The organism is Epibacterium sp. MM17-32 (genome assembly GCF_022348205.1).
In the GTDB taxonomy this organism is placed as follows: domain Bacteria; phylum Pseudomonadota; class Alphaproteobacteria; order Rhodobacterales; family Rhodobacteraceae; genus Epibacterium.
The window spans coordinates 56383-112024 of the sequence record NZ_JAKRFC010000006.1 but is presented as its reverse complement, the minus strand read 5'-3'; the positions used below and the strand labels follow the sequence as shown (position 1 = coordinate 112024).

The window sequence follows — 55642 nt, the reverse complement described above, 5'->3', positions numbered from 1 at the left end:
CAATGGAAACATCGCTTGTGCGCAGCATCTCCTGCGCCAGCGCCAACTGAGCCCGGCCGACAACATCGCGGAAGGTCAGCCCCTCCTCCGCGAGGCGACGATAGAGCGTGCGCTCACTCAGTCCCATGTCGCGCGCGATCACGGCGGCCTGGGGGCGCCCGTTGCTCAGCGTCGGGGTGAGGTGGTGCATCAATGTCTCGACAAGCGACGCGCCGTCTTGCAAGGAGCCGAATTCCGCCTCGAGATGCTCTGTCACAAAATCCGAGACAGCCGCATCACCAAGCCGGTTCGGCAGATCTAGCATGGTCGCGTGCATCGTGATCGTGTCGCGATCCGCCCCAAACCGGACCGGGCAGCCAAACAGCTCCGCGTAGCGTGCGGGATCGCTTCGGCAGGCATGACGGAACGACACAAACTCGAACGCAAGGTCGGATCCGACAAAGCGGCGCATATTTTGCGCGAACCCTGCAAGCGCGCCTTCGTTGCGAAACTCAAGCGTGGCGTTATGCGCGCTTTGTGGTTCGAATATCAAAGATGCCGAAACACCTGTCTCGCAGAGCCGGTAGACCGCCGTGTCCGTCACGAGACGATAGTACCGCTCCACGCGTTGTAGCGACTCGCGCAGGTTCGGCGCCGTCTTGATTGCAAGCCCAAGGACGCCGAGATGATCGGTTTGAACCTGATCGGCATATGCGGTCAGAAGCGCGACATCGTCTCCCGTGAAGTCACGGGCAATATCAAGGATGTCGAAGTAATCGACATCCGCAATCATGTCGTTTTGAGCCGGACGAAAGCGCCGAACAACGCGTCCGTCAGCGAGCAGTTCCCCCTCGCTTGTCAGCGTCATTCCGGCCGATTGAGCCATCACACGCGCGAATGTAATTGTTACGCTCGGCATGGAACGGGACGATACAGCAACAGCCTGCGCGGAACCAGTCATCGTGAATGCTGAATGTGTCAGGCGGCTAGTCTTGGGGAGTGTGTGAGACCGCGCCACACCGCTGCCTGAAGGAACGCGCGCTCCCTTAGCCAAACATCTGCTTTGTGGGGCGAACGATCACCTGTTGCAGAACCTCATCCGCAGCATGCGCGCCTGTGTGGTGGGCGGTCATATTTGCTGACGAAAAAAGGGCTGGCGACACGCATCGCCAGCCCGCCAATGCCCGTTTGGTGGGATCCAACAGGCTGACGGTGAGGTCAGCTTGCGAAACGGGTCTCTGTGCCGGGTCTGTCGTTGGATGCGGACGCGGTGCTCACCTTGCCAACTCGAAAGCTCGAGATGCTGCTGGCCAGTTTGTCCGCATCGCTCGCAAGTGTTTGCCCTGCTGCGGTTGTCTCTTCCACCATGGCCGCGTTGTGCTGGGTCACACTGTCCATCTGGGCAACACCTGTGTTGATCTCGCCCAGTGTGATCGATTGTTCGGATGCGCCGCGCGCAATGTCAGCGATGTTGTCCGCGATGGTCGCAACCACGTTGATGATCTTTTCCAGCTCCTCGCCGGCATTGCCGACCAGCTCCACACCGGCTTTGACGTGGGAAGAGCTTTCGGTGATCAGCGCCTTGATCTCACCGGCTGCCTCTGAAGACCGCTGTGCCAGCCCGCGCACTTCCGATGCCACGACAGCAAAGCCGCGGCCAGCCTCGCCGGCGCGGGCGGCTTCGACACCTGCGTTGAGCGCCAGAAGGTTGGTCTGAAAGGCAATGTCGTCGATGACGGAAATGATGTTGGTGATCTGTTGAGAGGAGCTCTCGATCCGCGCCATCGCCTCGACCCCTTTGGCGACCACGGCGCCGCCATTCTCGGCGGTCTTCTTTGCCTCGACCGTCGAGGCCTCGACTTCAGAAGCACCTTCCGCGGACTGGCGCACCGTCGCAGTCAGTTCTTCCATTGCAGCCGCTGTTTGCTCCAGCGTCGCCGCCTGGGTTTCGGTGCGTTTGGACAAATCGGAGGACGCCTCGCAAATTTCACGTGACGTGCGCTCGATCGCGCTGGAGATCTCTTGAACCATCGAAATCGACGCGCGGAGCCTTTGCGACGCTTTCTCCAGATTGTCACCAATCAACCGCAGGTCCGGAAGATTTGATTTTTGAAAGGTGAGTTCGAGATTGCCGTTGCTGAGGTCTTCGAGCGCTTTGGCGATTTCTGCAACGCCGGTCTGGCGCTCGGTGATGTCGCTCGCGATTTTCATGACGCCAATGACGTTGCCCTCGTGGTCGTGCAATGGCGCATAGGTGGCTTGGATCCACACTATGTCGCCGTGTTTGGTTACGCGCGGAAACTGGTCAGTGAAACTCTCTCCGGCCGCAAGCTGCGTCCAGAAATTCGAATACTCTTCAGATCTCGCGTATTCTTCATCAACAAACATGGAGTGATGCCGGCCCACAATTTCGTCCAGCGAATATCCGACGGTCGACAGGAAGTTCTCGTTTGCCTCGATGATGGTGCCATCACTTTGAAAACGAATGGTCGCCTGTGTCTTGTCGATCATGTTCAGCACAAACTCCTGAGCGTTGAGCTGCGCATCAGGTTTGGACTTGGAGCGTAAACGAGTGAACATCCTAGCAGCACCTTCTTTGGTGTGAATCGTTACATTGCGGATCTTCTATATTTGGTATGTTGAAAATCAGTAAATTATCGTGAGAGAAACCTTACGCGCGTGAAAGAGCTTTCGCCCGTCCCGTGAACCAGCACGTGATCACTATTTTTGCCAACGCGGATGCGGTCGCCGCCGGCCTTTCATTTTGGGTGGCTGGCCGTTGCCGTGGGCGATCAACTTGCGGATCTCCTGCGACCTGTTGGAGATCCATGCCCCAATGAGCCGCTTCTTGTCGAATGGCCGGATCTCGCGATACCGCTTACCCTTCCGTATAATGTCGATCTGTGCCAAGTAGGCCATCGACCATCAGCGTATTCTTGTTCCATGACTGGCATGTCCCAACATCCCCCGAAATATCCCCAACAGTTGTGGGGGGAAGGTATCAGAACGTGCAAAAATACGCAGTAGACAGCCGGTTTTCGAGCCAGGGAAACGAGACGATGACGAGTGAAAATACCTTGAAAACAGATCTTTGGCGCTCTGCTCGCTTTTCGGTTGCTCCGATGATGGATTGGACGACGCGAGAGTGCAGATATCTCCACCGGCTGCTGTCAAAAGAAACGCTGCTTTATACCGAAATGGTTACGGCGCCGGCTCTGGTGCGGGGGCGGGCGATGCACTTGCTGGACCATGACGACAGCGAACATCCGGTGGCGCTGCAATTGGGGGGCTCCGACCCGCAGGAGCTGGCCGAGGCCGCGCGGCTTGGCGCCGATGCCGGCTATGATGAGATCAATCTCAACTGCGGTTGCCCGAGTGACCGCGTGCAATCGGGGGCCTTTGGCGCGATCCTGATGCAAAGCCCTGATCTGGTTGCGGAGTGCATGGCCGCGATGGCCGAGGCCGTGGATGTCGAGGTGACGGTGAAGTGCCGCATCGGTGTCGATGACCAGACTCCCGAGGAGATCCTTCCGACGTTTTTGGAGAAGATCCGCGCTGCTGGGGTGTCCCGTGTCACCATCCACGCGCGCAAGGCCTGGTTGCAGGGTCTGTCGCCCAAGGAAAACCGCGATGTGCCGCCGCTCGACTACGATCTGGTGCACCGGATGAAGGCCGCCTTTCCCGATATGCACATATCCATCAACGGTGGTATTGCCTCGCTCGAGGAGGCGGAGGCGCATCTGGCGCGCGGTCTGGACGGGGTGATGGTGGGGCGTGCCGCCTACCATCAACCGGCGGATCTGCTGTGCGCGGCGGATCCCAGGATCTATGGCTACGGATCGGCCAGCGATCCTGTCGACGTGGTGCGGCAGATGCTGCCCTATATCGAGCGCGAGATGCAGAAAGGCGCCCGGTTGCACCAGGTTACCCGCCATATGCTGGGCCTGTTTGCCGGACGTCCCGGCGCGCGGCAATGGCGGCGTCACCTGTCCGAGGGCAGCAGCCGCAAGGGCGCCGGGCCGAAGCTGGTTGAAGAGGCGCTGGACCTCGTGCTGGCGCGGGCGGCCTGATGCAGGGCGCGCGCGATCATTTCTTCGAAAAGGGCTGGGTCCGGTTTCCGGCGAACGATGATACCCTGGCCTGGGCCGAGCATGCGCGCGGGCAGGGCATAAAGGCCGTTGCGGACCCCGCGCATGCGCCCTGGATCGATTGCGAGGGCACCTGGTTCATCGGCGTGGATGCCTTGCCCAATGATCCGCAGGGACGGTTGCAGGGCGGGCCCGAACTCGCGGGGCCGGCGCTTCAGTTCATTGCCACCGACCTCGGCGGCATCGGGGTGCTGCACCCGGCGCAGCTTTCGGTGATCTACCCGGGCTATCCGCGGCCGCGGCGGGGGGAAAGCGCGGCGGCGTTTGGCTATCGCCGCAATCGCGACGCCGCCCATGTGGACGGGGTAAAGATGTTTGGCGATGCCCGCCGCCGCCGGGTGGAGGAGCCGCACGCCTGGGTGCTTGGGGTGCCGCTCAACCGTGCCAGTGCAGATGCCGCGCCGCTGGTGGTCTGGGAAGGCAGTCACGAGATCATGCGCGCGGCATTCTCTGCCGCCTTCGACGGGGTCGATCCGGCGCAATGGTATGAGGTCGATGTGACCGAAGCCTATGGCGCGGCCCGGCGCGCGGTGTTCGAGACCTGCCCGCGGATCACGGTTCACGCGCAACCGGGCGAGGCCTATCTCATGCATCGGCTCTGCCTGCATGGGGTCGCTCCCTGGGCCGAGGGGGCCTCCGCGCCGGAGGGGGAGGGGCGGATGATCGCCTACTTCCGTCCCGAGATGCAGGATTGGCAGGCCCATTGGCTCGCCGATCCCTGAGGCCGGCGGCAGCAGTGCCTTGCTGATCGCGTGCCATCTGCCTGCGGGGCGATGTTTCAAATGCCGATCCCCGGGCGGAATGCGTCCTGACCCTAGCGGCGCCCGCTGCGTGCGGCGCGCCCGCCACGTCGCCCTTTGGGCGCTGCAGAGCGGGAGGGCAGCTCTGCCATCACCTCTGCGCGTTCCGGGGCGCTCATTTTGGACCAGCGTGTGATTTCATCAATGGAACGGGCGCAGCCGGTGCAGAGCCGTGTCTCCGGGTGGATGACACAGAGCTTGATGCACGGGCTCTCGATTTCCTGCCGTTTCCAGACGTCATCAGACATGTTTCAACCGCTCCTCATGTGGCGCAACCGGTCCAGCGCCCCTTGCAGGATATACGAAGCAGCAACATGGTCGATCACCTCGGAGCGACGTTTTCGGGACGTATCGGCCTCCAGAAGCGCGCGTTCGGCCGCGACGGTGGACAGGCGCTCGTCCCAGAAACCGATGGGCACATCGGTCACACGCGACAGGTTGCGGGCAAAGGCGCGGGTGGATTGGCAGCGCGGCCCTTCGGAGCCATCCATATTGCGCGGCAACCCCAGGACAATGCCGCCGATCTCGCGCCCGGCGATGATCTCAAGCAGGCGATTGCTGTCGAGGGTGAACTTCTTGCGTCGGATCGTTTCCAGCGGGGTGGCCACGGCGCCGATCCGGTCGGAGACAGCAACGCCGATGGTCTTTTCGCCAAAATCGAGCCCGACCAGTGCGGTCATCGGGGGCAGGGCGTCGGCGAACTCATCAAACAGATCGTGGATCATTGGCTCGCCTCCATGCGGTCGCGTGCTGCGGCCAGCATCTCCAGCGCCGTGTCATTGTCGGCAAATTGGGTTTGCGCCTCGGCATAGATCTCGCGGGCCTGCTCGGTACGGCCCAGCACGCCAAGCGCGGTGATCAGCCGGGCCCATTCCGCCGGGCTGCCGCCTTCTTCGGCAAGTCGTGTTGCTAGGCCGGAGACCATGCCCTCGATCATCTGCTGGCGATCCTCCGCGGACAGGTCCTGCATCGCCGCCATCTGTTCGGCGCTGGGGCCGGGCAGGGCGGGGGAGCCGTCGGCTGTGCCGCCGGGGGTAATCGGGCGATAGTCGACACCGGCCAGTGTCGCCATTTCGGGGATCTGGGCCTGGATCGCGCGGATCCACGGTGCGCCGGGCGGGCCTTGGCGCAGGGTCTCGGCCCAGATCTGGAAACCGCGATCCGGTCGCCCGACCTGTCCCATCAGGAGCCCCATATAATACCGTGCGCGACCATCCTCCGGCTGCTGCGACAGGGCGCGCAACAGTAGCGCTTCCGCCTCGGGAGAGACATAACCGCCGGCCGCCATGACGTGTAGTTCGGCCTGATCGATCAGCAACTGCGGATCAACATCGCCCTCTTGCAGGGCAATATAGCGGGCGTTGGCCTCATACGCGGCCTTGAAATTGCCCAGTCGCGCCTCGTGTCGGGCCAGAAGCTGCTGGCCGCGTGCATCGTCGGGGCGATCCGCGGTGGCTGTGCGGAGTTCCTCGACCAGGCGCTGATAGTTCGGATCGATCTCCGGTGTCGGCGATGTGGGCAGGCGGGCCTCTGCCTCCTGCTGACCGGGGCGCGTGCGGGCGCGCTCTTCGGCCAGGGCGATCCGATGATCGAGCCCGAAATCACCATAGCCCGGTGCCCCGATTTGCCAGTAGAGCGCAGCGGTGCCGCCCACAACCACAAGCGCCATCACCACCGCAGTGACACGGCTGGGGCCATTGGGTTGCGGCGCGCCGGTTTCCGCCGCCTGAACCTGTGCATCCGCGGCCAGAATGCGGCGCGAGATCTCGGTGCGCAGCCGTTCCGCATCAGCGGCGGTGACGATGCCACGGGCGACATCCCGGTCCAGATCCTTCAATTGCTGGCGATAGACCCGAAGGTCATAGGCCGCCGCCGGTTCGCCTGATCCGTTTTTGTTGCGCAGCAACACCAGCGCCAGAAACCCCGCCATCACAAGGGTCAACGCACCGGTCAAAATCCAAAAAGCCATGGTCTCTCCGCCGTTTGTTCCCATGTATAGATGCGGGCGCGCAGAAAAAAGCCCTATTGCTGCGACCCGCTGTCCCGTCTGCGGCGCGGGTGCGGGTGCGTCAGATCCGACGGGCGCGGCCAATTCCCGGGCTGCGGCAGAGGCGATGTCGCAAACCTGACGAAACGCGACGATTAACGGCGCGGGGCGGGGCGCAAACGCAGGCATACCTATGTGCAGACACGAAGCATTGGATTCGCTCATGAAACGCTATTCAGCCTTTGCAGTGGCGCGGGAAGGTCTGCGCTACCACAGCGGGTGGGAACGCGCCTGGCGCTCACCCGAACCCAAACGCCACTACGATGTAATCATCGTGGGGGCCGGTGGCCATGGGCTTGCCACCGCCTACTACCTGGGTAAGAACTTCGGTATCACCAATGTTGCGGTGATCGAAAAGGGCTGGCTCGGCGGCGGCAACACCGGCCGGAACACCACCATCATCCGGTCGAACTATCTGCAGGACCCCTCTGCCGCGATCTATGAAAAAGCGCGCAGCCTCTACGAGGACCTGTCTCAGGACTTCAACTACAACATCATGTTCAGCCCCCGTGGCGTGATCATGCTGGCCCAGACCGAACATGAGGTGCGTGGCTACAAGCGAACCGCCCATGCCAATGCGCTGCAGGGCGTCTCGACTGAGTGGATCGAGCCTGCCCGCGTCAAGGAACTGGTGCCGATCATCAACCTCGAAGGCCCGCGCTATCCGGTGCTGGGCGGCCTCTGGCAGGAACGTGGCGGCACCGCCCGTCACGATGCGGTGGCCTGGGGCTATGCGCGGGCGTGCTCCGACATGGGCATGGACATCATCCAGAAATGCGAAGTCACCAATGTGCGCACCGAAAACGGGCGTGTAGTCGGCGTCGATACCACCAAGGGTGCGATCGATTGCGACAAGCTCGGCATGGTGGTTGCGGGCAATTGTTCTGTGCTGTCTGAGATGGCGGGCTTCCGTCTTCCGGTGGAATCCGTGGCCCTGCAGGCGCTGGTCTCCGAGCCGATCAAACCCTGCATGGATGTGGTCGTCATGGCCAACACGGTGCACGGCTACATGTCGCAATCCGACAAGGGCGAGATGGTCATTGGCGGCGGCACCGACGGCTACAACAACTACACCCAGCGCGGCTCCTTCCATCATATCGAGGAAACCGTGCGCGCGCTGGTCGAGACCTTCCCGATGGTCAGCCGCCTGAAGATGCTGCGCCAATGGGGCGGTATCGTGGATGTGACCGGTGACCGCTCGCCGCTGATTTCCAAGACCCCGGTGCAGAACTGCTTTGTCAACGCAGGCTGGGGCACGGGCGGCTTCAAGGCGATCCCGGGCTCCGGTTGGGCGATGGCGGAACTGATGGCGTCGGGACATTCGAGCCTGGCTGAGGAGTTCTCCATGATGCGCTTCAAGGAAGGCAAATTCATCGACGAGAGCGTCGCAGCCGGGGTGGCCCACTGATGCGCGCCGCTCGCCTCTGGTCTCCCATGGGTCCGTCTGCCGCGCCTGCGGCGGGGAACTTCTGCGCTCGTTCGGGCGTTATAGCCCGGAACGCACTGAAACGCAGGAGGCAACCATGTCAGATCAAACGCAACACTCGTCCGGTTCCGGCAACGGGGCGCTCGCCTTCATCCTCGGCGGTGTCGTTGTCGCGCTTGCCGTCCTTGGCTGGTTCGTTCTTGGCGGTGAAAACCCCGTTGACGAACCCGATGTCAGCATCGAACTGCCCGGTGGCGGCGCCATCGAAGGTGACATCGAAGGCAACTGACCATCAGGGGCACGCTGCCTCTGCTGGTGGCGTGTCCCGCACCCGCGACACGCGTTTGCCCCGACGTGTGACCTTCGCGGCAGCAACCGGCGTGACCGCTGCTGCCTCCGGGGCCGCTCCCCGAACATTCTATCCCGCGACACTGCCTGCCATCTGGGCTGCGCAGGGCGCTGCTGTAACTCTTTCGACGGAGCACGCAAAATGCTGATCCTTGAATGTCCCTATTGCGGTGTCAAAGCCGAAGAAACCGAACTGCATGGCGGTGGCGAAGCGCATCTGAAGCGCTTTGGTCCCGGCTCCTCGGACGATGAATTCCACGACTACCTGTTCATGAAGGAAAACCCGCGCGGGGTGCACCTGGAACGGTGGCGTCACGTCAACGGCTGCGGCAAGTGGTTCAACGCCGCCCGCTGCACCCAGACGCTCGAGGTCTTTGCCACCTACAGCGCCCAGACCACCGAGCCGCCGCAGGAGGTCAAGGACAAGATCTCCGCCAAACGTCCGGGCTGGACCTGGCGCGAATTCGAAGGTTGATCGCCATGTTTCATCTTTTCCCAAATACCTCCGCCGGAGGCTCCCAGACCTCCTGCCGCGAAAGGGTCGCATCATGAGCACGCGTCTCGCCAAACAGGGTCGTCTCATCGACCGCTCCAAACAGATCGAGTTTTCCTTCAACGGCAAAAAGCTCAAGGGCTATGCCGGGGACACGCTCGCCTCTGCGCTTCTCGCCAATGACCAGATGCTGGTCGGGCGATCGTTCAAATATCACCGCCCGCGCGGCCTCGTCGCCTCTGGCTCCGAAGAGCCGAACGCGCTGGTGGGCCTCGGGTCCGGCGACCGCTTTGAACCGAACCAGCGCGCCACCACCACCGAGCTGTTCTCGGGCCTGTCCGCCCAGTCGCAGAACCACTGGCCGAGCCTCGAATATGACGTGGGCGAGCTGAACTCGAAGTTCTTCTCCCGCTTCCTGACCGCTGGCTTCTACTACAAGATGTTCATCCACCCGCGTCCCTTCTGGAAACATGTGTATGAGCCCTTCATCCGCCAGTCCGCAGGTCTGGGCAAAGCGCCCGACAAGGAGCTGAAGGACGCCGACACCTACGAGCACTTCTACTATTTCTGCGATGTGCTGGTGATCGGGGGCGGTGTGGCCGGTTTGCAGGCCGCGAAATCTGCCGCAGCAACGGGCGCCAAGGTTCTGGTTCTGGAAGAAAAATCCTATTGGGGTGGTCGCACGCCTGTGGACGGTGGCACCATCGAAGGGCTTGACGCCGAGGCCTGGATCGCCAAGACCGTTGCCGAGCTTGAGGCGATGGAGAATGTCACCCTGCGCACGCGCACCATGGGTGCGGGCGTCTATGACCACGGCTATATCCTCGGCTACGAGCGCCTGACCGACCACGCGCCGGGGCAGGGTGGCCCGCGTCACCGCCTGTGGCGCATCCGCGCGTCGCAAACCGTGACCGCAACAGGTGCCATCGAACGTCCGCTGTCCTTTGCGGGCAACGACGTGCCGGGCGTGATGCTGGCGGCTTCGATGCGCGACTACGTGGTGAACTGGGGTGTGACCCCGGGCCAGAAGGTCGTCGTCGCCACCAACAACGACGATGCCTACCGCACCGCCATCTCCCTGCATGAAGCAGGCGTCGAAGTTGTACGCGTGCTCGACACCCGCGAAAGCGGCGGCGGCGATCTGGCCGACAAGGTCCGCGCGCTTGGCATCCGCGTTGAGTGCGGTCGCGCCATTGCCAAGGTCAAGGACGGCAAACGCGTCACCAAGGTCGCCATCTGCGCCCAGAACGGCGAGGGCGGTGCCCGCGAGGAGATCGAGGCCGATGCTGTGGCGATGTCCGGCGGCTGGTCGCCGGTGGTGCACCTGTGGTCCCACTGCGGTGGCAAGCTGACCTGGGATGACGCCCAGGCGCATTTCCGCCCCGATCCGGAGCGTGCGCCCACCGGTCATGACGGCAAACCTTTTGTGGTGACCGCAGGCTGTGCTTCCGGTCCGCTTACGCTCTCTGCTGTGATGGCGGATGCGGCAGCAGCCGGTGCCAAGGCGGCAGAGGCGGCTGGACGTCCGGCGCAATCGGTGGCTGAGGTTGCGACCTCTGATCTCACTGAGGCGCCGATGGAAGCGGTGTGGATGATGCCCGCCAAGGCCGACATCAAACTGCGCATGAAAACCTGGCTCGACTACCAGAACGACGTCAAGGTCTCCGACGTGCAGCTGGCTGCGCGCGAGGGCTATGAAAGCGTCGAGCACACCAAGCGCTATACCACGCTGGGCATGGCGACCGATCAGGGGAAACTCTCCAACATCAACGGCTTGGCAATCCTTGCGGATAGCCTGGGCGCAGAGATCCCGCAGGTCGGCACCACCACCTTCCGCCCACCGTACCACCCGATCTCGATGGCGTCGATCGCCGGCGAGGCGCGGGGTGAGATCTTCCAGCCGCTGCGGAAGACGCCGATGTACGACTGGCACGACAGCAACGGCGCCCATTGGGAGCCGGTCGGCCACTGGCGCCGCCCCTATGCCTATGTGCGCGCGGGCGAAAGCGTCCATGATGCGGTCAATCGCGAGGTCAAGAACACCCGCGAGAACCTTGGTCTGCTGGATGCGTCCACCCTCGGCAAGCTGATCGTCAAAGGGCCGGATGCGGGCAAGTTCCTCGACATGCTCTACACCAACATGATGAGCACGCTGAAGATCGGCAAATGCCGCTACGGTCTGATGTGTTCCGAGAACGGCTTCCTCGATGACGACGGCGTGGTTGCGCGCATCGACGAGGACACCTGGCTCTGCCACACCACCACCGGCGGTGCGGATCGCATCCACGCCCATATGGAGGAATGGCTGCAGACCGAATGGTGGGACTGGAAAGTTTATGTCACCAATGCCACCGAACAGCTGGCCCAGGTTGCCGTGGTCGGCCCCAACGCCCGCAAGGTGCTGGAAAAGCTGAACGCAAACGCGGGCGGCGGCATGGACCTCTCGAAAGAGGCGCTGGCCTTCATGGAGTGGAAGGATGGCGAGATCGGCGGCTTCAAGGCGCGCGCCTACCGCATCTCCTTCTCGGGCGAGCTGTCCTACGAGATCGCGGTTGCGGCCTCCGAGGGGCAGGCGTTCTGGAACGCGCTGGTCGAGGCGGGCAAGGAATTTGGCGTCATGCCCTATGGCACCGAATGCCTGCACATCCTGCGCGCCGAGAAGGGCTTTATCATGATCGGCGACGAGACCGATGGCACCGTGATCCCGCAGGATCTCGGCCTGCATTGGGCGCTGTCGAAGAAGAAAGAGGACTACCTCGGCAAACGTGCACAGCAGCGCAGCCACATGGCTGATCCCGACCGCTGGCAACTGGTGGGTCTGGAAACCGTCGACGGTTCGGTGCTGCCGGATGGCGCCTATGCGGTGGGCAATGGCACCAACGCCAATGGTCAGAAGAACACCATCGGCCGGGTGACCTCCACCTACTACTCCGCCACGGTTGGTCGCGGGATCGCGATGGGTCTGGTGAAACACGGTCCCAAGCGCATGGGCGAGGTCCTCGACTTCCCCGGCACCGATGGGAAAATCTACAAAGCCAAGATCGTGGAGCCGATCTTTTACGACAAGGACGGGGAAAAGCAGAATGTCTAACGCTGTAAGCGCCCTGGGCGGCGCAAGCTTCGCCGGTCTGGCCAAGGTCACCGACACTGGTCTTGGCGGCATGATCACCCTGCGCGGCGATTTCGCCTCGGCCAAATTCCAGGCGGCGGTCAAGGCCGCCACCGGAACCGAGGTGCCGGCAACGCGCAAGATCGTCTTTGGCGACACGGGCGCGGCGGCCTGGATGTCGCCGGACGAACTGTTGTTGCTGGTGGACTACGACGGCGTTGATGCCGTCGTCGCCAAGCTGGGCGAGGATCTGGCGGGCGAGCACCACATGGCGGTCAACGTCTCCGATGCGCGGGCCTGTTTCTCGGTCAGCGGTGACGCCGCCTGCGAGGTGATCGCCAAGGTGGCACCGGTGGATCTGGACGACGGCCAGTTCCTGGCGGGTGACTTCCGCCGCACCCGCTTTGCCCAGGTGGCAGGCGCGTTCTGGCTGGATGAGGCGGGCGTGTTCCATATCGTCTGCTTCCGCTCGGTTGGCGAGTATATGTTCAACCTCCTGAAGGCGGCGGCGCATCCGCAGTCCAAGGTTGGTGTCTACGCCTGATCTGACGCCAATTGGCAACAGATTTGGAAACCACGATGCGGCCCCCTTGCGGGGCCGTTTTGTGTTTGCATATTCATGCCACGCTGAAGGATTTAAGGAACTGTTTTTATGTCTTTTTTCAACAACCGGCTTTGGTCCGGCGTGATCGCCCTGTGTCTGTCCGCAACGGCCTCCGCCGCAGAGGTCTGGATCTGTGATTTCAAGGATGGCACCCGTCGCAATACCATACCGCCAAAGGTGCTCGTGGATCTGAGACCGGACGGCAGCGCCTTGGTCATGGACCCGTTCCTGGTTCATTTCGAGCAGGCGCCCAAACAGGCCAAATTCGTCAAGAACACCCAGACCAAGCTGCGTGTGCGGTGGCGCGTGGACGACGTGGAATTCCAGGGCGGTCTGGCCACGGATATGGATTTCTCGCTCGTTCATGACAAACGCAAGAGCAAGGCCTTCATCACCGTGAGCATGCCCAGCTTTGACAATCGCGACAGCGGCACCGGGGCCTGCGCCCTGAGAAAGTGACCTGTTCAAACTCGGGGTGGCACGCGTGCGCCGGGGTCATGCAACGGTGTTAAATCGTCACTTGATTGGCCGACATATGTGAGACCAGCCCGGGTTTCGATCCGGGCTGTATATATTTGAATTAGACAATTAATAGACAGTATTTGTATCAAATGAAGGATAATGTAGTGGGTATTTGTAAACCTCTGTCAATATGGATAATGTTGATATGTGTCACCTGCGGCGCAAGCGTTGCGCAAGCGGCGACGTACACTTGCACCATTGACAAGGTTTTGGTCCAACATCCCTATCTCCCGGAAAAGCTCGTCTTTCGCGCGGATCGGATGTTGCACGCGGTGACGCTGAAGCAGGTTGATGTTGCGAATGTGAAGACCTCCGGCGGCCCGGGGGTGGTCGAGCACCGAACCCCAAAACGGGTCCGTGTCAGCTGGTCCTCGTCCGATTATGTGCCGATCGGGCCGCTCCCACGGCAACCCGGCAGCTACGGGCGTCTGAGGCCGGAGGACTATCGCTACACCTTCTCCCTGAGCCGCAGCGACAACCGGATCACAGCGCGGATCGTGGATCAGCGCTTCGGGGCCAGCCGAGGAAGTGCCGACGGGCGTTGCCAACTGCGCAAATGAATGGCGATTTACCGCACAAGCACTTGACCAATCCGAGGCAGAACCGCATGTATCCGTCAGGAACGCAACATTAAATGACAGGGGGCCAAAATGGCTTTTGAACTTCCCGACCTTCCCTATGCACATGATGCGCTGGCGTCCAAAGGCATGTCTGCCGAAACGCTGGAATACCACCACGACCTGCACCACAAGGCCTATGTCGACAACGGCAACAAGCTGATCGCGGGCACCGAGTGGGAAGGCAAGTCGCTCGAAGACATCATCACCGGCACCTACAACAAGGATGCCGTGGCGCAGAACGGGATCTTCAACAACATCTCGCAGCTGTGGAACCACAACCAGTTCTGGGAAATGATGGGCCCGGGCGACAGCGCCATGCCCTCCGAGCTGGAAAAGGCTCTGGTCGAGTCCTTCGGCTCCGTCGACAAGTTCAAGGAAGAGTTCTCCGCCGCAGGCGCCGGTCAGTTCGGCTCCGGCTGGGCGTGGCTGGTCAAGGACACCGATGGAGGCCTCAAGGTGACCAAGACCGAGAACGGCGTGAACCCGCTGTGCTTTGGTCAGACCGCGCTGCTGGGCTGTGACGTGTGGGAGCACTCCTACTACATCGATTTCCGCAACAAGCGCCCGGCCTATCTGTCGAACTTCCTCGACAACCTGGTGAACTGGGAAAACGTCGCCTCCCGCATGTAAGTGCGGCCAAGGTGTGAAATTCAAAGGCTCTGCCCGGTTCGGGTGGAGCCTTTTTGTTGCCGATGTTCAGGTTCCTCGACCTTTGCGGGCTCTGTGGAACATCGGCGGTCTCCGGGCGTTGTTCCTGTGAACGGCAATGAAATGGAGGCTCAACATGGCAGAGCGTATGCGATCCAAGGACGGCCATCAGGAAACCCGGGATGTTCTGGGGGCTGAGGGTGCGATCTCTCACGGTGGGCGCAACGGCGGCCGGCTGGCCCGCGAAATCGCCAGCGCGGATGAGGAAAAGCGCGCTGTGGAGCGGCCAGCGGGGGCGACCCGCGTCACCAAGGCCAACGAACAGGAGGATCCGTCATGAGCAAGCTTGAACAAGGCACCTACATTCTGGTTACGGACAGCGAAAAGGCGCTGCTGCTTGAGAATATTACCGACGGGCAAAACCCGCATTTCGAGGTGAGAAAGAAAGAGGAGCAGGACAACCCGTCCGACCTTGAACAATCTGCCAATCGCCCGGGCCGCAAAGCCGACACCGGCGTTGGGCAGCGGTCGGCACTGGATGACACCGACTGGCACGAGCTGGCAAAGGAACGCTTCGCCGATGATATTGCCGACCTGCTCTATGCCCGTGCCCATCGCGGCAAGCTAGGTCCGCTGGTGCTGGTGGCGTCACCGCAGGTGCTGGGGGGCTTGCGCGGCAAGCTGCACAAGGAGGTGCAGGCGCTGATCCAGGACGAGATCCCCAAGACGCTGACCAACCATCCGCTTGATGAGATCGAGAAGATCGTGATGGATGAGCTCGCGGCCTGACCGCGCTTTTCTGAACGGATTTCCGAAACAGCAGATAATCCCCGCCTTAGGGCGGGGTTTGTCATGTCGGAAGGCTTGCGATGCGTTCAGGTGGTGTGCAGCGGTCAGGGGGTCTTTGTGAGTGCCGTCAGCGCGTCCGGCACTGTCTGCGCCCAGATCAGCGTGTCCAGAACCGCTGCATCGGCAAAGCCCTCGGCAATCACGTGATTGGCCAGTGAGCGCAAGGGCTCCCAATAGCCGGCGGTGTTGAGGACCACGATGGGCTTGGAATGCAGCCCAAGCTGGCGCCAGGTGATGGCCTCGAACAGCTCGTCGAGCGACCCCATGCCGCCGGGCAGCAGGATCACCGCGTCTGCATTGTAAAGCATCACCTTCTTGCGTTCATGCATGGTTTCGGTGACCACATAGGTGGTCAGGTCGCGCTTGCCGACTTCGCGCCTGACCAGATGCTCGGGGATGACGCCAAAGGTCTCGCCGCCGGCGGCTTGCGCTGCGCGGGCGACCGTGCCCATCAGACCCACATCCCCGGCGCCGTAGACCAGTCGCAGACCTGCCGCTGCCAACCCCGCGCCGAGGTCGCGGGCCGCATCCTCATAGGCCGGGTTCGTCCCCATGCGCGAGCCGCAATAGACGCAGACAGATGTGACAGTCATGGCGCACCTTTCTCATTTTTAACGGGATTTCTCATCACGCCCGGAAAACATCGTGCTTTGACCCCTCATAGCGGTATTGCTAGGTTTGCTCAACCGAGCGGGCGGAAACAGTCAGCCGGTGCAAAGGGACACAGAGGAACCAGTCGCAAGATGACAAAAACAAGCGGGATAGGCCTGGGGACCGGGCTGGCCATCGGTACGGTTGCGGCGGTGGTCTTCGTGGGCGGCGGGATCTTCCTCGCCCAGAGCGGCAGGCTCGGCGAGGCGGCGCAAACCGGGGTTCAGCGGCAGCTGGCCGCTTTGGGGCTGGCGCAGCCCGCTGACCAGGCGCAGCCCCCCGCAGCCAAGCCCGAACCGGAGCCGGAGCGAACAGAGGTTGCGCCCGCAGAGGCGACCGCACCAGAGGATGTTCCAGACGTCGCCGCGGCGCCGGAACCGGCGTTTGAGCTGCGCGCGCCGGTGCTGGAGGTGGCCCGGTTCGAAACCGATGGCTCCGGGATCGTTGCGGGCTCGGCTCAGGTCGGGGTCGAGGTTCAGGTGCTTCTTGATGGCGCGGTTCTGGACACCCAGACCGTCCCGGAGGCGGGAGAGTTTGTCTCCTTTGTGTCCATCGAGGTCAGCGACCAGCCGCGTATCCTGACCCTGCTGGCCCGGTTCGACGGGCAGCAGCGCATGTCAGAGGACCGTTTTATCCTGGCCCCGATCCAGCCGCAGATTGCCGCAACCGATGATACCCCGGAGGCGGACCCGGCACCGGGCGCAACGGCAACGACGGAGGGCGACAGCGATGCGGCTGATCTCGTGGTGGCCGACACATCCGAGGCTGTAGCGCCGCAGCCAGAGGACGAACCCGCGTCCACGTCATCGACCGCGACGACAACAGAGCTGGCGCAAGAATCCGCGACCGACGAAGATACGTCAGCGGCAGCCCGCGTCACAGAGGTGACGCCGCCCGCCACCGGAGGTGAGGATAGCCAGAGCGTTGCGGAGGCTGCTCTCACATCCCCGGCTGAAGAGACGCTTGCCCCGGATGTGGCCGAGGCTGCTCCGGTCCCGGCGCAGCAGGAGACCACCGTGGACGCAACAGACACCGTGTCCGCGCCACAAACGCCGGACGACGATGCGGTGGCACAACAGGACACTCTGACCACAGCGGAGGCCCCCTCCGTGCAGAGCGCGCCGGTGACCGCTGAAACGCCGCGCGCCGCAACTGCGGTTACGGTGGCGGATGCCGACGCTGGGGTGCAGGACACGCAGACCGCGCCGCCTGTTGCCGCAGAGTCCACCCTGGTTGAGCCCGACACACCGCAAACGTCCACCGGCACAGCAACACCGAGCATTGCCGCAGATGGCGATGCGACACCGCCGGGACCACAGACCTCCGTCGCCGAGACGCCCGCCACCGCGACCGAGGACCCGGTGGAGACGGATCCGGAGCCAGCGCCGCAGCCCGACGTCTCTGTCGCCGTGTTGCGCGCGGGCAGGGATGGGGTCACGCTGGTGCAACCCGCCAGCCCGGTTGCGCAGGCGCTGTTGGACAAGGTTGCACTGGACACCATCGGATATACCGATGCCGGCGAGGTGCAGCTTGCCGGACGTGCCAGACCGGATGCGCTGGTGCGGGTCTATCTGGACAACAGTCCGGTGGCGGATATTCCCGCGCGTGCCGATGGCCACTGGTCGGGCAGTCTGACAGCGATCGCGCCGGGGATCTACACGCTGCGCCTCGATGAGATCGACCCGGTGGAGGGCAACGTGCTGAGCCGGCTGGAAACCCCCTTCAAACGCGAAGCGCCCGAGGTGTTGCAACCGGCGCTCGCGGCACAGAGTGAGGCCGGCGGGCCGGCACCGGCGATTGCGGCGGTCACCGTGCAGAAGGGCGATACCCTCTGGGCGATCTCGCAAGAGCGCTACGGCAGCGGGTTCCTCTATGTGCGCGTGTTCGAGGCCAACAAGGACGATATTCGCGACCCCGACCTGATCTACCCCGGACAGATCTTCACACTGCCGCAGTGAGGGCGTAGACAATAGCCACTGCTTTGCGCGCTCCTGTCGCCGGGGGCGCGTTTTCGCGTCCGAAGCCGGGCACTACGGCGCCGGCCCCTGAACCGGCACAGATGCGGCCGCACAGACTGAGACAAGGACCCCAGATGAGCCAAAGTGAGACGCCCACCGCCGCGCAGGAACGCCGTTCCGGGCTGCGCACGCTGCGCAAGGTCTGGCCCTACATCTGGCCGCAGGAGGCGCCGTCGGTGCGGGTCCGGGTGGTCCTGGCGATTGCGGTCCTGGTGGCTGCCAAGGGGATCGCGGTGGCGACTCCGATGCTCTACAAGGGCGCGGTGGATGCGCTTGCCGACGAGGGCGTTCCGGTGCTGGCGCTTGGCGCGATCGGCCTGACCATCGCCTATGGTATGGCGCGGGTGATGAACACCGGGTTTCAGCAATTGCGTGATGCGGTGTTTGCCCCGGTGACGCAACGGGCGCTGCGGCGTCTGGCGCTCTCCACCTTCCGCCACATCCATGCGATGTCGATGCGCTATCACATGACCCGCAAGACCGGCGGCCTCAGCCGGATCATCGAGCGTGGCGTCAAGGGCGTGGAGTTCCTCCTGCGGTTCCTGGTGCTGTCGATCGGGCCGCTGATCCTGGAGCTGTCTCTGGTTGCGGTGGTGCTCGCCTGGATGTTCGACTTTTGGTATCTGGTGGCCGTTGCGGTGACCGTTGGTCTCTATGCCTGGTTCTCCTTTGCGGTGACGGAATGGCGGGTGCGCTTGCGGCGGGACATGAACACCCAGGACACCGATGCCAATCAGAAGGCGATCGACAGCCTGCTGAACTACGAGACGGTCAAATACTTTGGCGCAGAGGATCGCGAGGCCGAACGCTACGACGGGGCGATGAAGAACTACGCGGCCGCAGCGCTGAAGACGGCCTATTCGCTGGCGGCGTTGAACTTCGGTCAGGCGGTCATCATCACCACCGGGCTGGTCACGGTCATGGTGATGGCGGCTGCGGGGGTGGAGCGCGGCGATCTGACGGTGGGCGATTTTGTCATGGTCAACGCCTACATGATCCAGATCACCGGCCCGCTGGGGTTCCTGGGCACGGTCTATCGCGAGATCCGTCAAAGCCTGGTGGACATGGGCGAGATGTTCGATCTTCTGGAGCAGGCGCCGGACGTCGAAGACCGGCCTGATGCGCAGGAGCTGCGCGTGGACAAGGGCGAAATCCGATTGCAGCAGGTCGAATTCGGCTATGAGCCGGAGCGCCAGATCCTGAAAGGCGTCTCTCTGACGGTGCAGGGCGGCCAAACGGTGGCGATCGTCGGATCGACCGGATCGGGTAAATCGACCATCGGGCGGCTGTTGTTCCGGTTCTACGATGTCACCGGCGGTCAGCTGATGATCGACGGGCAGGATGTGCGCGACGTGACCCAGAAGAGCCTGCATACCGCCATCGGCGTGGTGCCGCAGGACACGGTGCTGTTCAACGACACCATTCGCTACAACATCGCCTACGGGCGGTATGGCGCCAGCGAGGCCGAGATCATACAGGCCGCGCGCGATGCCCAGATCCATGACTTTATCGAAAGCCTGCCCGCGGGCTACGACACGCAGGTGGGCGAACGGGGGCTGAAGCTTTCGGGCGGTGAAAAACAGCGCGTCGGCATTGCCCGCACCTTGCTGAAGGACCCTCCGATCCTGCTGCTGGACGAGGCCACCTCGGCGCTTGATACCGACACCGAACAAGAGATCAAGACGGCGCTGGCCCGTGCCGGACAGGGGCGCACCGTGATCACCATTGCCCACCGGCTGTCAACCATCGCCGAAGCGGATCGCATCGTGGTGCTGGAGCAGGGCGAGATCGCCGAGACCGGAACCCATGACGCGCTGATCGGGCAGGGTGGGCGCTATGCGCAACTCTGGCACCGCCAGCAGTCGGATCTGGACCGCGACTGAGCTCCGGCGTCTCCCTGACCCCATGCGCGCGCTTTAGCGCTTTGGATTGTCATCTCTCTGTCATATTCTGCAATGGGCCGCACCGCTTGGGGAGACGGTGCGGCGCGGATGGCGGTCTCTCCAGGGAGAACAGATGACCCAACGACTGAAACAGGCCCTGATGGCCCTTGTCCTGAGCGCTGCGGCCACCGTGTCGCACGCGGAGGATCTCGATTTTCTGCTGAGCAACGAAAGCAGCGCCGATCTGGTTGAATTCAACGTGTCCGTCGCGGAATCCGCGTCCTGGGAAGAGAACCTGCTGGCCGGGGGCTATCTGCAACCGGGATATGAGATCGACGTCGTGATTGCGGATGGCCAGTCCACCTGTGTTTACGACATTCGCGGTATCTTCTCCGATGGCGCGGTGCTGGAGGACTTCGGCCTCGATCTCTGCGCACTGGGGGGCTACACCTTTTACGACTGACACTGCCGTTGTCAGATCAGCTGGCGTGGCAGATCGTGATGAAGATAGAAATTCGACGGCGGCACCGGGGGTGTCGCCTCTTTTTTTGCTTTGCCCCGGGTTTGATTTTGTTCCCGGCCGGGGCGGCTTTTCTTCTTTTGGGCGAATTTGCGCGGCGCGCCGCCCGTTTCGGCCCCGGGGGTCGGCGGCGATATGTGCAGTGCGGGTGCCTATGCGTTAAGTCGCCGATGTAAAACGAAAAATCAGGCCGAACACCGCCCGAAAACGGGGGCAAGCCGGATCGCTCTGGCGGCGGTGGAGGGGGCTCTCTACCTTCCATCATGTCACGAGGCGCTGAACTGCCGGTGACCGAAACAAACCAAAGAGTGGAGTATAACGATGAAGACTTTTGCCCTGACCGCCGCCGTTGCCGCAATCGCCGCAGCCCCTGTTCTGGCCAGCAACTTCGCGCCCGAAGTGGATGCGGATGGCAATGGCACCCTGTCGCTGGAAGAGCTTCAGATCGCCTATCCGGCGCTCACCGAAGAGACCTTTGCTCAGATCGACGTGAACGCCGATGGCGAGGCGGACATGGAAGAGGTCGCAGCCGCGCAGGAAGCTGGCATCCTCGTCACCAACGGCTAACCCGAATGGCCGTCGCCCAGGGTTGCCCGGATGGGCCCCTGGGCGCGCCTCCCTGCGGCAGCCCCCGTGCGCGTCTGTTATGCGCCTGTTCCGGGTTCGGGATCCTGCCACGGGCTTGTGCTGTGCTTCCTGGCGTGCGCGACGGCTCCGCGCCCCCGCCGGACCGTCTGACCCTCTCTTCCCCCAAGAGACTGCGCCTGTGTTCCAGGTTGCAGCACATGAAAGGCCCCGCCCATCGGCGGGGTCTTTTTACTTGTTCCGCAGGGGGATAGGCGGGGGTTTCTCACATTTTCTTCACGGAAACGAGACTGGCAGGAACATCTTTGGCTGTGGCGTGTTGGTCGGATGTCACGGAGGCACAAGACCTCCAAAATACACTGCGATCCTGAAAAGGAGGACAACATTATGAAACGCTTTGCGCTGACCACCGCCGCCCTTTCCGCCCTGATTGCCGCCCCGGCCATGGCTGATGTATCCGGCGCCGGTTCGCAAACCTTCGACGAGCTGAAGGACGTCTATCCCACGCTCGACCGTAAGGTGTTTGAGCAGGTCGACGTGAACAAGGACGGTGTGGCCGACATGGCAGAGATCGATGAGGCCGAGCAGTCCGGTGTGCTGGACGAGGAGATGGCAGTCACGAACTCCTCCTCCGACGGCAACTATGATCCGACGCCGAATGGTGTGGACGAAGCCGGTTCGCTGACCTTCTCCGAGCTGAAAGAGGACTATCCGTCCCTGACCAAGAAGGTCTTTGAGGAAGTGGACGTGAACAAGGACGGCGTTGCGGACATGGAAGAAATCGACCAGGCCGAGCTGTCTGACGTTCTGGAACCGGGTATCGGCAATACCGCCGAAGGCCAGTCCTACAACAACGGGTAACATCGTTTGCGTCAGCAGTCCCTCGACAGAGGTGTAGCTGCGGCCAAATGAAGAGGGCCTCTCCCATCGCGGGAGAGGCCCTTCTTTTTGTCTCTGTGCTGACGCGCCGCTATTCGGCAGCCTTCAGCGAGGCTGCCCCCGCCGCCGCGGACGGCTCTTCTGTTGCCTCCTGCGGTTCATCGTCAGTCCAGTGCACCTCCGTCATCGGCAGGTGGCGTGCCTTGCGGCTCAGCACCGTATCCCGGGCCACGCGGCTGCCCTGTCCGCCCGTCACGCGGGCGACCAGACGGCCGAGGGCGGCCATATAGGTGCTGAACCAGATCCGCATCGCCAGCAGGGAGGGGGTCACGACCAGTGTCAGAACCGTCGCCACACCCAGACCAAACACCACGGCAGTGGCCAGCTGTTTCCACCACAGGGCGGTGGGGCTGTCGATCGAGTAGCCGCCGCCAAAGAAGTCCAGGCTGACCCCGAACATCATCGGTGCAAGACCGGCCATGGTGGTGATCGTGGTCAGCAGCACTGGCCGGATGCGGGCCTCCGCGGTGCGGATGATGGCCTCGATCCGGGGCATGTGCTGACTGAATTCCTGATAGGTATCAATCAGGACGATGTTGTTGTTCACCACAATCCCCGCCAGCGCCACGATCCCGGTGCCGGTCATGATGATGGAGAACGGCTGTTGCATCACCATCATCCCGATCAGCACCCCGGTGGTGGACAGCACCACCGCCAGCAGCACCAGAACCGAGTTGTAGAAACTGTTGAACTGCGCCAGCAGGATCACGAACATCAGCCCGAGCGCCCCGGCAAAGGCCCGCATCAGGAAGGCACCGGATTCCTCCTGTTCTTCCTGATCGCCGGTCCACTCCCAGTCGATGGAGGCGTCAAAGGGTTCGGTTTCCAGCCATTTGGTCAGCTCCGCAATCCGTTCGTTGGAGTTGATCGGAACGATGCTGGTCTCGCCGTCCGCAATCGCTTCGCGCAGCGCGTCAGCGGATGCAGCGCCGGTCAGGGACTGGATCTCCGCCTTGGCGCCGCTTGGCAGGGTGATCGCCTGGTCAGAGGCGGTTTGCCCCTCTGTCACCTGTTTGACCACCGCCAGCGAGATGGCCTCCCCCTCGGTATCCGTGCCCATGATCCGGTTCAGGCCCGGTTCCACATCCGCCTTCACATCGAAATACCGTTGCTGTTCAACGCGCGAGATCTCGGCCAGTTTCGGAACCGGTTTTCGGGTCACGAAATTGGACAGCGGCACCAGCCCTTCCTCGGTGCGCAGCTTCAGCGTGTCGAGGGTCGACAGCACCCGCTGCTGCTCCGGCAGGCGCAGGCGGATTTCGATTTCCTCGTCGGAGCTGTCGACGCGCATGGTGTCCAGCAGGATGCCGCGGGTGACCAGCTGCACCATCGCGCCAACGGTTGCCACATCGGCACCGTAGCGGCCGGCCTTGGCCACATCCACGTCGATTTCCCAGTCGATACCGGGCAGGGGCAGGCTGTCCTCAATGAGGGTCAGCCCCGGCGTGTCCTCGAATTTGGTGCGGGCGGCATCGGTGGCTGCGCGCAGCGGTTCCCAGTCGTCACCCTTGATGCGCAGGTGAACCGGTTTGCCGGAGGCCGGCCCGCCTTCGAGCGCCTTGATCTCCACCTCAAAGCCCGGCAGCGTGTCGGTCAGACTGGTCAGCTCTTCGAGCACCGTGTCGCCATCGAATTCATCCGCGGTGACTTCCCGCTCGAACAAGCCCCCAAAGACCGGTTCGGTTTTTGTCGGGCGATCCTCCCAGGGGATGATCTCGAACTGGACCTGGCCGATGGTGTCGGGCGGCGTGCTGGCGCCGGAGGCATCGGTGTTCAGACCGCCCTCACCGGCAAAGGAGAACACATTGATGACCGCCGGATGGCGCATGATCATGTCTTCAGTGGCGCGGACCATTTCGTCCTTTTCATGCAGCGACAGGTTGCCGCGCGCCCGGACATAGGCGGTGGCCTGCTCTGGTTCGCTTTCGACAAAGAACTCGACGCCGTGGTTGTTGGTCTGGAACAGGCCAAACACCGTCATGATGCCAAAGCCCACGACCACAAGCGTCACCACCGGCATCACCGGGTTGCCGACGATCAGCTTGATGAACCAACCAAAACCGCCAAGGCGATGGCCGGCCTCGACCCGGCGTTCGCGATGCTGCAACTCCGCTGCCCCGAGTGTGACAGAGGCGGCGACGGCGGACAGCAAAAAGATCGCGACCCCCACAAGCGTGGCAAACAGGCCCGCGCCATTTGCAAACAGATACGCCGGGTTCAGAAGCTGCATCGCGCCCACGAACATGCCCCAGATCGCCAGCGGCACCAGTGCGGCCCGGACCACCCAGGGCAGATGGTGGCGCAACGCGTCAGAGGCGTTGCCAAAGGCGCGGCTCATGCGGCCCGTCACACCGCCCATCACCGGCAGGTAGATCAGCGCAACCACCAGAGATGCGGACAGGACGAAGATCAGCGTCACCGGCAGCATGCCCATGAACTCGCCCGGCACCCCGGGCCAGAACAGCATCGGCAAGAAAGCACAAAGCGTCGTCGCGGTGGAAGAAACCACCGGCCAGAACATGCGCTGCGCCGCCTCCACATAGGCGTGCATCGGGCCGGTGCCTTCGGAAATGCGCTTGTCGGCATATTCCACCACCACGATGGCGCCGTCGACCAGCATCCCCACTGCGAGGATCAGGCCGAACATGACGATGTTGGAAATCGAAATGCCCATCAGCGCCAGGAAGGCAAAGCACAGCAGGAACGAGGTCGGAATGGCAAAGCCCACCAGCAATGCAGCCCGGCTGCCAAGCGCCGCAAGCACGACGATCATCACCAGCGCCACCGCGGTCAGAACCGACCCTTCAAGCTGGCTCACCATGGAGCCGACAACCCGGCTCTGGTCGTTGGAGGTGCCGATCTCGATCGCCGCCTGCAACTCCGGCGGCCATTTGGCCTGCGCTTCGGCCAGGGTTTCCTTTACCAGATCAACGGTATCGATCAGGTTGAAGCCCTTGCGCTTGACGATCTGGAGGGCGACGGTCTCATTGCCGTTGAACCGCGCGGTGCCCTGGCGATCCTCGAAGGTGAAGTTGATCTGCGCCAGCTCCCCAAGGGTCACCACCCGGTCGCCGTTGGTCTTGACCGGCAGGCCATAGATGTCCTCGACGCTGTCAAAGGAAGACGGGATCTTTACCGAGAAGGTGCCCTGATCGCTCTCCACTTCGCCGGCGGCGATCAGCTGGTTGTTGTTCTGCACCACCGAGATCAGCTCGACCGCGGTGACATTGTAGGACTCAAGCTTGAGCGGGTCGATCAGCACCTCGACCATTTCGTCGCGATTGCCCGCGATACCGGCCTCAAGCACCGCATCCAGCGCTTCGATGTCGTCCTGTAAATCCTTGGCCAGCCGGGCCATGGTGCGTTCGGGCACCGGGCCCGACATGTTCACGATGACGATCGGGAATTCGGAGAAGTTGATCTCGTGGATGGCGTATTTCTCGGCGCCCTCGGGAAACTCCGCCTCGGCGGCATCCATCGCGTCGCGGACGTCGGCCATGACAGCGGTCTTGTCCCAGCCGAATTCGAATTCCAGTGCGACGCCGGCATAACCTTCGGCCGCGGTGGCCGACATCTTGTCCAGGCCGTCCAGATCCGCCAGTTCGGTTTCCATCACCTTGACCAGCAGCGTCTCCGAATCCTCGGCGGAAATGCCGGGGAAGGGCACCGAAATGAACAGGGCGGGGATTTCAATGTCAGGCTCGCCTTCCTTGGGCAGGCTGACATAGGCAAAGCCCCCGACCAGGAGGGAAATCGCGATAAAGGCCAGGACCATCCTGGCACGATCTGCAGCCCAGTTGACGACGCCGATCATTCACTTGCCTCCCGGTACGTTGGGTTCAGGGCCACCCCTTCGGTGACAAAATCCTGTCCAACAACAATCACATCCGCCTGTTCCGGCAGACCGTCGAGCCAGACGCCAGCGGCCTCATCCCGCAACAGCGTCACCGGAACAAAACCGGCGGTGCGATCTGCACGGACCACGCGCACGCCCAGTTGCCCCTCGTTGTTCAGTGTCAGCGCCGATTGCGGCAATTGATGGGCCTTGGCGCCTTCGGCGGCGATGGCGATTTCTGCGGTCTGGCCATCGCGAATGCTCAGGTCAGGGTTTGGCACGGTGACCTCCACCTCGAATGTACGGGTGGTTTCATCCGCTGAGCGGCTGATGAAGGACACCTCGCCGGTGACCTGCTGGCCGGTTGCCAGCCGCGCCCCGGCCCGCGCCCCCAGCGAGACCCGGTTGATCGCGGTTTCCGGCACATATCCCACCAGCTTGATGGTATCGAGCTGGATCACGGTGGCGCAGAGGGTGCCGGGCTGCAGCAGGCTGCCGACCTCGGCGGTATCGGATTCGAGTATACCATTGAACGGCGCGTGCAGCACCAGGCGATCCATTTCCTTTTCCGCGGCGGCCACGGCGGCCACGGCGGATTCGATCCCGGCGCGGGTGGATTCCAGCCCGCCTTCGGCAGAGGCGATCGCCGCCTGTGCGGTGCGCTCGGCCGCCTTGGCAGAGGCCAGACGGGTTTCAGAGGCATAGCCCCCTTCAGAAAGCTTCTGTGCCGCGGTGAGGTTGATGCGCGCCTCTTCCAGCACCGCATGCGCTTCTTCCAGGCGGGCTTCGGCTTCTGGCATTTTGGCGCGGGCTTCGGCGAGGCGCGCGCGCGCCTCCTGCAACGAGGCCGGGCGGGTGCCGGGGTCCAGTTCACACAGCACATCGCCGCGGTCCACCGTCGCCCCCTTGCGCAGCGGATCGGAGATCACGGTCGAGGTGGTTTCGGCCATGACGTTGACCTCGCGCAGGGCACGGGTCTGGCCACGCAGCACCACCGCGTTGTCGATGGCGCGGGCCGTGCTGTGCACGGCGACCACCGCCACTTGCGGCGGGCCGTCTGCCGTAGCATCGGACCCTGCATCCGCGAGCGCGGTCTGCGCCGCCTCGGCAGCGGAGTCGGCCGCTTCCATGTCCGTCGTGTCCTCGCCGCGGGCGAAGGCCAACAGGCTGTCGCGCTCCATGACCACGGCATAAAGGCTTGCGGTCACGACCAGGGCGGTCAGAGGGGGAATAATGCGCATGTTAAACGTCGTCTCCAGATTGAACACGTTTTTGTGAGTATAACCCCGTTTCGCCACGTCACACTGTGAAGCAGGTCACAGTGTGATGGTTTTCCGAAACACGTGCGCCGGGGCCCTTGATCCGGGCTCAGGTCTAAGCGGTCCCGGCGGCAAACAAAATGGTTCAGATTGCTCTTGTCACGCAAAATGACGCGAATGAGTGAAAATTCTCCCTGATCGAGCCGTTTCGCACCGGCAAATGGCAGGTTTTGTGCTCTTGTGCACAGGACTTGGCTTGTCTGAGTGCACAGGCTATGACACATCGTCAGGAAGAAATTTCGCCCCTTGGGGGCATCAGGGACAGAGGCCGTTTCATGAGCGATACCGACAGTTTCATCGATGAGGTGACGGAAGAGGTCCGCCGCGACCGTTTGTTCCTGCTGTTCAAGCGCTACGGCTGGATCGGCGCGGTTGTGGTGATCCTGATCGTGGGCGGCGCCGCTTGGCGCGAATACAGCCAGGCGCAGGCGCGCAGCCAGGCGCAGGACGTGGGAGACGCGATGACGGCGGCCCTCTCGGTGGATGCGGCCGCGGCCCGGGCCGATGGTCTGGCGCAGATCGAGGCGGGCAGCGCGGGCGCGCAAGCCGTAGTCGATATGACCGAAGCAGCCGCACGCGTCGACGCCGGAAGCCCGCAAGAGGCGGTCGTACTGCTGGACGGGATCGCCACCAATGGGGATCTGCCCCAGGTCTATCGCGATATTGCGGCCTTCAAATCGGTTCTGCTGCAGGCGGATACCATGTCGGCAGAGGATCGGCGCCTGCGCCTGGAGGCCCTCGCTGCCCCGGGCGGGACCTTGCAGTATCTGGCAGCCGAACAGCTGGCCTTGCTGGACATCGAGGCCGGTGACACCGCGGCAGCGCTTGCCCGTCTGCAGGAGATCTCTGCTTCGGTCGGCGTGTCCCGGGACTTGCAAGAGCGGGTGTCTCAAGTGATTGTGGCTCTCGGCGGATCGCCCGAGGCGGACGCGCAGGACGGGGACGGGTAAGCGCCGCTCTGGTTCGAGTGGTGACGAGATCCGGAAGAAATGACCCAGGAATGATGACAGGGGCAGGGTGATGACGGCAACTCCAGGTGGCTTTGGCCTCCGTGCAAGTGTAATGGCAACGGCGATTGCGGCGCTCCTGTTGGGATGCGCCGAACCGGAGGAAATCCTGCGCGGCCCGCGCGAAGACATCCGCGGCGGACAGAGCGGCGAGGTTGAAAACCAGGCGCGGGCGATTTCCCTGCCGCGTGCGGTCAATAATTCCTCCTGGACCCAGAGCCCGGGGCAGGCGGCAACCCGGACCACCCATGCGGCGCTGTCTGCAGCGCCCGCCCTGGTCTGGAGCACGAACATCGGCAGCGGCGATAGCCGCAAGCAGCGCATCACCGCGGCGCCGGTCGTCGGCGGTGGTCGCATCTACACGCTGGATGCCTCCTCTCAGGTGTCCGCAGTGTCGCCTGCGGGGGCGGTTCTGTGGCAACGAGCGATCCTGCCGTCCAGCGATGGCGAGGGCGACGCCACCGGGGGCGGCATCGCCTATGCTGGCGGTGTTGTCTATGTGTCCTCCGGGTTTGGCATTCTGACCGCGCTGGATGCGGAGACCGGCCAGCAGATCTGGCGTCAGGAGTTGGGCGCCACCGGATCCGGAAACCCGACGATTCGCGATGGGCTGCTGTATCTTGTGGCGGGTGATGACACCGCGTGGGTCATTGATACCAAGGATGGCCGCATTGCCTGGCAGTTGGAAGCCAGCCCCAGTGCGTCGAACATCCTCGGCGCCCCGGCGCCCGTGGTCGGGCCGGAGATTTCGGTCTTTGCCTTCGGCTCCGGCGATCTGATCGGGACCTTCCGGCGCGGCGGGTTCCGCCGCTGGATCGCATCGGTCTCCGGCGCGCGCACCGGCAGCGCGATTTCGCAGATCAGCGATGTCACCGGCGCGCCCTTCCTGGACGGCAATCGTGTCTATGTGGGCAACCATTCGGGACGTACAGCGGCCTTTGACGTGAACTCCGGCGAACGGCTCTGGACTGCGTTCGAAGGCACCTTCGGCCCCCTCTGGGTGGCCGGCGGCAGCGTGTTCTTCGTGAGTGATCGCAACAGGTTGATGCGTCTTGGGGCCAATGACGGCACAGCCATCTGGTCGGTGGACCTGCCGGGCTACGTCAAGGACAAGCCGCGCAAGCGTGCCGAGATCGTGGCGCATCATGGTCCGATCCTGGCGGGCGGGCAGCTGGTGGTGGCCTCCAATGACGGCCGCCTGCGGTTCTTTGATCCGGTGGACGGCAGCCTCAACCGCAGTATTGTGGTCAAAGGGGGCGCTTCGACAGAGCCGGTCGTCGCCAACGGCACGCTCTACGTGGTGACCTCGGACGGAGAACTTGCGGCGTTTCGCTAACCTGTTGACGCTGCAACAGTGAGGTGTTGCGCTGCGCTTTGCGCATCGCGAGGGGGCGGGAGCGCTCCGCTCTGACTGGCAGACCTGACGACATCCGGGAGGCAGAGCTCCGGAGACCGCGAATTTATTTACTGGCGTGCGGGCCAAAGATAGGTTATGCGCGCGGTTCACCAATCACGGAAAGTCCGGAGCCATGTCCTTTACGCTCGCCATTGTGGGGCGCCCGAATGTGGGCAAGTCCACCTTGTTCAACCGTCTTGTCGGCAAGAAGCTGGCGCTGGTCGACGACCAGCCCGGTGTCACGCGCGACCTGCGCGAGGGCGAGGCGCGGCTGGGCGACCTGCGGTTCACGGTGATCGACAGCGCCGGTCTGGAGGACGCCACCGACAACAGTCTCGAGGGCCGCATGCGGCGCTTGACCGAACGGGCGGTGGAAATGGCGGATGTCTGCCTGTTCATGATCGATGCGCGCGTCGGCGTGACCCCGACGGATGAGATCTTTGCCGAGATCCTGCGCAAGAAATCGGCGCATGTGATCCTGGCCGCCAACAAATCCGAGGGCTCCGCCGCCGATGCAGGCGTGCTGGAGGCCTATGGGCTGGGGCTCGGCGAGCCGATCCGCATGTCCGGTGAACATGGCGAAGGCATGAACGACCTCTATTCGGAACTCTTGCCGGTGTCGGAGAAGTTCGAGAAACTGGCCGAAGAGACCGCTCCCCTCACGGATGTCCTGTTGGACGAAGATGCGGACGCGGACTTCAACGCAGGTGAAGAGATCGCCGCAACACCTGTTCCGACAATGGAAAAACCGCTTCAGGTGGCGGTCGTGGGGCGCCCCAACGCGGGCAAGTCGACCCTCATCAACAAGATCCTTGGCGAAGACCGTCTGTTGACCGGACCAGAGGCCGGGATCACCCGTGACGCCATCAGTCTCAAGATCGACTGGTCCGGAACACCCATGCGGATCTTTGACACCGCCGGCATGCGCAAGAAGGCCAAGGTCCAGGAAAAGATCGAAAAGCTCTCGGTCTCCGACGGTCTGCGGGCGGTGAAATTTGCCGAGGTCGTGGTGGTCCTGCTGGATGCTGCGATCCCGTTTGAACAGCAGGATCTGCGCATTGCCGACCTGGCCGCGCGCGAGGGGCGTGCGGTGGTGATCGCGGTCAACAAATGGGACATCGAGGACGAGAAGCAGGACAAGCTCAAGGCGCTCAAGGAAGCGTTCGAGCGGCTGTTGCCGCAATTGCGCGGCGCGCCGCTGATCACGGTGTCGGCCAAGACCGGGCGGGGGCTGGAGCGCCTGCATGACGCAATCATGCGCGCCCATGATGTCTGGAACCGCCGGGTGCCGACAGCGGCCCTGAACCGCTGGCTTGCGGGCATGCTGGAACAGCACCCGCCGCCCGCCCCGCAAGGCAAGCGGATCAAGCTGCGCTACATGACGCAGGCCAAGACCCGACCGCCCGGATTCGTGGTGATGTGTTCGCACCCGGACAAGATGCCCGAGAGCTACAACCGCTATCTGATCAACGGGTTGCGCGATGATTTTGACATGCCGGGCACGCCGATCCGCTTGACCCTGCGGGGGCAGGGCGACAAGAATCCCTACAAGGGCAAGAAGAAAGCGACCCCGTCGCGCCTGCGTAAACATCTCGACGGTCGCAAGAGCTGATCCCGGCTGGCGCGGCACCACTGACAGGAGACCGCGCCACATGACCTGGCCCTTTGGCATTCAGGACCTGATCCGGGAATTCATCACCCTTTTTGTGGTGATCGACCCGGTTGGCAGCATTCCTGTCTTTCTGTTTGCCACTGCCGCAGTGCCGCAGCGGCTGCACCGGTCCTTTGCGCTGCGAGCGGTCTTGGTGTCCGCGCTGGTGCTCGGGTTGTTTCTGGTGCTGGGGCAGATCATCCTCGAGCGCATCGGGCTGCGTCTCGGCGCGTTTCAGATTGCGGGCGGCATCGTGCTGTTCCTCTTTGCGCTCAGCATGATCTTTGGCGAGACCAAGGCCGCCAGCGAAATCAAGGAAGCCGAGAGCGAAGACCTGTCGGGGGCGGTGTTCCCGCTGGCGATCCCGTCGATCGCCTCTCCCGGGGCGATCCTCGCGGTGGTGATCCTGACCGACAACCATTCGACAGGTATCGTGGAACAGGCCATGACCGCCGGTGTTCTGGCGCTGGTCCTGGTCGTCACCTTCGTGCTGCTTCTGCTGGCCAGCAAGATCCAGCGCTGGATCGGTCAGACCGGGGTGAGCGTCATCAGCCGGGTCATGGGGCTGATCCTGGCGACGGTCGCGGTGGATGCGGTGTTGCAGGGGCTCGAACAGATGGGCGTTCTGGCATTGTCCGCTGCACCCGTCTGACCACAGGCTGTGCAACTTTGGCGTGTGCCTGTGTGGCAAACACCTGCGCGGCGGGCATTTTTCCGCTGCGGCCTCTTGTCTTAGAGCGTATACATATTAACTGAGCAGGGTGCATTTTCACCATCAGCCTGCCGTCACGCAGGCGTCACAGAGCGTATTTATGGGGTCAGACATGGATCTGAGAGCCTACACACGCCAGTACACGCAAAAAGACAACCGGCTTGCCGCGTTGAGCTATTTTGGCACATTTGCGGTCTATTTCACGACGCTGTATCTGGCGATTTCCTATTCCCACCTGTGGTTTGTCATGTGGCCCGCAGGCATCGTTTTTGCCTTTTGCGCGGTGCGGCTATACGTGCTGCAACATGACACCGGCCACCATTCGCTGTTCGAGACCCGTTCCCAGAACGAATGGGCCGGGCATGGGCTCTCGCCCTTCACCTTTGCCCCGTTTGAGGTGATGAAGCAGAACCACAACCTGCACCACGCCAATGTCGGCAATCTGGAGCACCGCGAAACCGGTGAAATACACACCATGACGGTGGCGGAATGGGCACAGGCAGGGTTCTGGGAGCGGCTGCAATATCGGCTCTATCGCAACCCGTTTGTGCTGGTGCCGCTGGGGGCGGCCTTCACCTATTTCATCCGCTATCGCTGGCCGAAGAATACGCTCGAATTCGGGGTGATGCCGGTGCTGTTGCACAATCTGGCCATCGTGGCGTGGCTCTATCTGCTGTATCTGGTGGCGGGCAGCGAGGGGTTGCTGATCTGGCTTGGGTTTTCCTTCCTAGGCGGCATGATCGGGGTGTTTCTGGTCTATCTGCAGCATAATTTCGAGGACACCTATTGGGATCGCCGACCGGAGCTTGATCCCCGCGTGGCCGCCTTGCAGGGGTCGTCCTGTCTGGATTTTGGCTGGTTCTTCGATTTTGCCGTGGCCAATATCACCCTGCATGACATCCACCATTTCAACGCTCGTATCCCGAGTTATCGGCTACGTCAGTGCCACTACAACCTGCCCGAGGACATGGCGCCGCGTCGGATCAAGTTTATCGAGGCTCTGCGGGCGCTGGGGTTGAAGCTGTGGGACGAGGATCAAAAACGTCTCGTGCCGTTTCCCAGCTGACCTGTCGCCGTTCTCCACACGGGGCAAACGATGGGTTGGACATGATGGGAAGACGCCGCTAACCTCTTGATCCGAAGGAAACGTTTTTTCTTGGAGGCCGAACCCACCTATGACCCCGATATTGAAACTCCCCGGTGTGGGGCCCGCGCTGGCAAAGCTGCTCCAGGATCATGGCATCAAATCTGTCGAGGATCTGTCGCGCCGTTCGGATGCGGAACTCAGCAAGATACCCGGGCTCGGCTCCAGTCGGATTGCCAAGATGAAGGCCGCATCGGCGGAACTCCTCGGGGGGGCGGCGCCAGCCGCTGACACACAGGCAGCGCCAGCGGCAAAATCCGGTACCGCCGCCTCGCGCGGTGCGGCCAAACCCGCCAGCCCGCGCAAACCACGGACCGTCCGGACACCTGCGGTGAAACCGGAAACCGTGGCGGCTGCAAAAACCGCCGCAACCGAGGCCGCCGAGACGGTGAAGTCCGGGGGTGATACCGCTGCCGAGCAGGGGCGCGAGGGGGTCGACAGTGCCGTCGCCGCTGCCGAGGCCGCACGCCTTGCCGCGGAGGCCAAGGCGGCAAAGGCCGAAGCCAAGGCCGCAAAAGCCGCCAAGAAGGCAAAGGCCCTGATGGCCGAATTCGCGGCCGCCAAGGCCAAGGCGAAATCAAAGGCCAAAAAGGAAAAGAACAAGGCCAAGAAAGAGATCGCCAAGGAAAAGGTCAAGGCGAAGAAAATCCTCTCCGACAAGGCCGATCTAAAGAAAAAGAAGAAAGACAAGAAGAGCAAGAAAGACAAGTAACGTCAGGGCCTGGCGTCGTTTTCTTTCTGTACCTTATAAAAAAGCCGGCACCCTCGGGCGCCGGTTTTTCTGTGTGGTTTGCGTGGGTGCCGGGCCTCTGGCCCTTAGGCCAGTGTACCCTCTGCCGTCAGGGTCGACTTGCCGCCGAGATAGGGCGCCAGCACTGCGGGCAGTTTGACCGAGCCATCGGCCTGCTGGCCGTTTTCCAGCACCGCAATCAGGCAGCGCCCGACCGCAAGGCCGGAGCCGTTGAGCGTGTGCAGATAGGCCGGCTTGCCGCCATCGGCGGGTTTGAACCGGGCATTCATGCGGCGGGCCTGGAAATCACCGGTGGTCGAGACCGAAGAAATCTCGCGATAGGTGTTCTGGCCGGGCACCCAGGCTTCGATGTCAAAGGTCCGGCGCGCGCCAAAGCCCATATCGCCGGTGCAGAGCACCACGGTGCGATAGGGGATGCCGAGTTTCTCGAGGATGCCTTCGGCACAGCCCAACATGCGCTTTTGCTCATCGTCAGAGGTGTCCGGATGCACGATCGATACCATCTCGACCTTTTCGAACTGGTGCTGACGCAGCATGCCGGAGGTGTCCTTGCCGGCCGACCCGGCTTCCGAGCGGAAACACAGCGTATGCGCGGTATAGCGGATCGGCAGCGCGCTTTCGTCGATGACGTCACCAGCAGCCGAGTAGGTCAGCGGCACCTCGGAGGTGGGCACCAGCCACCAGCCGTTGGTGGTCTGATAGCTGTCGTCACCGAATTTCGGCAGTTTATCTGTGCCGTACATGGCCTCGTCCCGCACCAATACGGGCGAGTTCACCTCGGTGAGGCCGTTTTCGTCCACATGGGTGTCGACCATGAACTGCGCCAGTGCGCGGTGGATGCGGGCCACGGCCCCTTTAAGCACCACAAAACGCGCGCCAGAGATCTTAGCGGCGGTTTCAAAATCCATCGCCTTGGCGACGCCTGCGATCTCGAAATGCTCCTTGGGTTCAAAGTCGAACGCGGGCACATCGCCCCAGCGCTTCACCTCGACATTGTCGTCCTCGTCGGCGCCCTCGGGCACGTCCTCGGCCGGGCTGTTGGGGATGCGCGCCAGCATATCGGTGAGCTTGGCGTCCAGCTCCTTGGCCTCGGCCTGCATGGTGGCAACTTCGGCTTTTTTGTCGGCAACCTCGGCGCGCAGGCGTTCGAACTCCGCCTCATCGCCTTTGGCCTTGGCAGCACCGATGGCTTTGGCGGCCTTGTTCTGATCGGCCTGCGCGGTTTCCGCCGCGAGGATCTTGGCGCGACGGGCCTCGTCCAGCTCCAGCACCTGAGAGGACAGGGCAGACTCTCCACGACGGGCCAGGGCGGCGTCAAATGCGGCCGGGTTCTCGCGGATTGCACGGATGTCATGCATGGGTCTGCTCCTATGATGCAGTTTGAATCAGTGCCGTTAGCTATGCCCGAGCAGGGGGAGAAGGGGAAGGGGGCAGCGCCCGGCAAGGGGGTCTTGTAGCCGCAGCTGTGGCATTGAGGCGCGAAAAGCGTGCTTTGCGTGATGAAAGCCCGCCGGATCGCGTCCTCCGCGCCTTGCAATGCCCCAATGCACCGCATAGGTTCCACGCAAAATCCGGGCGCTGACGCGACCCCCAAAGACAGAAGGAAATACCCCATGGAAGGTGGCGCAATCGCCCAGTTTATCCCGCTGATCCTGATCTTTGCGATCATGTACTTCCTGCTCATCCGTCCGCAGCAGAAGAAGATGAAGCAGCATCAGAATATGGTCGAAGCCCTGCGCCGTGGCGATCAGGTCGTCACCCAGGGCGGCGTGATCGGCAAGGTGGCCAAGGTCAAGGAAGACGGCGAAATCGAGGTCGAGATCGCAGAGGGTGTCAAGGTTCGCGTGGTCAAATCCACCATCGCGCAGGTGCTGAACAAGACCGAGCCCGCATCCTGAGCCTCGCCTCGCACGCTACTGAAAAGGCAGGGTAATGCTGCAAATCGATACCTGGAAGAGGGTGCTCATCTGGCTGGTCTGCGTGGCCGGCCTTTTGGCTGCCCTGCCCAATGCGTTCTATACCCGTGTAGAACAATCCAATGACGCCTGGGCCGCGATAGAGGTCGAGGGCGAAACGCCTGAACGTCTGTCCGTGGCCGGGCAATGGCCCGAGTGGATGCCCTCGGGGCTTGTGAACCTCGGTCTCGACCTGCGCGGCGGCGCACATCTGCTGGCCGAAGTACAGGTCAGCGATGTCTATGCCGCACGGATGGATGCGCTCTGGCCTGAGGTCCGCAACACCCTGCGCGATGAACGGGGCACCATTGGCACCTTCCGCCGCATCCCCGAGGCGCCAGCGGATCAGATTCGCCTGCGCCTGTCGGATGCAGCGGGCATGAACCGGGCGCTGGAACTGGTGCGCGGTCTGGCCAATCCGGTGACCTCGCTTACCGGGGCGGGGGCCACCGACATCACCGTCAGCGGGCAGGGGGATGTGATCACCATCGCGCTCTCCGACGAGGAAAAACTCGCCTCCGATGATCGTACCGTGCGCCAGTCGCTGGAAATCATCCGCCGCCGGATCGACGAGGTTGGCACCCGTGAGCCCACCATTCAGCGTCAGGGCAGCGACCGGATCCTCATCCAGGTGCCGGGCATCGGGTCCGCGGCCGAGCTGAAAGAGATCATCGGCACCACCGCACAGCTGACCTTCAATCCGGTGGTCAGCCGTGGCTCCGACCCCGACGAGGCTGCCGGTATTGGCAACAAGGTGATCCCGTCGATCGACGAGCCGGGCACCTACTACACGGTGGAATCCGCGCCTGTGGTCACCGGCGAGGAACTGGTCGACGCGCAGCCCGCCTTTGACCAGAACGGCCAGCCCGCGGTCAATTTCCGCTTCAACACCGCCGGTGCGCGTAAATTCGGCGACTATACCGCCCAGAACATCGGCGCGCCCTTTGCCATTGTCCTCGATGACGAGGTGATCTCCGCCCCGGTGATCCGCTCGCACATCCCCGGTGGCTCCGGCATCATCACCGGCAACTTCACCGTGGAGGACAGCACCCAACTGGCGGTCCTGCTGCGCGCCGGTGCGCTGCCGGCGGAATTGCAGTTCCTCGAAGAACGCACCATCGGCCCGGAGCTTGGCCAGGACAGCATTGATGCCGGCAAGGTGGCCACGGTTGTCGCCTTTGCGGGCGTGCTGGTGTTCATGGTGCTGAGCTACGGGATGTTTGGTGTCTTTGCCAATGTGGCGCTGATCCTGAACATCGCCCTGATCTTTGGCGCGCTGAGCCTGATCGGCGGCACGCTGACCCTTCCGGGGATTGCCGGTATCGTTCTGACGGTGGGGATGGCGGTGGATGCCAACGTGCTGATCTTTGAACGAATCCGCGAGGAGCTGAAGGCAGGGCGGGGTCCCGCCAAGGCCATCGACGAGGGCTATTCCAAGGCGCTCTCGGCGATCGTGGATGCCAATATCACCACCTTCATCACCGCCGTGATCCTCTTTGCCATGGGCTCCGGCCCGGTGCGTGGCTTTGCCATTACCCTTGGCCTCGGCATTCTGACCTCGGTCTTCACCGCGATTTTCGTCACCCGACTGATCATCGTGATGTGGTTCGAACGTCGCCGTCCCAAAACCATCGAGGTGTAACCGATGCGCTTGAAACTGGTACCCGAAGGGACCTCCTTTGATTTCTTCAGGCTGTGGAAAGTCTGGCTCGGCATCTCTGCATTGATGGTGGTGATCGGCTTTGCCTCCTTTGCACTGCAGGGGCTGAACTTCGGCATCGACTTCCGGGGCGGCACCACGATCCGCACCGAGGCGAAGCAGGATCTCGATATCGGGGTCTACCGCGATGCCATTGCCCCGCTGGAGCTGGGCGACATCAGCATAACCGAGGTGTTCGACCCGACCTTTGACGAAGACCAGCACGTGGCGATGATCCGTATCGAGGCGCAGGAGGATGGCGAAGCCCTGTCCAGCGCCGTGATTGCGGATGTGCAGGCGGCGCTGGATGCGGTTGCGCCCGGGATCAAGTTCATCTCGGTTGAAAGCGTCGGCCCCAAGGTCTCGGGAGAGCTGGTGCAGACCGCGGTCATTGCGGTGGCGCTGGCGATCGGCGCGGTGCTGATCTATATCTGGCTGCGGTTCGAATGGCAGTTCGCCCTTGGTGCTGTGGCCGCACTGGTACACGACGTGATCCTGACCATCGGTGTCTTCTCCGAATTGCAGATCAAGTTCGACCTTGCGATCATCGCGGCCCTTCTGACCATCGTCGGCTATTCGCTGAACGATACTGTGGTGGTGTTTGACCGGGTGCGGGAGAACCTGCGCCGCTACAAGCAAAAGCCGCTGGCCGAGGTCCTGAACATCTCGATCAACGAGACCCTGAGCCGGACCATGATGACCTCTGTGACAACGCTGCTGGCGCTGATCTCGCTCTATGTCCTGGGCGGCGATGTGATCCGCGGGTTTGTCTTTGCGATGATCTGGGGCGTTGTGGTCGGGACCTATTCGTCGATCTTCGTGGCCTCCACCATCCTGCTCTGGCTGGGCGTGAAGCGCGACTGGACCAAGAACAACGACACCACCGGCAATCAATTCGCCAATATCGACGCCTGATTGGGCCTCATGCGACAGAGACAGCCGCGGCCTCGTGCTGCGGCTGTTTGCGTTCCGGGGTAGGAGACGGTTTCATCTTTTCCCAAATACCTCGGAGCGCGAGGCAGAGCCTCGCATCCGCACTTGCCGGTTTCAGCGCCGTGGCCGGCGTGGTATTCACCTCGGTAAACCTCAGCAAGGAGTCTCCCATGCGCCTCAATGAAGTGGTCTATTCCGACGCCGTTCCGATCGACGGGTATGGTCCCGGCTTCTTTCGTGTCGGTGGTGAGGTCAGGGACGGCGCCATCCTGACCGGGGCCAAGGGCACCTCCAGCTGGGGCGGGTTCACGGATCAGGCGCCCTTGCTGGCGTTGGTTGGCGAGGTGGATGTGCTGTTCATCGGCACCGGCGCGGAAATTGCGCATATTCCCGGCGATCTGCGTCAGGTGCTGGAAGAGGCGGGATTGGGCGTCGAGGTGATGAACTCTCCTGCCGCCTGCCGTACCTATAATGTGCTGTTGTCCGAAGGCCGCCGCATTGCGCTGGCAGCGCTGCCGGTTTGATCTGGCGCAAGGCGGTGCGAGGCGATCGCTGCTTTTGCTGAGCCGTGATAAGGCGTTGGGCCAGAAGAACAATACATCGGAACAAACATGATTGAGGTCAGGGATCTGGGCGTAAGCCGGGGCGGGATGCCGGTGCTGGCAGGGGTGCAATTTGCGCTCTCGGGCGGTGAGGCGCTGGTGTTGCGCGGTCCTAACGGGATTGGCAAGACCACGCTGTTGCGCACGCTGGCCCGCCTGCAGCCGCCGCTCTGTGGTGAAATCCTCGGGGACGTTGAGGACATCGCCTATGCGGCCCATGCGGACGGGCTGAAGTTGACGCTGACGGTGGATGAAAACCTCGCCTTCTGGGCGCGGGTGTTTGGGGGCGGCGACCCTGACGCTGCGATTAGGGCGTTTGATCTAGCCACGCTGCGGGACCGTCCGGCCGGGGGGCTGTCGGCGGGGCAAAAGCGCCGCCTGTCCCTGGCGCGGCTGATGGTCACGGGCCGGCGGCTGTGGATTTTGGATGAACCCACCGTCAGTTTGGATGCAGCCTCCGTTCAGCTGTTTGCCGCGACCATTCGCACCCATCTCGCGGCGGGCGGAGCGGCGATCATGGCGACCCATATCGACCTCGGGATCGAGGGGCGTGTTCTGGACCTTGCCCCGTTCAAGGCAAAGCTTCCGGCCTATGATGCGGATGACGCGGGGGGCTTCTTGTGATCGCGCTGCTGGTTCGGGATTTGCGGCTGGCCTTTCGCGCCGGGGGCGGCTTTGGCTTGGGTCTTGCGTTCTTTTTGATCGTGACGGTGATGGTGCCGTTCTCGGTCGGGCCGAACTCCGACACGCTGTCGCTGATTGCGCCGGGGATTTTGTGGCTCGGAGCCTTGTTGGCGTGCCTGTTGTCGCTGGATCGCCTTCTGGCGCTGGATTGGGAGGATGGCTCGCTCGATTTGCTGGCCACGGCCCCCTTGCCGCTCGAAGGCGTGTTGAGCATCAAGGCCCTGGCGCATTGGCTGACCACCGGGCTGCCGCTGGTTCTGGCCGCGCCTGTGCTGGGCGTGCTGTTGAACCTGCCTGCCGGCGGATACCTCTGGATCACGCTGTCGCTGTTGATTGGCACCCCGGCCCTGTCGGTGGTTGGCACCTTTGGCGCGGCGCTGACCGTGGGGCTGAAACGTGGCGGCTTGCTGTTGTCGCTTCTGGTGATGCCGCTTTACGTGCCGACGTTGATTTTTGGCGCCGAAGTCGCCCGCCGGGGGGCCTCAGGTATGAGCGTGGAAACGCCCCTGTTGATGTTGGCCGGGATTACTCTTGGCACCATCGCCCTTTTGCCCTTTGCCTCCGCTGCTGTGCTGCGCGTCAATTTGCGCTGATGGCGGTGATTGTGATGACCGGAAACAAGAGCTAGATAGCCACCATGTCGATCTGGGAATATGCCAATCCGAAGAAGTTCCTGCGCACCAGCGCGCGCGTGTTGCCAGCCCTCTGGGTGGCAGCAGGTGCATGTATTGTGGGCGGGTTGATCTGGGGGTTTTTCTTCACGCCGGATGATTACCGGCAGGGCTCTACCGTCAAGATCATCTACCTGCATGTGCCCGCCGCGCTGATGGCAATCAATGCATGGTTCATGATGCTGGTGGCCTCGCTGATCTGGGTGATCCGCCGCCATCACGTGAGCGCACTGGCCGCCAAGGCCGCCGCCCCCGTGGGGGTGGTGATGACGCTGATTGCGCTGATCACCGGCGCGATCTGGGGCCAACCGATGTGGGGCACGTGGTGGGCGTGGGATCCGCGGCTTACCTCATTTCTCGTGCTGTTCCTGTTCTACCTTGGCTATATCGCGCTGTGGGAAGCGATTGATAATCCCGATACCGCCGCGGATCTGACCTCGATCCTCTGCTTGGTGGGGTCGGTCTTTGCTGTCCTGTCGCGTTATGCGGTGAATTTCTGGAATCAGGGCCTGCATCAGGGGGCATCGCTGTCGCTTGATAAGGAAGAGAATGTCGCGGACGTTTTTGCCTTTCCGCTTTATGCCTGCATGGCCGGGTTTGGCTTGTTGTTTATTGCGCTGGTGCTCTATCGCACCGGCACCGAGATTCGCGCGCGCCGGATGTCTGCACTGATCGCGCGGGAAAGGATGATGGATGCCTGATCTGGGGAAATATGCCGACACCGTGCTGTCCGCTTATGGGGTATCGCTGCTGCTGTTGCTGGCGCTCTTGGTGATGACCTTGATGCGCGGCGCAAAAGTACGGGCAGACCTGAAACAGGTTGAGGAAAGGATGCGCCGCAATGGCTAAGATTTCGCCGATGATGGCCATTCCTGTCGTGGTGTTTGCAGCCTTTGTGGGCCTCGCCCTCGTGGGGATGGGCCGTGAAGATCCCGAAAGCCTGCCCTCGGCGCGCGAAGGCAAAACCGCCCCGCCGGTGGCGCTGAGCGAGTTCCCTGGCAAAGAGAATTTTGACGACGCCGCACTGCGCGATGGTGAGGTCAAGCTGGTGAACTATTGGGCCAGCTGGTGTGGTCCTTGCCGCGCCGAACACCCCAGCCTGACAGCGCTCTCGGAAGAGGGCGTGCCGATTTACGGGGTGAATTACAAGGATCAGCTGGGCAACGCGCAGAGCTTCCTTGAGGAACTGGGCGATCCTTACGCCGCAGTCGGCCGGGACGAGCAGGGCCGTATGGCGCTGGACTGGGGGGTGTACGGCGTGCCGGAAACCTATGTGATTGACGGCGAAGGCACCATCGTGCTGCGCTTTGCCGGGCCGATCACCAGCCGGGTACTGGAAGAGACCATTCGCCCGGCGATGGAAAAGGCGGCGCAATAGGCGCGGCCCCTCCTTCACAGTTCGAAATCAGGAGGTCACGGCCTCTCGCGCGTCATAAGAAGCGCGGGAGGCGCGGATGCCGGGCTGATTGTGTTCGGCCCATTGCGCCAATTGGCCAATGGCGGCGTGCAGGGAGTGGCCGCGCGCGGTCAGGCTGTATTCCACCTGCGGCGGGGACAGGTCCAGAACCTGACGCGCGACCAGCCCGTCGCGTTCCAGATTGCGCAGCGTCACCGACAGCATACGTTGCGAGATCGCATCAATAACCCTGCGCAAGGCATTGAAACGACACGGGCCTTTGGACAGTTCAAGGATGACCAGAACGGACCATGCATCTCCGATGCGGTCCAGCACATCCCGGACGGCGCAATCGTAATCCACAGCGCGACGACGTCCCATGGCGGTTCCTTTCAGGTAACTATGTGCCCAAAACATGCGTATTCCGGGCGCGGTTCTCTGCACTTAGGTAGTTCTTATCAGTAACTATCAATTTGGAGAGACCAGATGAAGCTCTTTGTTCTAGGCGGCACCGGCATGATCGGCAGCCGGATCGTAACCGAAGCCCTGTCGCGCGGTCACGATGTCACCATTGGCAGCCGCAGCCCCGAGACCTCAGCCCTCCGGGACGGTGTCACCGCCGTGCAGGTGGCGCTGGAGGATACCGCGGCGCTTGCGGCGCAGGCAGAGGCTGCGGATGTGACCATTACCGCCGTCAGCCCGCGCAGCACCGGCGATGCGATCGCGGAATCCAACGCCTATGCGGATGCTTTGATAGCGGCGCTGGGGCAGAACCGCATCGTGGTCGTGGGCGGAGCCGGATCGCTCAACCTGCCCGACGGCAGCCCGGTGGCGGAGGTGGTGCCAGAGCCCTACCGCAGCGAAGCGCAGGGCATGCGCCAGGCCTATGAAAAGATCGCCGCCAGCGATCTGAACTACACGGTGATGGCACCGGCCGGTCTGATCGAACCCGGTGAACGCACCGGCACGTTCCGCCTTGGTGGCCGGCAGTTCATGACGGACGAAGAGGGCAACAGCCGCATTTCGGCAGAGGATTTTGCCGTGGCCCTGCTGGATGAGGTCGAAACCCCGCAGCACAGCCGCCAGATCTTTCACGCAGCGTACTGACGATGCTCAGAGCCGGTAGCCGCCCGCGACGGTCAGGATCTCACCGGTGATGAAGCTGGCCTCGTCCGAGGCCAGAAAACGCACCGCCTTTGCGATGTCTTCCGGCGTGCCGGGGCGTCCAAGGGCGGTGTCCTTGACAAACAGTTGCGTCAACTCGTCGGATCGGGGTGCTTCGGGAACGTTGATCGCCCCCGGTGCCACCGCATTGACGCGGATGCCCTGCGGGCCGAGTTCCTTGGCCATCGCCCTGGTCCAGAGATTGAGCGCGGCCTTGCTGGCGCCATAGCTGGCCGCGCCCTGCGGCGGCAGCACCGCATTCACCGAGGAAATACTGACGATCGCGGCACCTGCGCGCAGGTGTGGCAGCGCTGCGGTCAGCAGGGCCTGCGGCGCGATCGCATTCAGCGCGAACACGTTCTGGTGCGCATCGGCATCAAAGCGCTCTTTCGGGGTGCTCTGAACCAGCCCCGCATTGTTCACGATGACATCGATGCGGCCGAATTGATCCAGGGCGCGTGCCACCAGATCCTCGGCACTGCCGTCTTGCAACAGGTCGCAGGGGCAGGAGACAACATTGTCCTGGGCCTCCAGATCATCACCCGGTGCGGTCTTGCGATAGGACCGCAGGATATTGTGATCGCGGGCAAGTTCGGCGGAAATGGCCCGGCCGAGACCATAGGTGCCGCCGGTGACGAGGACGGTGCGTCGCATGAAACCTCCGGAACTGGATGCGGTCAGTCAACGCCACGCGCGCGGCTTGTGCAAGACCCCGATCCGGGACCCGGCGCAGAAGCGCTGATCAGGTGCCGGTCCGACACTCAGGCGCCATGTCGGAGGCCAGAGACGCGGAGAGTTCGGTGTCGACCGTTTCATAGACTTGCGTGTCGATTTCGCGGCGCAGGTAGGTGGACTGGAACTCCATCAGGTCATCGCCGGACACCACAGCATCAAGATAGTCCTCAAACACCTGCTGGCTGTGCCAGAGGCTGATCGACTTGATTTCGCCGCTTTCGCGCGCTGCAAAGAGCCGCGTTTCATAGCAGCCAACGCGCCGCCCGGACTCGTCACGGGCGAGAGCCGCGGCACAGTCGAGCACCTCGTCGAACTTGTCCCGGAGCGGGTAGTATTTCGTTATGACTGCGATCATTGTGACGCCTCGCGTTCGCCTCGCTATTTATAGGGAGAGCATAGGTGGCTTTTGGTTATCTGAGTATTACCAATTGCAATAAAGCGAAAAAGGGCGGCCAACTGTGCCGCCCTTTCCACAATGTTAAAAAATGGTGCGATCAGCTTTTTGCAAGCCTGCGCAGCACGTAATGCAGCACGCCACCGTTTTCGATGTATTCGATTTCCGGCGCGGTATCGATGCGGCATTTGAGGGTGATGGTGGTCTTGGTGCCATCGCCATAGGTGATATCGCAGTCGACCTCTTGCAGCGGTTTGACCGTTTCCAGCCCGCGAATGTCGACCGTTTCATCGCCGGTGAGCTTGAGCGATTTGCGTGTGTCACCGCCGGTGAATTCAAACGGAATGACGCCCATCCCGACGAGGTTGGACCGGTGAATACGTTCAAAGCTCTCGGCGATCACCGCCTTGACGCCTAGGAGTGCGGTGCCCTTGGCTGCCCAGTCACGCGAGGAGCCCGCGCCGTATTGCTCGCCACCAAAGACCACCAGCGGGGTGCCCGCGTCCTGATGCGCCATCGACGCCTCATAGACCGAGGTCTGCGCGCCATCGGGGCCTTTGGTATAGCCGCCTTCGACACCGTCGAGCATCTCGTTCTTGATGCGGATATTGGCGAAGGTGCCGCGCATCATGATCTCGTGATTGCCGCGACGCGAGCCATAAGAGTTGAACTCGCGCGGCTGCACCTGACGGTCCAGCAGATATTTGCCCGCCGGAGTGGTGGTCGCGAAGGACCCCGCCGGAGAGATGTGGTCGGTGGTGACCATATCGCCAAGGATCAACAGAGGCTTGGCGCCGACGACGTCCTGAATGGTGCCCGGCTCCGCGCCCATGCCCTGGAAATAGGGCGGGTTCTGGATATAGGTCGAGGCGGCGGGCCAGTCGTAGGTTTCGGCCTCGGTGGTCTCCACGCCCTGCCATTTCTCGTCACCCTTAAAGACGTCGGCGTATTTGGACTGGAATGCCTCGCGGGTCACGGTGGCCTCGACCAGATCGGCGATCTCCTTCTGGGTGGGCCAGATGTCCTTCAGGTAGACGTCATTGCCGTCCTTGTCCTGTCCCAGCGGATCGTTGACGAGATCGACATTCATGTCGCCCGCCAGCGCGTAGGCGACCACCAGTGGCGGCGAGGCGAGGTAGTTGGCGCGCACATCCGGGCTGATGCGGCCCTCAAAGTTGCGGTTGCCGGACAGCACCGAGGTGGCGACCAGATCGCCCTCGGCAATCGCCTCGGAGAACTCTTTCTGGATCGGGCCGGAGTTGCCGATACAGGTGGTGCAGCCATAGCCCACAAGGTTGAATCCGATGGCGTCCAGATGCTCTTGCAGCCCTGCGGCCTCCAGATAGTGAGAGACGACCTGCGAACCCGGTGCCAGCGAGGTCTTGACCCAGGGTTTGCGGTTCAGGCCCAGCTCATGCGCCTTTTTCGCCACCAGACCGGCGCCGATCATCACATAGGGGTTGGAGGTGTTGGTGCAGGAGGTGATCGAGGCGATCACCACAGAACCGTCACGTAGTTCGAACTCCTCGCCCTCGACGGGGTGCGATTTGCAGGGATCTGCGGGCGCGGTCGGGGCGGGGCCTTCGGACGCCATGTCGGTGGCGTCGGCAGAGGCATCGACGCCGCGATAATCCGACACCACTTTCTTGAATGCAGGCGCGGCGGCGTCCAGCGCCACATAATCCTGCGGCCGTTTCGGGCCGGAGATCGCAGGCACGATGGTACCCATGTCGAGGCTCAGCGTGTCGGTATAGATCGGCGCGTAGTTTTCATCGCGCCAGAACCCGTTTTCCTTGGCATAGGCCTCCACCAGCGCGATGCGGTCTTCGTCGCGGCCGGTGTTGCGCAGGTAGCGAATGGTCTCATTGTCGATCGGGAAGAAGCCGCAGGTGGCGCCATATTCAGGCGCCATATTGGCAATGGTCGCGCGATCCGCCAGCGGCAGATTGTCCAGACCCGAGCCGTAGAATTCGACGAATTTACCCACCACGCCCAGCTCGCGCAGCATTTCAACCACCTTCAGCACCAGGTCGGTGCCGGTGGTGCCTTCGACCATCTCGCCGGTCAGCTCAAAGCCCACAACCTCGGGGATCAGCATGGAGATCGGCTGACCCAGCATCGCGGCCTCGGCCTCGATCCCGCCGACGCCCCAGCCCAGAACGGCAGCACCATTGACCATGGTGGTGTGGCTGTCGGTGCCCACAAGCGTGTCGGGATAGGCGACGTCCTCGCCGTTTTGATCCTTGTCCGACCAGACGGTCTGCGCCAGGTATTCCAGGTTCACCTGGTGGCAGATGCCTGTCCCCGGGGGCACAACGCGGAAGTTTTCAAACGCGGTCTGACCCCATTTCAGGAACTGGTAGCGCTCCATGTTGCGCTCGTATTCGCGGTCCACATTCATCTGGAAGGCGCGCGGGTTGCCGAATTCGTCAATCATCACCGAGTGGTCGATGACCAGATCGACGGGCACCAGCGGGTTGATCTTGTTGGCATCACCGCCGAGGTTCTTGATCCCGTCGCGCATCGCGGCGAGATCGACCACCGCGGGCACGCCGGTGAAATCCTGCATCAGCACGCGGGCCGGGCGATAGGCGATCTCGCGCGGGTTCTTGCCGCCATTCTTGGCCCAGTCGCCAAAGGCCTTGATGTCATCCGTGGAGACGGAGAACCCGCCATCCTCAAACCGCAGCAGGTTTTCCAGCACGACCTTGAGCGCGGCAGGCAGTTTGGTGAAATCACCAAGCCCCGCTTCGGTGGCTGCCGGGATGGAATAATAGGAGATAGACGCGCCGTTGACGCTGAGCGTCCTACGGGTCTTGGCTGTGTCCTGTCCGACGGTGATGGGCATATTGGCCTCCCTCAAAAATGACAAATAGGGACTTCGCTGCGATGTATCTGCATCATGCAGGTGCTTCATTCAATAGGATATAGGCTGCATGGCGAAAAATTGTATACCATAGTACACTGTTTTGGTGTGTTTTGGCGCCTGCTCTCAAGAATGATTGATTGGCCATTGATGAGCGGGGCGCTTACACCGTTAATCCTAACAATCTTACGGGCGACTCATGCGGCTTATTTCGCTTTCCTCTCTGATTTTTGCGGCAGTTTGCGCTGTCACGCCACCGGTTGCGGCAGATCCATCGCCTGTTGTTGTGGAACTCTATACCTCGCAGGGTTGTTCCTCCTGTCCTCCGGCGGATGAGCTGTTGCAGCGTCTGGCGCAGCGCGAGGACGTGCTGGCATTGGCCTATCACGTTGATTACTGGGACTATATCGGCTGGCGCGATATTTTTGCAGATCCCGCTCATACGGACCGGCAGCGCGGCTATGCGCATGTGGGCGAGCGGAACATGATCTATACGCCGCAGATGATCATCATGGGGCGCGAGGATGTGGTTGGCGCCGATGCCATGCAATTGGCGGAGGCGATGGAGAACTACCTCGGCCACAAGCCACGCGCAAAGCTGTCGGTCGCGCTGGACGGGCGGACGCTGACGGTGTCGCTGCCGCAACTGCCGGACGGGGGTGCCGAGGATCTGCGGGTGCAGCTGGTGCAATATATGCCGATGCGCCGGGTGGACATCAAACGGGGTGAGCTTGCCGGTCACAGCATTGATTACGCCAATGTGGTGGAACGCCACCAGGTGCTGGCGGATTGGGATGGCGCGGCGCCGCTGGAACTCTCGGTAACGCTTGCCGAGGATCTGCCGGCGGCGGTGTTGGTGCAGGAATGGCCCTATGGCCCGATCCTGGCGGCGGCGCGGGTCGAGTGACCTAGCCTTCGCCCTGTTGGGGTGACGCGTAATCTGGGTGCGGCGTGTCGTAGATCGGCTTCCAACGCCGGTGCAGCCAGAACCATTGCCCCATATGCGCGCGCACCATGCGCTCCAGGTCGTCACAGACCGCCTGGGACATGGTGAGCGGGTCGGAGTGCGGGATTTCCGCGGCGACATGCACCTCGAAATCCAGCCCGTTGGCTTGCCGCACGCCATAGATCGGCAAGAAGACCGCGTTGTATTTGAGCGCCAGTTCCGCCGGAACCGTCGAGGTCAGCGCCGGGCGCCCAAAGAACGGCAGATACTGACCGCCCATGGCGTGCATGTCCGCGACGATGGCAATATTGCCGCCCGCCTTCAGGTGGCGCACCATCTCGACCATGCCGCGCTTGCCCTGTTCGAACATCGGCTTGCCGGTGGCGGAGATCGCCTTGACATAGTGGTCGTTGAAATAGGGGTTGGCCATGCGCCGGTAGAGCGAGCCCATGTTGAACCCCATCTGGACCAGCTTCGAGCGCGCCGCATCGTAATTTCCAAAATGCCCGGTGACCAGCACGACCGGGCGGCCGGCGGCACGGGCAGCCTCCAGCGTGGCGACACCTGGTCCGGTCAGCGGGGCGGACTTGGCGCGGGCCCAGAAAGGCGCGCCGGCATAGAGTTCGGCGAGGGTGCGGCCCACATTGTCTGCAACCTGATGACACAGGCTCTCCACCTCGGAGGCAGGCAGATCCGGGCGGGTATAGGCGAGGTTGCGTCGCACGCGCTTGTGAAACCCGATCAGCGGCGCCAGTTTGCGCAGCACCCAGCCCATGGCCGGGACGCGCCTGCGATAGGGGATCAGCTTTAGTCCGCCAATCAGCCCGCGCAGGGCCAGATTGATCGCAAAGTACTTGGCGCGTTGGGAAAATGTCAGCTCCGACGAGTCAACGGGCATGCGGTGTCTGGCTCCTGGTCGCTGTCACGCAACGCAGGATCATAGAGCCGGTTGCGGCCATATACAAGAAACCCCTGACAACAAACGCGCATCCCCCTGCGGGCAGGGGGACAGGCGCGCAGTCCGGGGCGCATGTGGCCCCGGGTTATGATTCTTCCTCGTCCGATTTCAGCTCGATGTCGCCATTGACGACCATCTCGCGCAGCATGTTGACGATCAGGCCAAATGCGGCCTCGCCCTCGGTCCGTTTGACGCGACCCAGCTGGTTGGCCTCTTCGCGCAGGTTGTTGGCCATCCGTGTGGACATGTTTTCCAGCAGGAAGGTGACGGAGGCCACATCGTCCTCTTCGGTGGCAAAGGCGATCGCGGTGGTCAGTTCCTGCGGACCCAGAGCACGCACCAGTTTGGGCACATCCATCGGTTCCACCTTCTGGGCAATCAGCGCGAAGGTGAAGATCGACTTGCGCACGTCGGTGGCAAACTCCTGATCTTCCTCGTCGAGCGCGGTCAGCACCTCCTCGCGCTTGGCAGCGGCGGATTGGGTGAGGATCGCACCGACGCGCTGGCCCGGCGTCTGTTCAAAGGCGACCTGCGGACGCGCCTCGATCTGCGACGCCAGCGACAGGCCAATGCGGTCGACGGTGTCCGGCGTCACGTTGCTGGTCTGGCTGACCGCATAGGTGATGCGCCGTGCCAGGGGGCCCGGCAGATGCTGCAACATCTCCGCCGCCTTGGCGGTGTCGATCTTCGACAGCAGGACCGCCGCGACCTCGGTGCTTTCCGCCTTGGCCAGATCCGCCAGGTCCTCTGGCGGCAGGTTGCGCAGGCGCTCCCAAGGGTCGCCGAACTGACGCACGCCGGCTTCTTTGCGCAGTCGACTGTGGGTGTGGCGGCTGATCTTGCCTTCCATCGCGGTCAGCGCACCGGCCAGACCGTTGGGAAAGGACAACCCGATGTTTTCGAGTTGCTCTGCAAATTCGGCTGCCACCGCATGCAACGTCTGGCGATCCACCAGACGCATTTTGCCCATCTGCTGCGTGAGTTCCAGCTGGAGATCGTCCGGCAACTCTTCCAGGGGCACATCTGCCCCCTCGTTGAGGAGAAGTCGCACGACGATTGCCGCTTTTGCTTTGCCACTCAGTTGGGGCGCACCCCCCGAGAGGGCTGGTGCCGGTGCGGCTGGCGCGAAATCGCCAAGCCCCATATCCGGTGATGCCATGGGGAGCGCTAAGGCTGATGATTGTTCCATTCTTGAACCTTGACCCGAAAAGATTCTCTTTCTGTCAGATCACAAGATAGGCCGTCAGCAGTAAAGAAAGCCTGAAGCTTAGTAGTTAACGGTCACACCCGTCTGAATTGCACGGCGCAGCGAGGCTTCGGCCCAGGTGCCTTCGCCGCCACGGGCCTTGATTTCCTTCCACTGCGACAGCGCCTGCGCATATTCGCCATTGGCGACAAAGCCTTGCGCCATGTAGCTGCGGGCCAGGATGTTATCGGGGTCCTGCGCGATGGCTTGGGTGTAATATGCGTTTGCGGCCTCGGCCTGACCCATCTTGCGGTTGGTGAACCCCCAATAGGTCAGGACACGGCTATCCGTCTGATCCGGATGCGCGGCCAGCACCGCCTGTGCATCCTCGTAGCGCTCCAGATACGCCAGCTCGCGGGCGGTCTCCAGCAGTTGCTGGCCGTTCATGGATGATTCTTCCGGTTTGACGCATTTCTGGGCGTCCTCGTCCCAGACCCGTTTGCCCCAGCATTTCTTGGTGGTGTCAGAGGGTGTGGGCGGTGTTGTTGAATCGCTGCCGGCTGCAAAAGCCGACAAGGGCAGGGCCAGGGCGAGGGTGAGAGCTGTGAAACGCATGAATACCTCCTGTGCGTCTGTCTAATGGGGTTACGCTGAAAACACGCCTGCTGCGCAAAACATTCGTTCACGAAACCGTGAGTGGCAAAATACAGTGCCGGGCCCGCGGACGTACCCCGGGTGCAGGTCGGTGACTCCGCCGGGGCATAGAGGCGCGCAGGAGTGTGCAGGATTGTACCGTGCAAAAGCTGTCATTGTGGCCCCACAGATCCGCCCCTATAGAGGCGACATGGAGTTTATGGCGATTTCTGGCAGTGCGCGCCGCGCGTCGACCAATACCGCTCTGCTGCGGGCGGTGTCCGGGATCGTATCTCCCGCTCACACCGTGAGTGTGTTTGCGGGGCTGGCCAGGCTGCCAGTGTTCTCGCCAGATCTGGAGCAACACGCCCTGCCGCCGGCGGTCGAGGATTTCGCGGCCCGGGTCGGGCGCAGCGATGGTCTGATCATTTCAAGCCCGGAATATGTCCGGGCGCTCCCGGGCGGGCTCAAGAACGCCATCGACTGGCTGGTCTCGCGCGAGGAGATCATCGCAAAGCCCATCGCCCTGATGCATGCGTCGCATCGTGGCGACGACATGCTGGCGCAGTTGCGGACCGTGTTTTCTACGGTCAGTTCGCGCTTTTTCGATGACGTGTTCCTGCGGTTCGAGCTGATGCAGACCTCCCCGGGCGAAATCGATACCCTGTTGCAGGCGCCGCAGAACCGCCGCGCTGTGATCGATTTTGTCGATCAATTTGCAGCGCGATGTGAGCGGCACGGGGCAGGGCCTTCAGAACCCACATAAAAAACCCCGCCGGTGAGGGCGGGGCTCAATCTGTGCGCGTGAGGGCGGGCTTATTCGCCAAACACCCGTTTGAAGATCGTGTCGACGTGCTTGGTGTGATAGCCCATGTCGAACTTCTCGTTGACGCCATCCTCGCCCAGAGCGGCAACCACCTCGGGATCGGCCAGCAGCAATTCGCGGAAATCGACGCGCTCTTCCCAGACCTTGAGCGCGTTGCGCTGGACCATGGAATAGGCATCCTCGCGGCTGACACCGGCCTGTGTCAGGGCCAGCAGCACGCGCTGGGACATCACCAGACCCGGGAATTTGTTCATGTTCTCCAGCATGTTCTCCGGGAACACCAGCATCTTGTCGATGACGCCGGCCAGACGGTGCAGCGCAAAATCGAGCGTCACGGTGGCGTCAGGGCCGATGCCGCGCTCCACCGAGGAATGCGAGATGTCACGCTCGTGCCAAAGCGCCACGTTTTCCATCGCCGGGACCACCGACATGCGCACCAGACGGGCGAGGCCGGTGAGGTTTTCTGTGAGAACCGGGTTCTTCTTGTGCGGCATCGCCGAGGAGCCCTTTTGGCCCATGGAGAAGAACTCGGCTCCTTCGAGCACCTCAGTGCGCTGCATGTGGCGGATCTCGATCGCGATGTTTTCAATCGAGGAGGCAATCACACCGAGTGTGGCAAAGAACATGGCGTGACGGTCGCGCGGGATCACCTGAGTGGAGATCGGCTCCGGGTTCAGGCCCAGTTGTTCGCAGACGTGTTCTTCGACGCGCGGATCGATATTGGCAAAGGTGCCCACGGCGCCGGAGATCGCACCGGTGGCGATTTCCTCGCGTGCGGCGATCAGGCGTTTCTTGTTGCGGTCCATCTCCGCATAGAACCGCGCAAAGGTCAGACCCATGGTGGTGGGTTCGGCGTGGATGCCGTGGCTGCGGCCAACCCGCACGGTGTCCTTGTGTTCAAGCGCGCGTTTTTTGAGCGCGTCCAGGAGCTTGTCCATGCCGACCATCAACAGGTCGGCAGCACGGGTCAGCTGCACGTTGAAACAGGTATCAAGCACATCCGAGGAGGTCATGCCCTGATGCACAAAGCGGGCTTCTTCCGATCCGACATGCTCGGCCAGATGGGTCAGAAAGGCGATGACGTCATGTTTGGTGACGGCTTCGATCTCGTCGATGCGGGCGACGTCGAACTCGACGTCCTTGGCTTTCCAGACCGCCTCCGCGTTTTCGCGCGGGATCACACCGAGGTTCGCCATGGCATCGCAGGCGTGCGCCTCAATCTCGTACCAGATGCGGAACTTGGTCTCGGGGGACCAGACGGCAACCATATCGGGGCGGGCGTAGCGGGGGATCATAGGCAGCAGCACCTTTCAAAGACGGTGGAAGAGATGGCGCTCTCATAGACGAGCCATGCCCCGGCGGCAAGCGCCGCGCCGCAGCAGCGCCGAGCCGCTGTCCAAAATCCCCGTCAGAGGCGTGGTGTGAGGTCCTCAAAGCAGGCTTTGTTCTCACAATAGACCGGACAGGTCGCCAGTTGGTCATGGCGGGCCTGAAGATCACCGCAAGCCCCCTGCGCGAGACACCCAGCGCAGCGCGACACCATCTGCATCAGGCGGCGCGCCTCGCCTTCGGGGTCACGCGCCAGACGCGCGGCCTGATCTATGCCGAGCCGCTGGCTCATTCCATTGACGAGATCGGCGCTGTCACTCAGCTTGCGCATCAGTCCCATGGTGGGCGTCCTCCTGTTGCTGGCAGTGGCAACCCTAATGAGGAACGCGGGCCGCGCCTTGATGTCGATCAAATGGCTGCGGCGTCCATGTCCTGACCTTCCTGAGACATATCGGGAAGCTTTGGCGCATCTTCCAGCCGTGTCTCGACCCGAGAGCTTTGTTCAAGGGTGCGATGCACCGGGCATTTGTCGGCAATCTCCAACAATTTGGCGCGTTGCTCCTGATCCAGATCGCCCTGCAAATGGATCACCCGCATGAACCGGTCGATCTTGGCGGGGCCAGACGGGATCGCGTCCTGCGCATGGACCTTGTCATGGCAGACCTCAACGCTGATCCCTTCCAGCGGCCAGCCCTTGCGCCGTGCATACATCCTCAGCGTCATCGACGTACAGGCCCCAAGCCCCGCCGCCACAAACCCATAGGGCGACAGCCCGCGATTGGTGCCGCCATAGGCTTCGGGCTCATCTGCCAACACATGATGGTAGGGGCCGTTTTGCACATCCTGCAAGAACCCCTCCGGGTCGGCCTCGGTGACGCGGATGACGCCTTCGGGTGCGCCGGGCGGGGGCGCTGGGGGCTTCATATCCACATAGCGTGTGGCCCATGTGGCGATCATGTCTGCGGCATATTCCGCATCGCAAGGATCGGTGATCAGATGGTCGGCGTCATCCAAGGTGACAAAACTCTTGGGGTGGCGCGCGGCCTGAAAGATCTCGGCGGCATTGTCGATGCCAACGGTGGCATCGCGCGGCGCATGCATCACCAGCAGTGCAGCCCTAAGGTCTGCCACCGCTTCGCCGAGCTCGGTCTGGCGGATGTCATCGACAAATTCCTTGCCGATCACAAAAGGACGCCCGCCGAGGCTCACCTCTGCCTGCCCGTCGCGATTGATCGCCTCAAGCGCGTCTTCAAAGTGATGCGCCACATGACCCGGATCAAAGGGTGCGCCCAGCGTCACCACGCTCTTGACCGATGGGATGCCTGCGCGTGCCCGCAAGACTGCCGCACCGCCCAGCGAGTGACCGATCAGCATGTCGGGCGCCATGTTGCGGCTGGCCAGATAGCGTGCCGCCGCGATCAGATCCGCCACATTGGAGGTAAAGCTCGTATTGGCAAACTCGCCGCCGGAATGACCAAGGCCCGTGAAATCGAACCGCAACACCGCGATCCCCATGGCCGACAGTCGCGCGGCAATCCGCCGGGCGGCGGGGATGTCCTTGGAACAGGTGAAACAATGGGCAAAAAGGGCGGTGGCCAGCACCGGCCCCTCGGGCAGGTCGAGGCGCGCGGCAAGGTCATGTCCGGCGTGGCCGGTGAAACTGATGCGTTCGGTGGGCATGGGCGAGGCTTTCGGGGCTTGGCTTTTGTGGGTCGGCTTCCCTAAGGTGCGCCGACGTCAGGGTCACGGCAAGGCGGCTGTCACAACCGTCACGGGAAGGTGAAGGAGCGTCACATGGGCGTGCATAAAAACACGGAGCAGATGATCGCGGGGATCGGACGTTTCACGCCCCTGGACGCGCGTGATCGGGACATGTGGGCGCGTCTCGTGAGGTTTTGCGCATATGAACCCCGCGCGTTTGAGCGCGACCCGAAGGTTGGCCATGTCACGGCATCTGCCTTCGTGCTGTCTCCGGACCTCACGTCGGTATTGTTGACCCATCACGCAAAACTCGACCGTTGGCTGCAATTGGGTGGTCATTGCGATGGTATTCAGGACGCCTGTTTCAACGCCACCAAAGAGGCCTATGAAGAAAGCGGGCTGTCCCGTATCCGGCTGCTGGCGCACGAGGTCTTTGACGTCGATGTGCATGAGATCCCGGCCTCGGCCAAGGAACCGGCGCATTTGCATTACGATGTGCGCTATCTCTTTGTGGCGGAGGCAGGGGAGCCTACGGCAAGCGAGGAGTCCCATGCGCTGGCCTGGGTGCCGCTGGATCAGCTGGCCGAGGAGGCCGAAAGCGTTGCGGTTGTGGCGCGCAAATGGCCGCTCTGGCGGGAGCGGCTGGACCTGTGAACGGCATGTTGAAACTGTGCCGCGTCGGGATTTGGGCGCTGTTGATTCTCAGCACCCTCTCCTTGGCGGGCGGCTTTCTGGGCGCGCTGCATCCGCTTGGCGATAGCCTTGCGGTGTTTCGCGTACCCTTTGCCGGGCTTGTGATGATCTGTGCCTTTATACTGCGCCGCGATGCGCGCGCGGCCATGCTCGGCGCGGTGGCGTCTGGGGTGATGCTGGTCAGTTGGCTGGGCCATTCACCCACGGAGACGGAGGTGCGCACACCACAGATCACGCTCTATCAGAAAAACATGCTGTGGCGGAACA

The 55642-nt window shown here is 62.6% G+C and carries 56 protein-coding genes (2 of these 56 running past the window's edge); 37 read left to right on the top strand and 19 right to left on the bottom strand.

From position 1 onward, the window contains the following. Nucleotides 1–847 carry the 5' portion of an AraC family transcriptional regulator gene (locus MHM88_RS11720; protein ID WP_239364862.1) on the bottom strand. 116 nt of this gene lie to the left of the window's left edge, so the window shows 847 of its 963 coding nt (coding positions 1–847); its start codon is at nucleotides 845–847; its stop codon lies beyond the left edge, outside the window. Between the two features lie 350 nt (nucleotides 848–1197). Beyond that, nucleotides 1198–2490, bottom strand: coding sequence for a methyl-accepting chemotaxis protein (locus tag MHM88_RS11715; RefSeq protein ID WP_239364859.1), 1293 nt, complete (start codon nucleotides 2488–2490; stop codon nucleotides 1198–1200). A gap of 548 nt (nucleotides 2491–3038) precedes the next feature. Between MHM88_RS11715 and dusA the strand changes: the two genes are divergently transcribed. After that, nucleotides 3039–4049, top strand: coding sequence for a tRNA dihydrouridine(20/20a) synthase DusA (gene dusA / locus MHM88_RS11710; RefSeq protein ID WP_239364856.1), 1011 nt, complete (start codon nucleotides 3039–3041; stop codon nucleotides 4047–4049). After that, nucleotides 4049–4849 carry a hypothetical protein gene (locus MHM88_RS11705; RefSeq protein ID WP_239364853.1) on the top strand — a complete coding sequence of 267 codons (801 nt, stop codon included), beginning with the start codon at nucleotides 4049–4051 and terminating at the stop codon, nucleotides 4847–4849. The genes dusA and MHM88_RS11705 overlap by 1 nt, the downstream gene beginning before the upstream one ends. A gap of 92 nt (nucleotides 4850–4941) precedes the next feature. Here MHM88_RS11705 and MHM88_RS11700 read toward each other — a convergent pair whose 3' ends face one another. The 3 genes from MHM88_RS11700 to ccmI are packed head-to-tail and all read right to left on the bottom strand — an operon-like array spanning nucleotide 4942 to nucleotide 6896. Next, nucleotides 4942–5175 (bottom strand): DUF1289 domain-containing protein, encoded by a 234-nt coding sequence (locus tag MHM88_RS11700; RefSeq protein ID WP_239319512.1) that lies wholly within the window; start codon nucleotides 5173–5175, stop codon nucleotides 4942–4944. Nucleotides 5176–5178: 3 nt separating this feature from the next. Further along, nucleotides 5179–5652 (bottom strand): Holliday junction resolvase RuvX, encoded by a 474-nt coding sequence (gene ruvX / locus MHM88_RS11695; protein ID WP_239319513.1) that lies wholly within the window; start codon nucleotides 5650–5652, stop codon nucleotides 5179–5181. Beyond that, nucleotides 5649–6896, bottom strand: a complete 1248-nt coding sequence (ccmI, locus tag MHM88_RS11690; protein WP_239364851.1) for a c-type cytochrome biogenesis protein CcmI — start codon at nucleotides 6894–6896, stop codon at nucleotides 5649–5651. The genes ruvX and ccmI overlap by 4 nt, the downstream gene beginning before the upstream one ends. Nucleotides 6897–7137: 241 nt before the next feature. On the opposite strand from ccmI, the gene MHM88_RS11685 reads away from it, so the two are divergent. The 10 genes from MHM88_RS11685 to MHM88_RS11640 all read left to right on the top strand — a co-directional run bounded on the left by MHM88_RS11685 (nucleotide 7138) and on the right by MHM88_RS11640 (nucleotide 15533). After that, complete coding sequence (locus tag MHM88_RS11685) at nucleotides 7138–8382, top strand: sarcosine oxidase subunit beta family protein (protein WP_239319516.1); 1245 nt, start codon at nucleotides 7138–7140, stop codon at nucleotides 8380–8382. A gap of 115 nt (nucleotides 8383–8497) precedes the next feature. After that, nucleotides 8498–8689, top strand: coding sequence for a hypothetical protein (locus MHM88_RS11680; RefSeq protein WP_239319517.1), 192 nt, complete (start codon nucleotides 8498–8500; stop codon nucleotides 8687–8689). 201 nt (nucleotides 8690–8890) lie between these two features. Further along, nucleotides 8891–9223: a sarcosine oxidase subunit delta gene (locus MHM88_RS11675; protein ID WP_239364832.1), complete on the top strand. Its 333-nt coding sequence runs from the start codon at nucleotides 8891–8893 to the stop codon at nucleotides 9221–9223. A gap of 73 nt (nucleotides 9224–9296) precedes the next feature. Then, the gene (locus MHM88_RS11670; protein ID WP_239364829.1) at nucleotides 9297–12332 is read left to right on the top strand and encodes a sarcosine oxidase subunit alpha family protein; all 3036 of its coding nucleotides are present in this window, start codon (nucleotides 9297–9299) and stop codon (nucleotides 12330–12332) included. Further along, entirely contained in the window at nucleotides 12325–12894 is a 570-nt protein-coding gene (locus tag MHM88_RS11665) for a sarcosine oxidase subunit gamma (RefSeq protein ID WP_239319527.1), read from the top strand. The genes MHM88_RS11670 and MHM88_RS11665 overlap by 8 nt, the downstream gene beginning before the upstream one ends. Before the next feature lie 108 nt (nucleotides 12895–13002). Next, a complete protein-coding gene (locus tag MHM88_RS11660) occupies nucleotides 13003–13413 on the top strand; it encodes a hypothetical protein (protein WP_239319530.1) in 411 nt (136 codons plus the stop codon). Between the two features lie 272 nt (nucleotides 13414–13685). Continuing rightward, the gene (locus MHM88_RS11655; protein ID WP_239364826.1) at nucleotides 13686–14036 is read left to right on the top strand and encodes a hypothetical protein; all 351 of its coding nucleotides are present in this window, start codon (nucleotides 13686–13688) and stop codon (nucleotides 14034–14036) included. A gap of 90 nt (nucleotides 14037–14126) precedes the next feature. Next, complete coding sequence (locus tag MHM88_RS11650; RefSeq protein ID WP_239319536.1) at nucleotides 14127–14726, top strand: superoxide dismutase; 600 nt, start codon at nucleotides 14127–14129, stop codon at nucleotides 14724–14726. Nucleotides 14727–14880: 154 nt separating this feature from the next. Then, a complete protein-coding gene (locus tag MHM88_RS11645) occupies nucleotides 14881–15084 on the top strand; it encodes a hypothetical protein (protein WP_239319539.1) in 204 nt (67 codons plus the stop codon). Then, nucleotides 15081–15533, top strand: coding sequence for a host attachment family protein (locus MHM88_RS11640; protein WP_239319542.1), 453 nt, complete (start codon nucleotides 15081–15083; stop codon nucleotides 15531–15533). The genes MHM88_RS11645 and MHM88_RS11640 overlap by 4 nt, the downstream gene beginning before the upstream one ends. A gap of 104 nt (nucleotides 15534–15637) precedes the next feature. Here the strand turns inward: MHM88_RS11640 and MHM88_RS11635 are convergent, their stop codons facing one another. After that, the gene (locus MHM88_RS11635; RefSeq protein WP_239364823.1) at nucleotides 15638–16186 is read right to left on the bottom strand and encodes a TIGR00730 family Rossman fold protein; all 549 of its coding nucleotides are present in this window, start codon (nucleotides 16184–16186) and stop codon (nucleotides 15638–15640) included. Nucleotides 16187–16336: 150 nt separating this feature from the next. On the opposite strand from MHM88_RS11635, the gene MHM88_RS11630 reads away from it, so the two are divergent. The 5 genes from MHM88_RS11630 (at nucleotide 16337) to MHM88_RS11610 (ending at nucleotide 22111) form a co-directional block, all read left to right on the top strand. Continuing rightward, the gene (locus tag MHM88_RS11630) at nucleotides 16337–18202 is read left to right on the top strand and encodes a LysM peptidoglycan-binding domain-containing protein (protein WP_239364816.1); all 1866 of its coding nucleotides are present in this window, start codon (nucleotides 16337–16339) and stop codon (nucleotides 18200–18202) included. Nucleotides 18203–18336: 134 nt separating this feature from the next. After that, a complete protein-coding gene (locus tag MHM88_RS11625; protein WP_239364805.1) occupies nucleotides 18337–20145 on the top strand; it encodes an ABC transporter ATP-binding protein/permease in 1809 nt (602 codons plus the stop codon). Nucleotides 20146–20278: 133 nt separating this feature from the next. Further along, nucleotides 20279–20608: a hypothetical protein gene (locus MHM88_RS11620; RefSeq protein WP_239319558.1), complete on the top strand. Its 330-nt coding sequence runs from the start codon at nucleotides 20279–20281 to the stop codon at nucleotides 20606–20608. Nucleotides 20609–20986: 378 nt separating this feature from the next. Next, a complete protein-coding gene (locus MHM88_RS11615) occupies nucleotides 20987–21232 on the top strand; it encodes an EF-hand domain-containing protein (protein ID WP_239319561.1) in 246 nt (81 codons plus the stop codon). A 405-nt stretch (nucleotides 21233–21637) separates the two neighbouring features. Beyond that, entirely contained in the window at nucleotides 21638–22111 is a 474-nt protein-coding gene (locus MHM88_RS11610) for a hypothetical protein (protein ID WP_239364802.1), read from the top strand. A gap of 109 nt (nucleotides 22112–22220) precedes the next feature. Here the strand turns inward: MHM88_RS11610 and MHM88_RS11605 are convergent, their stop codons facing one another. Together MHM88_RS11605 and MHM88_RS11600 are read right to left on the bottom strand one after the other, a co-directional pair. Next, on the bottom strand, nucleotides 22221–26003 hold the full coding sequence (locus MHM88_RS11605) for an efflux RND transporter permease subunit (RefSeq protein WP_239364799.1): 3783 nt from the start codon (nucleotides 26001–26003) through the stop codon (nucleotides 22221–22223). Next, nucleotides 26000–27265 carry an efflux RND transporter periplasmic adaptor subunit gene (locus MHM88_RS11600; RefSeq protein ID WP_239364796.1) on the bottom strand — a complete coding sequence of 422 codons (1266 nt, stop codon included), beginning with the start codon at nucleotides 27263–27265 and terminating at the stop codon, nucleotides 26000–26002. Before MHM88_RS11600 ends, MHM88_RS11605 begins: the two co-directional genes overlap by 4 nt. A 353-nt stretch (nucleotides 27266–27618) precedes the next feature. On the opposite strand from MHM88_RS11600, the gene MHM88_RS11595 reads away from it, so the two are divergent. The 6 genes from MHM88_RS11595 (at nucleotide 27619) to MHM88_RS11570 (ending at nucleotide 33965) form a co-directional block, all read left to right on the top strand. Continuing rightward, the gene (locus tag MHM88_RS11595; RefSeq protein WP_239364793.1) at nucleotides 27619–28293 is read left to right on the top strand and encodes a hypothetical protein; all 675 of its coding nucleotides are present in this window, start codon (nucleotides 27619–27621) and stop codon (nucleotides 28291–28293) included. A 70-nt stretch (nucleotides 28294–28363) separates the two neighbouring features. Next, complete coding sequence (locus tag MHM88_RS11590; protein WP_239364790.1) at nucleotides 28364–29686, top strand: PQQ-like beta-propeller repeat protein; 1323 nt, start codon at nucleotides 28364–28366, stop codon at nucleotides 29684–29686. Between the two features lie 193 nt (nucleotides 29687–29879). Further along, nucleotides 29880–31358 carry a ribosome biogenesis GTPase Der gene (gene der, locus MHM88_RS11585; protein ID WP_239319573.1) on the top strand — a complete coding sequence of 493 codons (1479 nt, stop codon included), beginning with the start codon at nucleotides 29880–29882 and terminating at the stop codon, nucleotides 31356–31358. A 40-nt stretch (nucleotides 31359–31398) separates the two neighbouring features. Next, the gene (locus MHM88_RS11580; protein WP_239364787.1) at nucleotides 31399–32049 is read left to right on the top strand and encodes a MarC family protein; all 651 of its coding nucleotides are present in this window, start codon (nucleotides 31399–31401) and stop codon (nucleotides 32047–32049) included. Between the two features lie 172 nt (nucleotides 32050–32221). After that, nucleotides 32222–33175 carry a fatty acid desaturase gene (locus MHM88_RS11575; protein WP_239364785.1) on the top strand — a complete coding sequence of 318 codons (954 nt, stop codon included), beginning with the start codon at nucleotides 32222–32224 and terminating at the stop codon, nucleotides 33173–33175. Nucleotides 33176–33284: 109 nt separating this feature from the next. Next, complete coding sequence (locus MHM88_RS11570) at nucleotides 33285–33965, top strand: helix-hairpin-helix domain-containing protein (protein WP_239364782.1); 681 nt, start codon at nucleotides 33285–33287, stop codon at nucleotides 33963–33965. A gap of 104 nt (nucleotides 33966–34069) precedes the next feature. Here MHM88_RS11570 and serS read toward each other — a convergent pair whose 3' ends face one another. Beyond that, the gene (gene serS / locus MHM88_RS11565) at nucleotides 34070–35362 is read right to left on the bottom strand and encodes a serine--tRNA ligase (protein ID WP_239364779.1); all 1293 of its coding nucleotides are present in this window, start codon (nucleotides 35360–35362) and stop codon (nucleotides 34070–34072) included. Nucleotides 35363–35617: 255 nt separating this feature from the next. On the opposite strand from serS, the gene yajC reads away from it, so the two are divergent. From yajC to MHM88_RS11520, 9 genes are all read left to right on the top strand, one after another. Then, nucleotides 35618–35902, top strand: a complete 285-nt coding sequence (gene yajC / locus MHM88_RS11560) for a preprotein translocase subunit YajC (protein WP_239319588.1) — start codon at nucleotides 35618–35620, stop codon at nucleotides 35900–35902. A gap of 34 nt (nucleotides 35903–35936) precedes the next feature. Then, entirely contained in the window at nucleotides 35937–37601 is a 1665-nt protein-coding gene (gene secD, locus MHM88_RS11555; protein ID WP_239364776.1) for a protein translocase subunit SecD, read from the top strand. 3 nt (nucleotides 37602–37604) lie between these two features. Continuing rightward, nucleotides 37605–38573 (top strand): protein translocase subunit SecF, encoded by a 969-nt coding sequence (gene secF / locus MHM88_RS11550; RefSeq protein WP_239364773.1) that lies wholly within the window; start codon nucleotides 37605–37607, stop codon nucleotides 38571–38573. Nucleotides 38574–38761: 188 nt separating this feature from the next. Continuing rightward, on the top strand, nucleotides 38762–39115 hold the full coding sequence (locus tag MHM88_RS11545) for an Mth938-like domain-containing protein (protein ID WP_239319594.1): 354 nt from the start codon (nucleotides 38762–38764) through the stop codon (nucleotides 39113–39115). An 87-nt stretch (nucleotides 39116–39202) separates the two neighbouring features. Beyond that, nucleotides 39203–39817 carry a heme ABC exporter ATP-binding protein CcmA gene (ccmA, locus tag MHM88_RS11540; protein WP_239364770.1) on the top strand — a complete coding sequence of 205 codons (615 nt, stop codon included), beginning with the start codon at nucleotides 39203–39205 and terminating at the stop codon, nucleotides 39815–39817. Beyond that, entirely contained in the window at nucleotides 39814–40470 is a 657-nt protein-coding gene (gene ccmB / locus MHM88_RS11535) for a heme exporter protein CcmB (protein ID WP_065323645.1), read from the top strand. The genes ccmA and ccmB overlap by 4 nt, the downstream gene beginning before the upstream one ends. Before the next feature lie 44 nt (nucleotides 40471–40514). Next, nucleotides 40515–41249, top strand: coding sequence for a heme ABC transporter permease (locus tag MHM88_RS11530; protein WP_239319600.1), 735 nt, complete (start codon nucleotides 40515–40517; stop codon nucleotides 41247–41249). After that, complete coding sequence (gene ccmD / locus MHM88_RS11525) at nucleotides 41242–41397, top strand: heme exporter protein CcmD (protein WP_005626503.1); 156 nt, start codon at nucleotides 41242–41244, stop codon at nucleotides 41395–41397. The genes MHM88_RS11530 and ccmD overlap by 8 nt, the downstream gene beginning before the upstream one ends. Beyond that, nucleotides 41390–41926: a DsbE family thiol:disulfide interchange protein gene (locus tag MHM88_RS11520; protein WP_239364767.1), complete on the top strand. Its 537-nt coding sequence runs from the start codon at nucleotides 41390–41392 to the stop codon at nucleotides 41924–41926. Before ccmD ends, MHM88_RS11520 begins: the two co-directional genes overlap by 8 nt. A gap of 27 nt (nucleotides 41927–41953) precedes the next feature. On the opposite strand, the gene MHM88_RS11515 is transcribed toward MHM88_RS11520, so the two are convergent. Next, nucleotides 41954–42325: a helix-turn-helix domain-containing protein gene (locus MHM88_RS11515; RefSeq protein ID WP_239319603.1), complete on the bottom strand. Its 372-nt coding sequence runs from the start codon at nucleotides 42323–42325 to the stop codon at nucleotides 41954–41956. 105 nt (nucleotides 42326–42430) lie between these two features. Between MHM88_RS11515 and MHM88_RS11510 the strand changes: the two genes are divergently transcribed. Beyond that, complete coding sequence (locus MHM88_RS11510; RefSeq protein WP_239364764.1) at nucleotides 42431–43051, top strand: NAD(P)-dependent oxidoreductase; 621 nt, start codon at nucleotides 42431–42433, stop codon at nucleotides 43049–43051. A gap of 6 nt (nucleotides 43052–43057) precedes the next feature. Here the strand turns inward: MHM88_RS11510 and MHM88_RS11505 are convergent, their stop codons facing one another. The 3 genes from MHM88_RS11505 to acnA form a co-directional block, all read right to left on the bottom strand. Continuing rightward, nucleotides 43058–43762, bottom strand: coding sequence for an SDR family NAD(P)-dependent oxidoreductase (locus MHM88_RS11505; protein ID WP_239364761.1), 705 nt, complete (start codon nucleotides 43760–43762; stop codon nucleotides 43058–43060). Between the two features lie 88 nt (nucleotides 43763–43850). Then, the gene (locus tag MHM88_RS11500) at nucleotides 43851–44198 is read right to left on the bottom strand and encodes an antibiotic biosynthesis monooxygenase (RefSeq protein ID WP_239319607.1); all 348 of its coding nucleotides are present in this window, start codon (nucleotides 44196–44198) and stop codon (nucleotides 43851–43853) included. Between the two features lie 139 nt (nucleotides 44199–44337). Next, on the bottom strand, nucleotides 44338–47085 hold the full coding sequence (gene acnA / locus MHM88_RS11495) for an aconitate hydratase AcnA (RefSeq protein WP_239364753.1): 2748 nt from the start codon (nucleotides 47083–47085) through the stop codon (nucleotides 44338–44340). 217 nt (nucleotides 47086–47302) lie between these two features. Between acnA and MHM88_RS11490 the strand changes: the two genes are divergently transcribed. Continuing rightward, nucleotides 47303–48010, top strand: a complete 708-nt coding sequence (locus MHM88_RS11490) for a thioredoxin family protein (protein WP_239364750.1) — start codon at nucleotides 47303–47305, stop codon at nucleotides 48008–48010. Between the two features lies 1 nt (nucleotide 48011). On the opposite strand, the gene MHM88_RS11485 is transcribed toward MHM88_RS11490, so the two are convergent. The 3 genes from MHM88_RS11485 to MHM88_RS11475 form a co-directional block, all read right to left on the bottom strand. Next, a complete protein-coding gene (locus MHM88_RS11485) occupies nucleotides 48012–48947 on the bottom strand; it encodes a lysophospholipid acyltransferase family protein (RefSeq protein WP_239364747.1) in 936 nt (311 codons plus the stop codon). A 145-nt stretch (nucleotides 48948–49092) separates the two neighbouring features. Continuing rightward, nucleotides 49093–50196: a flagellar motor switch protein FliG gene (locus MHM88_RS11480; RefSeq protein WP_239319611.1), complete on the bottom strand. Its 1104-nt coding sequence runs from the start codon at nucleotides 50194–50196 to the stop codon at nucleotides 49093–49095. A gap of 78 nt (nucleotides 50197–50274) precedes the next feature. Next, the gene (locus MHM88_RS11475) at nucleotides 50275–50808 is read right to left on the bottom strand and encodes a tetratricopeptide repeat protein (RefSeq protein ID WP_239364743.1); all 534 of its coding nucleotides are present in this window, start codon (nucleotides 50806–50808) and stop codon (nucleotides 50275–50277) included. A 172-nt stretch (nucleotides 50809–50980) separates the two neighbouring features. Here MHM88_RS11475 and MHM88_RS11470 point away from each other — a divergent pair, with 172 nt between their 5' ends. Continuing rightward, nucleotides 50981–51592 (top strand): NADPH-dependent FMN reductase, encoded by a 612-nt coding sequence (locus MHM88_RS11470; RefSeq protein WP_239364740.1) that lies wholly within the window; start codon nucleotides 50981–50983, stop codon nucleotides 51590–51592. Nucleotides 51593–51642: 50 nt separating this feature from the next. On the opposite strand, the gene purB is transcribed toward MHM88_RS11470, so the two are convergent. The 3 genes from purB to MHM88_RS11455 all read right to left on the bottom strand — a co-directional run bounded on the left by purB (nucleotide 51643) and on the right by MHM88_RS11455 (nucleotide 54661). Then, on the bottom strand, nucleotides 51643–52947 hold the full coding sequence (purB, locus tag MHM88_RS11465; RefSeq protein ID WP_239364737.1) for an adenylosuccinate lyase: 1305 nt from the start codon (nucleotides 52945–52947) through the stop codon (nucleotides 51643–51645). Nucleotides 52948–53060: 113 nt separating this feature from the next. Further along, the gene (locus tag MHM88_RS11460) at nucleotides 53061–53321 is read right to left on the bottom strand and encodes a DUF6455 family protein (RefSeq protein WP_239364734.1); all 261 of its coding nucleotides are present in this window, start codon (nucleotides 53319–53321) and stop codon (nucleotides 53061–53063) included. Nucleotides 53322–53389: 68 nt separating this feature from the next. After that, entirely contained in the window at nucleotides 53390–54661 is a 1272-nt protein-coding gene (locus MHM88_RS11455; RefSeq protein ID WP_239364731.1) for a bifunctional alpha/beta hydrolase/OsmC family protein, read from the bottom strand. Between the two features lie 114 nt (nucleotides 54662–54775). Between MHM88_RS11455 and MHM88_RS11450 the strand changes: the two genes are divergently transcribed. Together MHM88_RS11450 and MHM88_RS11445 are read left to right on the top strand one after the other, a co-directional pair. Beyond that, nucleotides 54776–55336 (top strand): NUDIX hydrolase, encoded by a 561-nt coding sequence (locus MHM88_RS11450; RefSeq protein ID WP_239364727.1) that lies wholly within the window; start codon nucleotides 54776–54778, stop codon nucleotides 55334–55336. Nucleotides 55337–55341: 5 nt separating this feature from the next. Continuing rightward, nucleotides 55342–55642, top strand: partial view of an endonuclease/exonuclease/phosphatase family protein gene (locus MHM88_RS11445; protein ID WP_239364724.1) — the 5' portion only. Its footprint extends 599 nt past the window's final position; only the first 301 of its 900 coding nucleotides appear in the window; its start codon is at nucleotides 55342–55344; the stop codon falls past the right edge of the window.

Excerpts from the sequence above, each read along its gene's own strand:
- MHM88_RS11615 (WP_239319561.1), top strand. The coding sequence starts at position 20,987 with ATGAAGACTTTTGCCCTGACCGCCGCCGTTGCCGCAATCGCCGCAGCC.
- MHM88_RS11570 (WP_239364782.1), top strand. The coding sequence starts at position 33,285 with ATGACCCCGATATTGAAACTCCCCGGTGTGGGGCCCGCGCTGGCAAAG.
- MHM88_RS11705 (WP_239364853.1), top strand. The coding sequence starts at position 4,049 with ATGCAGGGCGCGCGCGATCATTTCTTCGAAAAGGGCTGGGTCCGGTTT.
- MHM88_RS11650 (WP_239319536.1), top strand. The coding sequence starts at position 14,127 with ATGGCTTTTGAACTTCCCGACCTTCCCTATGCACATGATGCGCTGGCG.
- secD (WP_239364776.1), top strand. The coding sequence starts at position 35,937 with ATGCTGCAAATCGATACCTGGAAGAGGGTGCTCATCTGGCTGGTCTGC.
- MHM88_RS11460 (WP_239364734.1), bottom strand. The coding sequence starts at position 53,321 with ATGGGACTGATGCGCAAGCTGAGTGACAGCGCCGATCTCGTCAATGGA.
- ccmD (WP_005626503.1), top strand. The coding sequence starts at position 41,242 with ATGCCTGATCTGGGGAAATATGCCGACACCGTGCTGTCCGCTTATGGG.
- dusA (WP_239364856.1), top strand. The coding sequence starts at position 3,039 with ATGACGAGTGAAAATACCTTGAAAACAGATCTTTGGCGCTCTGCTCGC.
- MHM88_RS11670 (WP_239364829.1), top strand. The coding sequence starts at position 9,297 with ATGAGCACGCGTCTCGCCAAACAGGGTCGTCTCATCGACCGCTCCAAA.
- MHM88_RS11520 (WP_239364767.1), top strand. The coding sequence starts at position 41,390 with ATGGCTAAGATTTCGCCGATGATGGCCATTCCTGTCGTGGTGTTTGCA.
- MHM88_RS11665 (WP_239319527.1), top strand. The coding sequence starts at position 12,325 with ATGTCTAACGCTGTAAGCGCCCTGGGCGGCGCAAGCTTCGCCGGTCTG.
- MHM88_RS11510 (WP_239364764.1), top strand. The coding sequence starts at position 42,431 with ATGAAGCTCTTTGTTCTAGGCGGCACCGGCATGATCGGCAGCCGGATC.
- MHM88_RS11715 (WP_239364859.1), bottom strand. The coding sequence starts at position 2,490 with ATGATCGACAAGACACAGGCGACCATTCGTTTTCAAAGTGATGGCACC.
- MHM88_RS11455 (WP_239364731.1), bottom strand. The coding sequence starts at position 54,661 with ATGCCCACCGAACGCATCAGTTTCACCGGCCACGCCGGACATGACCTT.
- MHM88_RS11530 (WP_239319600.1), top strand. The coding sequence starts at position 40,515 with ATGTCGATCTGGGAATATGCCAATCCGAAGAAGTTCCTGCGCACCAGC.
- MHM88_RS11685 (WP_239319516.1), top strand. The coding sequence starts at position 7,138 with ATGAAACGCTATTCAGCCTTTGCAGTGGCGCGGGAAGGTCTGCGCTAC.
- serS (WP_239364779.1), bottom strand. The coding sequence starts at position 35,362 with ATGCATGACATCCGTGCAATCCGCGAGAACCCGGCCGCATTTGACGCC.
- MHM88_RS11675 (WP_239364832.1), top strand. The coding sequence starts at position 8,891 with ATGCTGATCCTTGAATGTCCCTATTGCGGTGTCAAAGCCGAAGAAACC.
- ccmA (WP_239364770.1), top strand. The coding sequence starts at position 39,203 with ATGATTGAGGTCAGGGATCTGGGCGTAAGCCGGGGCGGGATGCCGGTG.
- MHM88_RS11580 (WP_239364787.1), top strand. The coding sequence starts at position 31,399 with ATGACCTGGCCCTTTGGCATTCAGGACCTGATCCGGGAATTCATCACC.
- MHM88_RS11610 (WP_239364802.1), top strand. The coding sequence starts at position 21,638 with ATGAAACGCTTTGCGCTGACCACCGCCGCCCTTTCCGCCCTGATTGCC.
- yajC (WP_239319588.1), top strand. The coding sequence starts at position 35,618 with ATGGAAGGTGGCGCAATCGCCCAGTTTATCCCGCTGATCCTGATCTTT.
- MHM88_RS11645 (WP_239319539.1), top strand. The coding sequence starts at position 14,881 with ATGGCAGAGCGTATGCGATCCAAGGACGGCCATCAGGAAACCCGGGAT.
- ccmI (WP_239364851.1), bottom strand. The coding sequence starts at position 6,896 with ATGGCTTTTTGGATTTTGACCGGTGCGTTGACCCTTGTGATGGCGGGG.
- MHM88_RS11600 (WP_239364796.1), bottom strand. The coding sequence starts at position 27,265 with ATGCGCATTATTCCCCCTCTGACCGCCCTGGTCGTGACCGCAAGCCTT.
- secF (WP_239364773.1), top strand. The coding sequence starts at position 37,605 with ATGCGCTTGAAACTGGTACCCGAAGGGACCTCCTTTGATTTCTTCAGG.
- MHM88_RS11505 (WP_239364761.1), bottom strand. The coding sequence starts at position 43,762 with ATGCGACGCACCGTCCTCGTCACCGGCGGCACCTATGGTCTCGGCCGG.
- MHM88_RS11490 (WP_239364750.1), top strand. The coding sequence starts at position 47,303 with ATGCGGCTTATTTCGCTTTCCTCTCTGATTTTTGCGGCAGTTTGCGCT.
- MHM88_RS11545 (WP_239319594.1), top strand. The coding sequence starts at position 38,762 with ATGCGCCTCAATGAAGTGGTCTATTCCGACGCCGTTCCGATCGACGGG.
- ruvX (WP_239319513.1), bottom strand. The coding sequence starts at position 5,652 with ATGATCCACGATCTGTTTGATGAGTTCGCCGACGCCCTGCCCCCGATG.
- MHM88_RS11475 (WP_239364743.1), bottom strand. The coding sequence starts at position 50,808 with ATGCGTTTCACAGCTCTCACCCTCGCCCTGGCCCTGCCCTTGTCGGCT.
- MHM88_RS11605 (WP_239364799.1), bottom strand. The coding sequence starts at position 26,003 with ATGATCGGCGTCGTCAACTGGGCTGCAGATCGTGCCAGGATGGTCCTG.
- MHM88_RS11485 (WP_239364747.1), bottom strand. The coding sequence starts at position 48,947 with ATGCCCGTTGACTCGTCGGAGCTGACATTTTCCCAACGCGCCAAGTAC.
- MHM88_RS11700 (WP_239319512.1), bottom strand. The coding sequence starts at position 5,175 with ATGTCTGATGACGTCTGGAAACGGCAGGAAATCGAGAGCCCGTGCATC.
- der (WP_239319573.1), top strand. The coding sequence starts at position 29,880 with ATGTCCTTTACGCTCGCCATTGTGGGGCGCCCGAATGTGGGCAAGTCC.
- MHM88_RS11630 (WP_239364816.1), top strand. The coding sequence starts at position 16,337 with ATGACAAAAACAAGCGGGATAGGCCTGGGGACCGGGCTGGCCATCGGT.
- MHM88_RS11515 (WP_239319603.1), bottom strand. The coding sequence starts at position 42,325 with ATGGGACGTCGTCGCGCTGTGGATTACGATTGCGCCGTCCGGGATGTG.
- MHM88_RS11680 (WP_239319517.1), top strand. The coding sequence starts at position 8,498 with ATGTCAGATCAAACGCAACACTCGTCCGGTTCCGGCAACGGGGCGCTC.
- MHM88_RS11575 (WP_239364785.1), top strand. The coding sequence starts at position 32,222 with ATGGATCTGAGAGCCTACACACGCCAGTACACGCAAAAAGACAACCGG.
- MHM88_RS11480 (WP_239319611.1), bottom strand. The coding sequence starts at position 50,196 with ATGGAACAATCATCAGCCTTAGCGCTCCCCATGGCATCACCGGATATG.
- purB (WP_239364737.1), bottom strand. The coding sequence starts at position 52,947 with ATGATCCCCCGCTACGCCCGCCCCGATATGGTTGCCGTCTGGTCCCCC.
- acnA (WP_239364753.1), bottom strand. The coding sequence starts at position 47,085 with ATGCCCATCACCGTCGGACAGGACACAGCCAAGACCCGTAGGACGCTC.
- MHM88_RS11595 (WP_239364793.1), top strand. The coding sequence starts at position 27,619 with ATGAGCGATACCGACAGTTTCATCGATGAGGTGACGGAAGAGGTCCGC.
- MHM88_RS11635 (WP_239364823.1), bottom strand. The coding sequence starts at position 16,186 with ATGACTGTCACATCTGTCTGCGTCTATTGCGGCTCGCGCATGGGGACG.
- MHM88_RS11450 (WP_239364727.1), top strand. The coding sequence starts at position 54,776 with ATGGGCGTGCATAAAAACACGGAGCAGATGATCGCGGGGATCGGACGT.
- MHM88_RS11640 (WP_239319542.1), top strand. The coding sequence starts at position 15,081 with ATGAGCAAGCTTGAACAAGGCACCTACATTCTGGTTACGGACAGCGAA.
- MHM88_RS11500 (WP_239319607.1), bottom strand. The coding sequence starts at position 44,198 with ATGATCGCAGTCATAACGAAATACTACCCGCTCCGGGACAAGTTCGAC.
- MHM88_RS11620 (WP_239319558.1), top strand. The coding sequence starts at position 20,279 with ATGACCCAACGACTGAAACAGGCCCTGATGGCCCTTGTCCTGAGCGCT.
- MHM88_RS11660 (WP_239319530.1), top strand. The coding sequence starts at position 13,003 with ATGTCTTTTTTCAACAACCGGCTTTGGTCCGGCGTGATCGCCCTGTGT.
- MHM88_RS11625 (WP_239364805.1), top strand. The coding sequence starts at position 18,337 with ATGAGCCAAAGTGAGACGCCCACCGCCGCGCAGGAACGCCGTTCCGGG.
- MHM88_RS11590 (WP_239364790.1), top strand. The coding sequence starts at position 28,364 with ATGACGGCAACTCCAGGTGGCTTTGGCCTCCGTGCAAGTGTAATGGCA.